The following is a 57,671-nucleotide window of genomic DNA, read 5'->3' on the forward strand; positions in this document are numbered from 1 at the left end:
TAACCATTAGATAGAAAAGAGTTAAGCACAGAGCTTGTACTGAACATTTTTAAATACAGATTTGTCTGGCGACCATAGTGCTGTAGTCCCACCTGTCCCCATTCCGAACACAGAAGTGAAATGCAGTTACGCCGATGGTAGTGCAACGTACGATTGTGTGAGAGTAGGTCATCGCCAGGCTTAATTTTTCCTGACAAAGCCCGCTGAGTATGAACTCAGCGGGCTTTGTCGCATCTGCACTTCCCACAAATCCCACCTCATCCGGGCCGGTCTGGCCCTGCGGTCCAGCCCGTCCCGGGCAGCAGCTACGCTGCAGCCATCCATACCCTCATCCTGATAGCTTCTGTTACTGTATATAAAGCATGCATGGCATCTCAGCTCAAGCATCAAAGCATTGAGTCGGCCTCAGCTTAACCTCATCGTACAGCATCCCATCCCATCCCATCCCATCCCATTCCATCCCATTCCATCCTATCTGTTCTTCCCACGCTGCTGGCTGCGGCTGCGGCTGCGGGCGGTAGCAATTGAGGTTGTCGGGGCTGGGGCACCTGGCGCTGAAATCACAGGCGAGTGCAGCCCTTTTGCTATAATGCCCATATTCTGATGAATATCATCAGTATGCTGCTGTGCCCGCCTTGGGGCAGCGGCCTTGCGATATCCCCTGATTATTCAGCTTATTTGCAGCTGAATCAGCATATGCTGTAACTGCTGACTGCTGCTGGAATGGCTCTGCCGCGTTGCCGCGTCTGCTGCTTGTGGTATCAGCTGCTGCTGACGGACAGCCGGGCTCCGGGTAAAGAGGGCTGCAGCGCAGCCAGGTCATCATGAGACGGATCTGTGCTGTGCAGTGCTTTGCCGTGCCGTGCCGTGCCATGCTGAGCTTATGTATGTGGGGGGTGGTTATGGTCCGGCATTGTGAGAGGGCGACTTGGGAATTTTTCAGCCTTATACCTACAAGCAGAGAAGTATTCTGATCCTTCTGCCGCTGATGATGCTGGCTATCTGCACCTGGGCTTTAAGTCCGGCTACCTCTCCGGGGCTCGATGCAAGTCAGCGCGAGGTGCTGCTGCTGACCGCACGTATCTTCTTTCCTGGCCTCTTTGTCATTGCAGTGGCCATGGTGGTGCCTGCCTTTGACCGGGTCTTTCAGCTGGCAACGGTAACCACTGTCTATGTGCTCTCCCTGATGTTACTGCCGGCTCATCTGCCGGAAATTCTTGACAGCCCCATTGTGTGCGTGCTGATGGCAGTGTCGTCGCTGCTGGCGCTCTTCCCCTATGACTCAATGGAGGAGGACGGCTTTAGCAACCATACAAGGCGCATGATTGTTACCCTGTTCTTCGTGGCAGGGCTGCCTCTGAGCACCATGATTTCCGTATCTTTCATTGTCAGGCAGATTGATGTCTTCGTGCTCTATACCATGGAGGGGACCTTTGGTGACGGTCTGCTTTCGGTAATCTATGTGCCTCTTTACATACTGCTGCAGTCTCTGGGCATGCATGACTTGCTGGGCAATCTGGTCTCTGTAAGCTATCACAGCCGCATGGTTACCTCTTTTGTTAACACAGTCATTGTGTGCAATATCTTCGCTCTGCCAGCCACCATTTTCTTCAGATCACTGTTTACCCGCTCCCACGTCAAACTCTTTCTTACCTTGCTGGTAGTAATCTGCATTATGACCAGCTCAATAGGCACCTGCGTCTCACTGACGCTGCTGTTGCTGCTTATCTTCTTTCCGGGAGCCTTTGGTGCCCTGCTTATAACAGGCATGTGCTGTTTCCTGCTTTCGTACTACATGCAGATACCGGCCATTACTACTGTAGAAAACCTCTACCTGCCTGATCTGAACTACAACGAAGCCCGCAGCTTCTTCAGCATGGATAACAGCAATTTCGGAGTGCTGGTCGGCTTTGCAGTACTGCTGCCATGCGTGATCATTGAGCTTTCCATGGTACTCAAGCGTGACAGTATTCTGGACCGCCGCCGCAAGCTGCGTAACATAGCCACCGGTTATGCTCTTAACGCCAACAGTTCACCGGAGCTGGTGCTTCTTGCATGGCTGCGCGCCCTTGGGGGTATCAGTAATATTTCCGATGTTGAGGAGGATGGCAGCTGGCTTTATATCCAGGTTGTCAACATGGATCTGGTGTCCCAGACCACTCTCAACTCGCTGGTGCCCAACAAAATGCTCATAGACAGTGTGAACAAGCTCTACCTGTGCGATGTAGGTGACCAGAGCCGTTTTCTCCACCAGCGTCTGAGCAAGTTCATTGAAAACAACTATGCTCAGGGCGAGAACGAGGTTCCGCTGAGTACTCCTTTTAAAATCGAGCCAATGCCATACATTCACGATAACGGCTCCTAGCATCGCGCCAGCAGGCCTGGGCCCGGTATGTCCAGACGGCCGCCCGGTTGCATGCACGGCAGGGGCGGCAGCGGCAGCCGGGGCTGCAGGGGCAGCCCGAACAGATTTTTCATTCAGGGCCCGGACGGGCCCTTACTTTGAGGTTTATATGACTACAGATCAGCAATGGAAACAGGTTTCCCTTATCACCGATGGTGAGAAGTCAGAAGAGGTTTCCGATATTCTGTTCTTTCTGGGAGCAGTTTCCGTAACCTTTGAGGACGCTAAAGACGATCCTGTTCTGGAGCCAAAACCAGGTGAGCAGCGCGTCTGGCCTAATACCCGTGTTATTGGACTGTTTGAGAAGGGTACTGACACCGATCCTGTAGTTTCCTATCTCTCGCAGCTTTATGGCGACCACTATCCAATTGCTGCCCATGATCTTGAGGACAGAGACTGGGTACGTGCCTGGATGGAAAACTTCAAGCCAATTAAGTGCGGCAGGAATCTGTGGATTACCCCTTCATGGTGCACCATCGAAGAAGGCATCAGCGTAGTGCTTGATCCTGGTCTGGCTTTCGGTACCGGCTCACATCCTACTACTCACATGTGCCTTGGCTTCCTTGACTCCCTTGGCGATGAGTTAAAGGACCGTGAGGTAGTGGACTTTGGCTGCGGATCAGGCGTGCTGGCCATTGCCGCCCTCAAGCTTGGTGCTGCCCGGGCCTACGGTATCGATATTGACCCTCAGGCCATTCTGGCCAGCCGTGACAACGCTCAGCGCAATGATGTGTCTGATCGTCTTGAGCTTTTTGAGGGTGACAGCAGTGGCGTGCCTCAGTGTCCTGTTGTAGTGGCCAATATTCTGGCCGGTCCTCTGGCTGAGCTTGAGCCTGTGATTGCCTCTCTGTGTGCCCCGGGCGGCCGCCTTGCACTGTCTGGTATTCTTGACAGCCAGGCTCAGGAAGTCATCGACGCCTACTCAAAGGACTTCACCATCGACTACACAAAGAATGAAAAGGAGTGGGTACTGATCGCTGCAACACGCAAGCAGTAATCCTCCCGACCGCACCGGCTGCTGCCGGTCTGTCACTTGCCATGGCAGTGCCATGGTCTGTGTGCCATGGCCTGGGGCCATGGCCGACATGGAACATGTACGGCGAGGGTCATGGCCATAGCCATATCTGGGGCTCTGTTCTGAAACGGGACAGGGCCCTCGTTATTTGTATCAGTCACTACCATGTGCTCTGATGGTCAGATAACATGAAAGCATTGAGGATAGTCAGAGCACCATGTACTCGTACAGATACGGTTAACAGCTGTAGTTCTGGCGCTCCAGATGGTGCCCGCAAAAGGAAACAGATCAGTGAAAATCAAGATTCTGGTACTTAACAGTGACAGTCTGGCTGCCCAGTCTGTAAGTGATAACCGCATCAGTCACGGCTTCAGTCAGAACAGCAAGTCAGGCACTGCAGGAGATATGCTGCAAGGCTCTTCATATAACCGTCTGCTGTCCTTGCCTGCCATGCTGGCCCGACAGGTGCGCTTTGCTCTTGATGATGTCTGTCAGGTGCTCTGTCAGGCACCGGGAGCTCCAGAGGATGAGCCTGATGCCGTGCATAAGGCCAATGACAACTCGGCTGCTTCAGACAGCCGTGTGCTTGCTGCAGCCAGCTTCATGGACAGCTGTGATTTCTACACCCTTGATGAGGGGGCTGATCTGGACTGCTCCTATATTTGCAGCCATTTTGATTTCATCTTCTTTTTCTTCCATACCCACATTACCAGACAGCTCTGTCTCAACGAGTCACTCATTGCCCTGCTGACCCGTGAGAACTGTCCGCCTTTCATGCTCTTTAATGTTCAGACTCAAAGCTCACTGTTAAAAGAAATCTCTGAGGGCTCAGACAGTTCTTACAGTGGCAGCAGCCATGCCTCCTTGCTGCTTGAGAAGATTATGCCTTCTGCAGTGTCAGTGTGGCTGGTAAGTCCTGAGGTCCAGGAGGGCCAAAGCTGTGGTAACCATGAGGCATCTGCAGCTGCGCCTGCTGCAGGTGAGAGCTTTGCGGCTGCTGAGGATTTTGCTGAGTTCTACAAGAAGCTGGGCATCAGCGCTGCAAGGATGAAAGAGGGCCTCAACGGCTATCTGAGCTTCAACCGAACCGCCAGCTCGATAAGCTTTAACAGCACTGCTGCTCTGTTAAGCGGCTGGCTCAAGTGGAATGAAAGCCTGTCAGCAGGCTCTGATGAGTGCAGCGCAGACAGGCATGACTGTCAGGATGACCCGGAATGCTGCCCGGACTGCAGCTGCAGCGGCGGCAGCACCGGCGGAGCTGCAGGCGCAGCAGGGGCCGGGGCGGCTGCCTGCAGCGCCAGTCGCAGGCCTGAATATGCCCAGGTAAGACAGCTTGCTGATGATACTGATGCCATGGCTGGACTTTTTGGCCCTCAGGGCCGTCCTTTTACTCTGGCTGTAAGCTCGCAGCTGCTGGTACGCAGTCTTGCCTTTGGCATCAGTCCATGGGGTGCATCACTGTTAAGACGGCTTCGTGACCTCTGGCCTCAGGCCCGTATTGTGGTGTTCATGGGCAGCAGCTGGTATTCATGGGTCAACTGCTTTGACAAAGATACGGTTATTTCCGGAGCCACTGAGAGTCTGCTCGAAAGGGGCCTTAAGGGTATGGCCTCTGGCAGCTGCGGGGGCAAAGGCATAAGGGGCAATGGCGTCAGTGCTAAAGGCGTCAGCGGTAAAGGCGCTGTCAGTGCCGGATCAGCTGTTACCGGGGCACTCAATCAGGCTGTTTTTGAGCTTATCAAGACAGAGCTTTTCAAAGCCCAGGAAGACCTGCCTCCTTTCCCTGAATGTCTTGATGGTGGCTGGTACAACGCCGCCATGCATCGCAGATGTAAGCAGTATGCTCAGGTAATCGATGATTGCATTATTGATTATCAGTACAGTGATTTTGCCTCGCTTAACATTGACCTGATGATAAGTGACAGTGTCTTTGAGCAAATCATTGCTCTTGGTCATGGTATTGCCTGTCTGGGACTGAGCATTGATATGGACCGCTCAGCCTCCATGTCCATGGAGGACTTTGCAATCTTCAACGCAGCCTCCCTGGACTTTACTGATATCAACCTGCCTCTTGCCATGTCCATGTATCCTGCCTTGCATGACAAAGGCCTGATGCGCATGTTCAATGAGGTAGGGCACTATGGCGCGCCAGGAGCAGAGCCGGGCAGTGCCGGACTGCACCTGCCGCAGCTGAGCCTCAGAGGCATACTTGAAAAGGGGCCTGAATGTGAGCTCAGCCGTCTTGCATCGAACTTTGATTACACAGCAGTTAACGTCCTTACCGATCTTATGGTGCGCCAGAGCGCGGCTGTAATGGTGGACATGGCCGCTGCCCATACCGCACGCAAGGGTACTGATACAGTCCCGGGCATCAGATACCCTGGCAAACTGAGCAGGGCTGAAAGCGTTGTTGCCCAGACAGAATACGGGCTGCAGGTGGCTCAGCTGTCCAATTACACCAGCTCTCAGCGCTATCAGGTGCAGTGGGCCTTCCTGCAGTACCTGGCTTTGATTACCAGCGCTGCATTGAGACCTGACATTGTCAGTTCCACTGCCTTGCAGGCTGATTTGAGCAGGGTCTCTGTGCCTGCTTTAAACAGAGATCATGGACTGTTCGTCAATCAGGAAGCATGCATTCTCAGCTTTGGCTGCTCGCGCGGGCAGGAGGCCTGTGAGCTGTTAACTCTCTTTAATAATCAGTGTGTACGCGGCATTGATATCAGCCCTGATGCTATTGCCAGTGCCCGACAGATGGCAGTAAATCTCGCAAGTGATCCCAAAGATGCTGTTAAGTATGCCGGCTGGGTCCGCAGTGCTCAGGATGCTGCCCTGCTCAAAGACGATAACATGCTCCATACTTTTGCCGTTGATGTTGCTTTCAATGGCTTTAAGGGCAGTATGGCCTTTGCTGATTCTCAGGAGTTTAAAAACTGTATTCTTAAGAGCATGAACGAGGATCAGCAGGCCAGAATAAAAGGAATAGAACCTGACATAAACGAAAGAAGGTTCAACATGGTAACTGCCATGACTGTGCTGTGCCGTCATCCTGATACTGTAGGTATGAAAGACTGCAGCAGTATTTATCCTTTTGCCCAGTTTGACAGTCTGGCAGGTTACCTGGACAGTCTGGTCCAGAAAAACGGTCTGCTGTGTATCTTCAACGCCAACTACGCTTTTGAGGACAGCAGCGTAGCCGGCAAGTACATAAGACTGTTCCCATTTGCACGCGATGTAAGGATCACGGCCATGCATGACAGCGTTACTGCTGCACAGGCCGGTAAGAGTCTGCTTGCAGCTGCAGGGGAGAGCAGCAGTGGCATCAGTGAGATCTGTCTGCCTGAGTCTCTGGTAACCATGCTCAGTCAGGCCCGTGCCGATGAAATTCATGGCTATGTCAGCCGCTTTGACTCAGATTCCCAGGCTGCAGGTGATGCTGACAGAGGCACAATCTTCCTGAAAATCTCCGACTGATCGTCACGCATGGCGCTCATGCGCCTTGACAGCGGCTGCTGCCTTGCGCGCGCCAGAGCGGCGGGGCGGCGGGTCTGCGCCCAGGCGCCGCAGTGCACTGTCGGCGCAGGCAGCTGTGAGGCTGCATGGGCGGGCGCCTCCTTGTGATACTGGTCAGTTGAGCTTATTTGCTTTGGGGCAGGGCCAAAAGGCTGCTGCCCCTTATTTTTCCGTGGCGGTCACGAAACGCTGTTGTGCCGGTGTGAAAATGCCGCCAGGACATGCAGTCCTTGCCTGGTGATAAGAAAAAATGGGCTATAATGTTAGACCCCCTGAACAAAATGTTTCAAGTGCAGCCGGACAGGAAGTGCCGTCTGCAGGCAGCCGTGCATGTCAAGGTGTCTTTAGTGAAGACCGCGCCTGTAAATGAGGCTTTTTCATACAGGCATATGACATGAAAAACATTTTGCAGGCTGATATCAAGGGATACTTCAGTTGACAGTCTTGAGGAGAGCTGAAAATGGCCAGAATTAGACCTCGTGAGCGTGCTGCAATTATTCAGTCACTGCGCGCAGGCGTTACCCCCAGAGTAGGTCTGGAGCATATACAGGTAGGCCGCGTAAACGAAGTTAAGGCCATGATTGAAGAGCTCGAGCGAGTCTGTAATGGCGGCAGCACCTTCAAGGTGGTAGTAGGTGACTTTGGTGCCGGTAAGAGCTTCTTTTTACAGCTGGTGCGCTACCTGGCTCTGGAAAAGGGCATGGTGGTGGTCAATGCTGATCTGGCTCCGGATCGCCGTCTGCAGGCATCAGGCGGTCAGGCCCGTTCTCTTTATCAGGAACTGATGCGCAACATGGCTACCCGCGCTCACCCTGAGGGCAATGCCATTGTTCCGGTAATCGAAAAGTTCATCACCACTCAGATTACCGCAGCTGAAGAAACAGGCGAGAGCGTTGAGAGCGTGATCAAAAAGCGTCTGCACTCCCTGTCTGAGCTGGTAGACGGCTTTGACTTTGCTCAGGTAGTAGCCCGTTACTATGAGGGCTATGACACCGGTAATGACGATCTCAAGCAGTCTGCTATCCGCTATCTGCGCGGTGAGTATGCCACCAGAACTGAAGCCCGCAGCGAGCTGGGCGTTCGTGGCATTGTTACCGACAGCTCCATTTACGATCACCTCAAGCTCATGGCCCGCTTCGTCTGTCAGGCCGGCTACAAGGGCCTGCTGGTCAACCTCGATGAGATGGTAAATCTCTACAAGCTGCCTTCCTCACGCTCCCGCAGTGCCAATTACGAGCAGATCCTGCGCATCCTCAATGACTGTCTGCAGGGAACAGCCGAAAACATCGGCTTCATGCTCGGTGGCACCACCGATTTCCTGTGCGATACCAGAAAGGGCCTGTACAGCTACGAAGCTCTGCGCTCCCGTCTTGCTGAAAACACCTTTGCCGAGATCGCCAACGTGGTCGATTACCACGGTCCTGTGCTCAAGCTTGAAAACCTCTCTCCAGAGGAGCTGTTCGTACTGTTGAGCAATATCCGTAACGTCTTTGCCAATGGTGATGAGTCCAGGTATCTGCTGCCAGATGAGGCTCTGACCGCATTCCTGCGTCACTGCTCTCAGAACATTGGTGAGTCTTACTTCAGAACTCCACGTAACACTATCAAGGCCTTTGTTGATCTGCTCTCCGTTATCGAGCAGAACCCTGAGATCAAGTGGGAATCCCTGATCTCCGGCATTACCCTGGAAAACGAGCTTGATCCGTCCCTGGTAACTCTCAACCAGGGCCACGGCTCTGTGAGCAATGACAGTAATGACGACGACGAACTGGTAACCTTCCAGCTCTAAATTTCAGCGCAGCTGCAGGCCAGCTCCTGCTTTGATGCTGCCCATTCAGGCCCACTCAGGGACTTCATAAGGGGACCTGCGGTGGGCCTGATCGTTTACGCTCACCATCTTTTCAGTCCTTATTTCCATCACCGCATATCTTGCGCTCACCACCTCAGGCCAGCAGGGCGTGGCCCGGCACCGGGCCTGGCGTGGCCTTGCACCAGACCAGGGGCAGGCCATGGGCCCGGCCTGCTGGCGCTGCACCTTGACCTTGCCCATGAGTCAGGCCTTAGCCTTACTTCGGGGCGGGCGGTGTCGGCTGCACTGTGGGCCTGTGTGGTTTTCAAATTTCAGGGAGGCTGTCATGGCCGATCAAGATTATCTGGCAATGCTTCACCCTCTAATCTGCCGCTGGATTGGCAGACAGGGATGGAAAGATCTGCATCCTATTCAGAAAGCGGCTATCAGGCCGGTACTGGAGCACAAAAAGGATGTCATCATCTCAGCCTCGACAGCCTCTGGTAAAACCGAGGCTGCATTTTTGCCTGTGCTTACCTGGATTAAGCAGCACGAAAAGAAAATCAAGGGCGTATCAGTTCTATACATCAGTCCGCTCAAGGCTCTGATTAACGATCAGGCCCGCCGTCTTATGGACATGGCAGAGCCTGTGGGCATCAAAATTACCCCATGGCATGGTGATGTGGCCGTCAACAGAAAAAGCGGCCTGCTTAAGGACCCTTCAGGTATAGTGCTTATCACCCCTGAATCTCTTGAGTCTCTGCTCATCAATCAGAAATCAATCTTTCAGGAAGCATTTGGGGATCTGAGCTATATCGTTATCGACGAGTTCCATGCCCTGATGGGCAAAAGCCGTGGTTATCAGCTGCAGTCCCAGCTGCACCGCATTGAAAACCTGATTAACAAGATTCCGGTGCGTATAGCCATCTCAGCTACTTTCTCCCGTGACATTGGCTCTGTGGCCTCCTATCTGCGTGCCGGTAACAGCTCCAACACCGACTGCTGTCTGGTAACTGCATCATCCAATACCACTACCGCCCTGGCGGTTAAAATTCTGGGCTACAGCATTCCCAAGACTCTTGAGCAGGAGCCGCGTCTTATTACTCCGGTTATGCATGCTCAGGCCATTGAAAAAGTAGCTGCCGATATCTACCGTCTGCTGCGCGGCAAGAACAATCTCGTGTTCACCAATTCACGTGCTGATACTGAGCAGCTGGCTACCACTCTGCGTGATCTCTGCCATCGCAATATGGTGCCTGAGGAGTTCTTCCCTCATCACGGCTCGCTTTCGCGTGAACTGCGTGAAACTCTGGAGCACCGTCTGCAGGACGGGCGCATGCCGACCACGGCTATCTGTACCTCAACTCTGGAGCTGGGTATCGATATTTCCGATGTGCAGTCCATTGCCCAGTTTGCTCCGCCTGTAACAGTAGCCTCGCTGCGTCAGCGTCTGGGCCGCTCTGGCCGCCGTGACGGTACAGCTGTACTGCGCCTGTTTATTCCTGAGTACGATCCGGCTATCAACCGCCTGTCCTCCATGCTCTGTGAGGACACTGTGCTCAGCGCTGCCACAGTAAACCTGCTGCTCCAGCGCTGGTATGAGCCGCCACTTGAAAAGGAGTACGGCTTTTCCACTCTGATTCAGCAGACTCTGTCAGTCATTGCCTCCCATGGCTCAGCATCGGCAAGCAACCTGTATGCGCTGTTGTGCCGTACTGGTCCTTTTGGCATGACTACACCGGACATGTATGCCCGTCTGCTGCGTGAGCTGGGCAAATACGATCTCATCATTCAGATGCAGGACGGTACCCTGACCCTTGGTCTTGAGGGCGAAAAGCTGGTATCCAATTACGAGTTCTTTGCGGCCTTTAACAATAACAGGGACTACCGCATCGACTTTGAGGGCAAGACCATTGGCCGTATTCCGCTGTTGAGCACGCTCTCTGAAGATGAGACCTTCCTTTTTGCTGGAAAGGCATGGCGCGTTATCTACTTTAACGAGCACAAGCGTGTCATTGGCGTAAAGCCAAGCCAGTCCAAGACCAGCGGCCTGCCTCTTTCAGGTGTGGGCGGTCAGGTGCATGATGCCATTCGTGAGGAAATGCACCGTATCTACATAACAGGTGAGGCTCCTCCATGTCTGGACAGAGTGGCCCGCGAAAACTTTGAGCAGGGAAGAGCCTGTTTCTTCCGCTATGAGCTTGATAAAAAGGTAATGGTGACAGGCCCGGCCGGACTTGCGCTGTTTCCATGGAAGGGTGATCGCATTCTTGAGACTGTGGTGTTGCTGCTCAATCGTCACTCTATTGATGCCAGCCGCAACGGCTCCCACATTGAGCTTGAGTATGCCAGCCTCAATAATCTCAAGACTGCAGTTAGCGCTATCCGTGCCGGAGGCGCCGTAGAGCCTCAGGAGCTGCTCAAGAAGGTGAAGAATCTGGACTGGGAGAAGTTCAACTGCTATCTGCCAGCCGATCTCAAGTACATCACCTATGCCCATACCCATCTTGATATGGATGGAGCGCTGGCCTTCTTTGACCGCCTGGCCTCCGAGCTCTGAGACGTCATGGCAGCCGGCCCGGCTGGCTGGCCAGCAGGCCTGCGGGCAGGCGGGCCTGCACCGCACAGCTGATGCTGTGGCGGGGCGGGCGCTGTCAGCAGGGGAGCGGCCCTTAAATAAGCGCTTATGTAACTGTTTTTTTCACTGACTATGGCAAAAGCCGCAGGATGCGGAAAAATGTAGTATTTTAGCCCCTGGTATCATATGCCTGTCAGGTAAGCCGCACCTGGAGCAAATGAGTATCCTTGCTTAACCGGCTGTCAGGCCGCACGTTGATCCGATCGAGATAAGATTCGGGAAGAGGTTTTAATGCAGATCATTAGACGAGCCAATGTTGACGACTCACACCTGAACACCCTGGTGTGTGATCCGGTGCTGCGCCAGATCCTTGCCCGTCGTGGTGTCAAAAGCCAGGATGATCTTGAGGTAGGTCTCAAGAACATTTTCCCGCCTGATCGTCTTACCGATATCGACAAGGCCTCGACCATCATTGCCCGGGCCATTATGGACAAAAAGCGCATCATGATTGCCGGCGATTACGATATCGACGGCATGACCGGTACCGCTCTGGGCGTGCGCTGCCTCAAGGCATTTGGTGTCAATGAAAACCTCATTACCTACTACGTGCCCTCACGCTATGCTGACGGCTACGGTCTTAATACCCGCATTGTCGAGCGCGCCATTCACTCGCGCATTGACCTCATTGTGACCGTTGATAATGGCATTACCGCCTTTGATGCCGTTGCCCTGGCACGACGTCATGGTATCAGTGTGGTTATTACTGACCATCATGAAGTGCAGGCCACTCTGCCTGATGCTGATGCCGTGGTTGATCCTAAAAGACGTGATGACACCTTCCCGTCCAAACATCTGTGCGGTGCCGGAGTACTCTTTTATGTCATGAGTGCCGTGCGCTCCCGTCTTATTGAAATGGGCTATTACGCCAGTCTCAAGGATTCTCCAAGTATGGGCCAGTTCCTTGATCTGGTTACTCTGGGTACCATTGGCGATGTCATGTCATTTGATACCAACAACAGGCGCATTATCAAGGCCGGTATGAAGCGTATCAGCAAGGGCAAAAGCATTCCTGGCATTCAGGCGCTGCTGAGCTACCTAAAGGTAGATCCGGCAAAGATCAGGGTCAAAAACATCTCCCATGAGCTCTGTCCGCGCTTTAACGCTGCTACACGTATAAACATTGCTCAGAATCCGGCCATTCTCAATCTGACCAATGACGACTTCAATCTGGCCATGCTCTTTGCCCGTCAGCTCGATCTGTGCAACAAGCGCCGCATGGACCATGAAAAGATCATGATCAGCCGTGCCCTCGCCCTGTACAAGGAAGAGCGCCTGAGAGCTCAGGAGCTGCGTGCCGCCATGAGTGCAGACAGCAGCAAGAGCGCTGACGCCGGTACCGGCACCGACGGCCTGAGCGCCGCCGCCACTGCAGGCGCCGACGGAAATGCAGGAGTGCCTGGCATGGCGGGAGCCCCTGACATGGCCATGCTGCGCTCAGCAGCTGCCGAAGCTGACCGCATTAATACCAATGACCGTCTGATTTACTCAGATGCCGATGACATTGCTGATGCCTACAACAGCTTTGATCAGGCCGTAAGCCTGTCCATGGCTCAGGATGACGGCATTGTTCTGTACGATGACTCTTTCTTAAAGGGCCTGTGCGGACTGGTAGCCAACCGTATCAAGGAGCGCTACAACAAGCCATGCATTATCTTCAGCTCCGACAATGCCGCCTTTGATGACAGCAATATCAACCTCATGGGCATCATCGACAACAACGGCTCCTCAGTGCCACCGGCTCTGCAGATGCCTGCAGCTGATGCGGCCGCCGCTGCAGCCGGTGCCACCAGCACCACCTGCGCAGCTGCCGCAGCAGCCGGTGCCACCAGCACAACCTGCGCAGCTGCCGCTGCAGCCGGTTCCACCGGTACCACCGGAGCAGCCGCTGCAGCCGGCGACGATGGTCTGGACAGTGATGAGGACGTGCTGGAGCCGGGCCTCAAGTCCAAAGTCTTTGGCGCTCAGGAGGAAGTTCCTGAGAATGTGGGCATGAGGGTAAGAAACTCGGCCAAGCTGGTTTCAGCTGCCTCGGGCATTATGCCGAGCATGACCAGTGATCTCTTTGATGATACTGAGCATTATGAGGACGAGGGTGACATCCCGCTGGTAGGATCGGCCCGATCGGTTAAGGGTACCGATCTCATGAAGGTATTTGCCCTGATTAAAGAGCAGGATCCTGATATTTTCCTTACCTGTGGCGGTCATGCCGTAGCAGCCGGTGCCTCTATCCGTACCCGTGATCTGGAGCGCTTCAAAGTACTCTTCAGTGCTGCCTGCGCCCAGTGCAGGGGGGATGCTCAGCAGGAGGAGTCAGTAGTAAGCGAGTGTCTGCTGCCTGATGCCTATCTGTGCCTTGATTTTGCCCGTGATCTTGAATACTTCGGCCCATGGGGCAAGGACTTTGAGGAGCCGGTATTTGACGGCGAGTTCCTGGTAGACAGCGTCAACATATTGCGCAACCGCCATCTCAAGGTCATTCTGCGCTCACCGGGCAACCGTGTGGTCGAGGGCATCAAGTTCAGAGCCAATGCCAAAGAAAAGGCCATTACCGAGGGCTCACGTGTTCGCGCTGTCTATACCCTGGGTATAGACCGTTACATGGACCGCGAACGTCTCCAGCTCTACATCGACGCCATCGAGCCGTTCTAGCCCGCTGCCGTCGCCGCAACCTAGCGCCGCTGCAGCCACCTGGCTGCGCCTGCCGGCGCTCTGCCAGTCAGCCCGAAAACAGCAAAGCCCTGATATGTCTTACATATCAGGGCTTTGCGTTATGTGAAGGCCAGTCAGGGACAATGCAGGTCATGGCTCTGCCCTGCCAGGCCTGGTCAGGGGCCGGACATGGACCTGAATTGCCGGCTATGCGCTCTTAACTGGAGCTCTTGCTCTTGTTCTGAACCTTCTCGTTAAGGCGGCGCTCGCAGTACATGGCAGCACCGATGATGCCGGCCAGGTTGAGGGTCTCAGCAGGGATAACGCGGGCTGATCCTACGCTTAAACGATCAGAGAACTTATCAAACTTCTTGGAGGCGCCACCGCCCAGGATAAAGAGATCTGGCTGGACCAGGAATTCGATACGGTTTAAGTACTCATTAAAGCGCTTGCCGAACTCCTTCCACTTGAGGTCGAGTTTTTCACGGGCAGAATCGGAGCAGTAACGCTCGGCATCATCGCCATTGAGTATGATGTGGCCCATTTCAAAGTTTGGCAGAAGCTCGCCCCTGAAGAACATGGCGGTACCAAGGCCGGTGCCGATGGTGACGATAAGCACCTTGCCCATCTCGTTACGGCCGGCGCCAAAGCACATTTCAGCAAGGCCGGCTACGTCAGCGTCATTGGCAACGTATACATCGGTACCGAGCTCTTTGGAGAGCATGTTCTCAACATGAACATTAACCCAGCTCTTGTCGATGTTGGCAGCAGTAAGTACTACGCCATTGATAACGCGGGCAGGGAAGCCACAGGCTACAGGGCCCTTGTATCCAATGGTTTCTACCAGCTCTTTAATGGTTGCGGCCACGGCCTGAGGAGTGGACGGCTGTGGGGTCTTAATACGGACACGCTCAGTTAAAAGCTTGCCGGTAGTGGTATCAACCACAGCGCCCTTGATGCCGCTGCCACCGATGTCTACACCTAATAATTCCATCTTGTTTTCAGGGAACAGTTCCGGGACCTGCAATGGTGCTGATCTTTACCATAAAGCCCGCTGTAACGGGGATCACCATGGCCATTACGGCTGCAGGGACTGCATCCCTCTCCTGTTAAATCAGTGTTGTTCCAGGCCACAGCTCTGCAGGACCACCTGAGGGCACGTGACTGTATGTGGTGAGATGACCCTTGCAAGGACTTAAGCTGCACTGTGCCCAGCCTGCCGCAGAGCTCAGTGAGGCACTGTGCCCAGCCTGCCGCAGAGCTCAGTGAGGCACTGTGCCCAGCCTGCCGCAGAGCTCAGTGAGGCTCCGTGCCCAGCCTGCCGCAGAGCTCAGTGAGGCTCTGTGCCCAGCCTGCCGCAGAGCTCAGTGAGGCACTGCGCCCAGCCTGCCGCAGAGCTCAGTGAGGCTCCGTGCCCAGCCTGCCGCAGAGCTCAGTGAGGCACTGCGCCCAGCCTGCCGCAGAGCTCAGTTATGCACAGCGTGCAGCACGGCAGGCTTAAGGTTATGGCTGATGCCACCTGGCAGAACCTGAGGCACGGCTGTGTCAGTATTCATCTTGCAGGGGTGATTTTAATTATATATTTACGGACCGCCTTTGTATGTATGGCGCTCTGTGCAATCAGTACTCTGATCACAAAAACAGACAAAAGCCGCTGACTTGCAACGGTCGAACGTCCACGTGCACGCAAATCGCTATTATCATGTTTGTGAGCGTCTGGTAAAAGAGTGTGCTGCATGGTGACAGTACAATAAACAGGAGAAACATGCTGTTGCTGTGTGCACTGCTGTCAGGCCGTACCGTACAGTGAATTTCACGGTGTTAAGGGGCGGGCGCTCTTGAGGTGTAAGAGCTCCGGGGCTTGTCCGCAGGCTGCCTGGGCGCACTTGCCATGGTTTTTGCAAAAACTGGCACTTAATATGCTCATACTAAATGATCAGGCATGGTTCTGACATCAATTAATGCCTGTATGAGCACACAAACTCAATTGTTCTTTAGGTTAGAATCTGAAACATGGCCATGCACGACCATAATATGGCCCGTATGGTGTTCCTGTTACATGCAGGAGGCCCTTTCAGTTTAAACAACAAGTTCAAATACTGACCTTCATTGAAAGATGCAGGTGATTTTCAAGGCACATCCCGCAGCGGCGGCCCGGCTTCCCGGCTGCCCATGCGACAGCCCATGCAGCAGTGCAGCAACCACAGCTGCAGCTGCCAGGGCAGCACGGCAGTAGCCGGGCCGCAGCATTTGAGGACTGCATTGCAGTCAGCTGCCCGTGGCAGGCAGATGTGCAGAGGCTCTGGCTTCCTGACTTCAGAGACATCAAAAGGCTGAGGTCGCGTCGTAAATCCTGGAGTACGATTAATGTCTTCTCTTCCTCATCATATTTTTTCCACACAGGAAATCCGCGTCATTGAGCAAAATCATGCCGCAACCCACAAGGGTCACTGCTTTGACTTGATGGAAAGGGCAGGACGTACCGTTTTCGAGGAAATGCGCAAGGTAAACTCACGTCCGAGCATGGTTTATGTTCTGGCCGGTAAGGGTAATAACGGTGGTGACGGCTACATCGTGGCTGCCTATCTGATGCGCCATCATATCCCTTTCCGTATTTTCGCCACCGACAAGCCACGTGAGAACTCTGAGGCCTTTGCAGCCTGCTCATATTTCATCAAGCTCGGCGGTAAGGTCGAGTATGAGCTGCCTGATCTGATTGAGGAGGCCAACAACGGTAACAGCCCTGATATCGTGATCGACGCCCTGCTCGGTACTGGTCTTAATACCGAGCCTCGTGAGACTTATGTGGAGTGGATTAACTTTATCAACTCCACCCGTGCCTATATCATCGCCGTAGACGTACCATCAGGCGTTAATGCCAATACAGGCCACGTCTATCATGCCTGTGTCACCGCCAATAAGACCGTGTGCATGTTAGGTCTCAAGAGCGGTCTGGTAACAGGCGATGCTGTGGACTATGTAGGCGAAATTGTCTGCAATTCCCTTGGTGTGGACGTCAACTACTTCCACGGTCAGTGTCTTTCCGATGAAAAGTCAGGCGCTTCATATCTGCCTGTCTACCTCAACAGCTATGAGGACATCATTGCTGACCTGCCGGTACGACTGCTCTCAGATCACAAAGGCCGTGCCGGACGTCTGCTGGTAATTGGCGGATCTCACGGCTATGGCGGTTCCATTGCCATCTGTGGTCAGGGTGCACTGCGTGCCGGTGCCGGTCTGGTAAAGGTAGCAACTGCCCATACCAATGTGGGCTCCCTTAACGCTGCACGTCCTGAGCTGATGACTGTTGACTTTGAGGATCTGGATGCGGTAGCTGAGGCCATTGAGTGGACTGACGTTATTGCTCTTGGTCCAGGTCTGGGTACCGATGAGCATGCCATCAAACTGCTCGACATGGTTATTTCCTCAGAAAAGGCCATGGTGCTTGATGCTGACGCTCTCAATATCATGAGTACCCGTGAGCTGCAGGTGCTGCCAAACTCCATTATGACTCCGCATCCGGGCGAGGCTGCCCGACTGCTGGGCTGCTCCATTGCCGATATCAATGCAGACCGCTACAAGGCTGTTTATGAGCTCCAGCAGCGCTGCGGTGGTACCGTACTGCTCAAGGGCGCCGGTACTCTGGTATGCGATGGCAACAAGATTTTCATCATTCGTGAAGGCTCTCCTGCCATGGCCTCAGGCGGTATGGGTGACCTGCTGACTGGCATTATTGCCGCGCTGCGTGCCGAGGGCCTGACTGCCAGCCGCGCCACTATCTGCGGCGCCGCCGTGCATGGCCGTGCCGGCCGCCTCTCTGGTGACTATACAGGTGAGGTAGGCTGTCTTGCCTGTGATCTGCTCCCTTATGTGCGCTATCTGGTAAGTAAGCGTCCAGGCCTTGCAGACCACAACCAGGGTCATATGTCCACCTATGCCGAGCGCGCTACCTCAGTGCTGCTCGAAAACCGCATCATGTTCTGATTCTGGGCGCAGCGCTGCGCCGCCAGCACCGGCGCCGCTGCAGGCGCCGCGCTTACGCCACCATAAACAGGGGCCGTCTCCACCTTGGGGACGGCCCCTGTTGCATGTGGGGCCACCAGCCGCGCCGGCTGCTCCAGCCAGTGCTGCCGGCTGTTCCAGCCTGCGCGGCTGTATGCGCAGATGTGCCGGCGGTTGTCAGGTCAGCTGTCCGGCCAGTTGCCATGGCTGATGCACTGGAGGCGGCTCAGGGCTGTTGCTGACACAATTAGACCATGTGCAGCTTAAGGCAGTGATGACTTTGGTAAGATAGGCATCGGATTATGTATGGACATACTGACTGTGTACGGGCCATATGGCGCGGCGCAGCATTTGAGGAAAGTGGAGAGTATGGCAAATCAGGTTACTTTCACCCTTGCAGATGAAGAGGCAACTCTGGCTCTGGGAGCGGCTCTGGCCAAAGTGCTGAGTGCCCAGTGTGAGCAGACAGGAAACAGGGCCCTTTGTATTAATCTCGAGGGTGATCTGGGAGCAGGCAAGACCACCATGACCCGTGGTCTGCTAAGAGCTCTTGGACATGAGGGTACGGTCAAGTCTCCTACCTATACCCTGGTTGAAAGCTATGAGCCTCAGGGCCCTCAGATGGTGATTTACCACTTTGATCTCTACCGTCTTATGGATCCTGAAGAGCTTGAGCTTATGGGCATTCGCGATTACTTTGCCCGCCGTGGTATCTGCCTTATCGAATGGCCAGACCGTGGTCATGGCCTGCTGCCTGATCCTGATCTTACTGTGGCCATTAAGCACGAAAGCGAGGGCCGGACCGTCACGGTAAGCTCAACTCTGCTCTCATCTGAGCAGCTCAATACTATCGCTGCGTCAGCTGGCTAAGCCCGGCCACTGCTCACGCCTGCCCGGCCGCTGGGCAGCCTGACAGCATGGCTGCCATGGACCTGACCGGTCTTTCAGTCCATAACCACAGTGCCTGACCGGTCTTGCAGGCCATAGCCTAATGCCGTTCCGGCTGTCAGGTCTTGATCTGCGGGCACGTGCCGTGCTCAGAGCAGGGGCGTGCTATAACCGTACGCGCAGCACCAGCTGTTGTTGTCTGCAGCTAACGGCGCAGGCGCTCAATTGCCGTACTGGAGGGGCCAGGCGCCAGACTGAGGCTCTGGCCGGGACGTGTGGCGGGCAGATAATTTTGTCCTTTGCGGCGCGAATTTTTGCACAAAATGCCTGATATAACTTAGAATTAGGAACATTGTTTGTGGTTAATTCAGACCGTTTCCATTCAGGACTTTTCAGCTGACCCCAGGGCTGCCGTATAAGTAACGGCCGGCATCTTTTGACGTGCGCAAAAGAAAGTGCCGCCCCGCCTGACAAGGTACAGTATGCCCACGGTGCAGGCTGCCTCAGTGCCGGCTGCTCCTGGTGCATACTGCCCTGAACGGGCCGAGCTGTGCGGCGGGCAGAGCCGTGCGGCTCAGTCCATGGCTTCCTGGCAGGGCAGAGCCCGCCTGTGTACATATGCATGCTATGCCTCAGCACTCTGCCTGAACCTGATCATGTATTTCTGCGGTTACCATCTTTGTAAGGTTTGCTCATGTTATCAGCTCTGATGCGCTTCTTTCCCCTTGTTACGGGCCTGCTGCTGTCTATGGCAGCGGTGCAGACAGCATTTGCTGATAATATTCTGCGCGTAAGAGCCTTCTCTAATGCCGACAAGACCCGTGTGGTACTTGATCTGGATTACAAGCCGGAGTTCTCCACAGCTCTGAACAAAAACGGCGACCGCTTTGTCGTCCGTCTCAACGACGTCACCAATCACAAGTCCGCCCCGGACCGCATCGCCCTGGAGCCGCGCTCAGTAGTCACATCCTTTGTCAAAAATCTAAGTGGCGATGACGTACGCTATATCTTTGGCCTCAAGGGATCAGGCACCCCAAACATCTTCATGCTTGCCCCTATGAACGGCCAGAATTACCGTCTGGTAGTCGATTTCCCTCATACCGCCTCAGAACGTGCTCCTACCTCTGATCAGGAGGTCAAGGTTCTCTCCCAGAAAGAGGCTGCCAAGCAGGCAGGTACCGGTCAGGGCGCCGGTGTACCTCCGGTCAATGTCATCACCGTTGATGATGCTGATGCTGCCGAAAATGCACTGCTCAACTCCCTGTCCAGTGTAGGTTCTGACGGTATTCGCACCATGACTCCGGCCCAGGTGCAGGAGTATCAGGAGCGTGTTGAGCAGATTAACGCCCGCAAAGAGGCTCAGACAGCTCAGAACAAGAACAATAAACAGCCAGCCCGCCGTCCTCAGGTTGAGGAGGAAGTGCTCGACACCCAGGCTCCGCCTCCACCAAACAGGGTTTCTCTGCCTAAGGCCAATCCTTATGTCATCGCCATTGACGCAGGCCATGGTGGCAAGGATCCGGGCGCCATTGGCAAGCGCGGGGTTAAGGAGAAGAACGTAACTCTGGCTGTTGCTACCCAGCTGGCCAAATACGTAAACTCCAATCCAAGATTCAAGGGCACCCTGATTCGATCCAGCGATGTCTTTGTTGATCTGGACCGCCGCTCTGAAGTTGCCCGTGGTCATAAGGCCGATATTCTTATTTCCATCCACGCAGACTCGGTAGCCTCAGGCTCTTCTGCCCGTGGTGCTTCAGTATGGGTACTGTCCAACAACCGTGCTCAGCGTGAAAATAACAAGGTGCTCAAGGGCGATGGCAAGGGCCAGCTGCTCTCAGGTGTAAGTGAGGTACTGTCCTCAGCTGACAAGCAGAACCCTTATCTTGCTGCCACCATCCTGTCCATGACCTCTGACAATACCCGCTCTGAGGGCTATAACATGGGTCAGGAAATTCTCAACAAGCTGGGCAAGTTCACCAAGCTGCACAAGAAAGAGCCAATTCACGCCTCGCTTGCAGTATTAAAGTCCCCTGATATTCCATCATTACTGATTGAGACCGGCTTCCTGTCCAATCCTTATGAGGAAATCCAGCTCAATCAGCCTAATTACCAGAAGCAGATTGCCTACGCTATTTATCAGGGTATTGTGGCCTATTACGAGAAGTACACCATTCAGCACATCAAGAGCCGCTATGAGAGTGCTATCCGTACCGGTGCTGCCAAGGTCAGGATTCACGAAGTTCAGAAGGGTGAGTCCCTGTCGGTAATTGCCCAGAAGAACAAGACCACAGTCTCCGCCATCAAGGCCTACAACAAGCTCACCAGTGACAATATCCGCATTGGTCAGAAGCTCATCATCCCATAATCATCTCATAGCCGGTTGCAGCTGGGGCCCATATCAGGGCTGCATACGTAACCGGCCCGGGACGGACCTGGCATCCAGAAGTCCGGACATCCATACGTCCAGAAATTCAGGCATCCTGCCATCCGGATATCCATGCGTCCAGAAATTCAGGCATCCTGACATTCAGGTCCGTCCCGTCAACTCTTTCCCTCAGACCATATGCTGACAGTGCACAGTCTGCCTGCGGTATATACCTGAGCGGTCAAAACCTCTATACTCAAAGATCGTCACTTTCTCATCCCTGTCCGCACAGAACGTGCCCTCATCTGCTCCCGACATCAGTGTCTGCAGCAGCTGAGCCCGGGCCCTTTGTGCCAGTCAGTGCGTCATGGCCAGTGGTCGCCACGCATACCGGCAGCTGCGGCACAGCCTGCATCTGCAGCCGCAGCAACAGCTGCTGCGGGCGCGACAGCTGCAGCTGGCGCAGCAAGGGCTGCTGCATCAGCGGCGGGGCGAGGGTGATATTGTCAGGGAGCATTGTTTTTCAGCGGGTTTGTTATGCCAATCAAGCGACTTTCTGTGCAGCTGGCCAATCAGATTGCGGCCGGTGAGGTAGTAGAGCGTCCTTCCTCTGTGGTCAAGGAGCTGGTAGAAAATGCCGTCGATGCCGGCGCTACCGTTATTACTCTGGAAATTCGCGGATCAGGCAAGCAGCTTATCAAAGTCACTGACAATGGTAAGGGTATTCCTGAGGATGAACTGGCTCTTGCTCTGGCTCCTCACGCCACCTCCAAAATTGCCTGCCTTGAGGATCTGGCTGCCATTGTCACCATGGGCTTTCGTGGTGAGGCTCTGGCCTCCATTGCCTCAGTATCCCGACTGTCACTTATCTCCCGTACGGCCGATCAGCCTCATGCCTGTCAGGTAGAGGTATCAGGACCTGAGCAAAATCCCGTAGTAGCTCCGGCAGCCCATCCTGTTGGTACCTCGGTAATTGTCAGCGATCTCTTCTTTAACACCCCGGCCCGCCGTCACTTCCTCAAGTCAGACAAAACTGAGTTCAACCACATCAAGGATCTGATGATCCGTCTGGCGCTGGTCAATTACGGCATTGAGTTCAGGTTCATTGCTGACGGTAAGACTGTGCTGCATGTACAGGCTCAGACCAGAGCCCGTCTTGGCGATCGTATAGCCCAGCTGCTCGGCCGTGAGTTTAAAAACGACGTGCTGCGCTTTGACAATGGCGATGAAAGCTATGTCAATGCCTACCGCCGCTATCTCAATCTGGCTGTGCCCTCTGACAGCGGCGCCGACGTAATTGATGACGGTCTGAGTCCTGATGATTATGATCCGCTCAGTCGTCAGGTGCTTTCCATTTACGGTGTACTGGTCAGGCCTCAGTCCTTTACCCGTGCTACCCCCGATCGCCTGCTGACCTTTCTCAATGGCCGCTGCATTTCTGATCGTACAGTGAACCATGCCATACGTGAGGCTTACCTCAATGCCGTGCAGCAGGATATGGACTTCAAGCCGTGCATACGTGGCGTTATTTTCATGGAGTGCGATCCGCGCACTGTTGATGTCAACGTTCATCCACGCAAGGATGAGGTGCGCTTTCACAATTCCAGCATCATCCATGACTGCATTCTGGCCAACGTAAAGTCAGTTTTTGAGCTCAACCATATCAACAGGGGCAATGCCCGCATGGGCAGCCTTGGTGTCGATGACGTCACCATTGTCGATCATTCAAAGGCTCCGCAGGACGGCATCAGCCCTGAGGAGATCGTACGTCGCCGCCGCGAAGCTCTGGGCACTGAGCGCAGCCGCCAGTACGCCGCTGCCATCGAGCAGTACCTGAGCTCCAGCCTGAACCCGCTGCACCCTTTGCCAGACGGCGAAAGTGCCGCCCAGACTGCCGCCGCCGGGGGCTCTGCTCCCGGCGACACAGGCGCTGCAGCTCTTACCGGCCGCCTGTGCTGCTTTGCCGACCTTCTGGCACGAGCCCGCAAGGGAGATGCATCATCTCAGGCACTGGAGTTCATTACCAGGCTGCGCCACGGCCAGCTCGGTACTGACCATCATCCATCGGCGCAGCCGCAGGGCGGCATGGCCCCACATGATGGCATTGAACAACAGGGCGGTATAGCGCCACAGGAAGGCATGGCACCGCAGAGCGGCATGGCACCGCAGAGCGGCATGGGACCGTCCGCACAGCCGTCATACGGCCGGGGCGGCATCTGGAATGGCAGTCTCTTTGATGAAGAAGAGGACATACTCCCAGATACCGGCAGCTCCAGCGGAGGCTCAGGTTCAGGCTTAAGCTGCAGCTCCGGCCCTGCTCAGAGCAGTCAGGGGCAGGCAGGGGCGCATGATGACGGCAGCGATGTGCTTGAAGATGATGATGAGGGCCACCAGAGCGGCTTTTCAGGGCAGGGCGGCGGTTCTGCCCGCCGTGCCGGTCTTTCAGGAGCTGTTAACAGGGGCAACAGTGCTTTTAGCCTTGATTTCCTGTTGCAGACCCAGGAGCGCGAGCGCATCACCCGCATGCTCAACAATGCCTCCCGCAAGGGCCAGGCAGCCGATGAGAGTTCACAGCCGCCTCAAGCTTCCTCAACAGCCGAAACAGTTGATGATGCTTTTGCCCAGTCAGCGGCCGAAGCCCTTAACTGGGCGGCCGCCGCTGACAGTACCTCTGGTGCTGCCAGCAACGCCGCCGGGCACAGTCCTGAGCCAGGCACTGCCCTGGGCTCAGAGCAAAGCCCAGAGCCCGGCTCAGCTCACAGCTCTGGCCCGTCCGGCCTGGTCTTTGACAGCGCAGCCAGTCTGGAGCGTGCCCGTGCCATGGCCTGTCAGGCCCATGACGAGGAGTGCTCAAATGAGGGCAGCGCAGTGCCAGATGCAGACGCTGCTGGTGCAGCAGGGGCTGACAGCCGCCAGGACGATCAGGTTCTACACCGCTCCATGATGAGTGATGCGGCGACAGCTCATGGCGGAGATGCGCATGCCGCTGCAGCAGCGGCTGCTGCAGAAGCTGCTGCGGCCGCAGCCTCAGCCATGGACAGCCATACGGGCACATCAGGCAACTGCGATTACGGTTATGCCATGGGCGCCGGGCAGGGCAGCGATGCGGACCATGACCCGGGCCGTGATTACGGGCAAGACTATGCCTGTGACTATGGTGACAGGTATGCAGGGGCGGGCGGTACTGATGCTGGTCCGGTAATGGACTGTCCGGGTATGCAGCGCATGAGTGCGGATCAGGTAAGCGAGCTGATGTCGCTTCAGGGCAAATGTCAGTTCCAGTCGCTGGTAACGGCTGATGTGGCCCTGATGAATATTGGCAGCCGCTATTTCATGGTGCGCTGCTCTGAGCTGTATTACAGTCGCAGTGCCTTTGAGTATGCCCGCGATGTGCAGGGGGATCAGGTCAAATCAAATGAGCTGCCTATGCCTTTTGCCATACGCTGTGATGGCGCGCTGATTCAGGCCTGCCGCTCTCTTGAGGTGGTGCAGGCAGCTGCACGCTGCGGCTTTGGGGTGCGCAGTGTGGCCATACGCTCAAGTATAGAGCTCAGCACCATTCCGTCTCTGGCATCAGGTTGCAACCTGGCAGCTGTAGCCCTTGAAGCACTGCGCATAATTGCCGCGCAGACCGCCATGATTAATCTTGAGGCCAGGTGCCCGCAGCAGCTTGCTGAACTTATGGCCCGCTGCCGCCCGGTAGCCATTAATACGGCCTATGATGCCCGCAATCTGATTGAGGGCATAGACAGCATGATGTCACTGCAAAAAGCCGCCGAGCAGGGGGCCCTGATGGAAATAAGCCTGCTTGATATGGCCCGGGTGCTGCTGGGTGCGCGCAGCTGAAAACTCAGCGGCCAGACTGACCCGGCATCGCCCTTGGCGCCGGCCCGCCAGTGGGCAGGGCCAGCCAGGCAGGGCCAGCCGGGCAGAGGCACTTTGATTTGCGATTAACCTATTAATACCAGGAGAATCCTGACTTATGTATGAGGCTGTAGTAATTCTGGGCCCGACGGCATCAGGTAAAAGCGCTCTTTCTCTGGAGCTGGCACGTCATTACCGTGCCGAAATTATTTCCCTTGATTCAGCCCTGATTTACAGGGACATGGACATAGGAACAGCCAAACCGTCAGCCGAGGAAAGAGCTGTCTGTCATCATCACCTTATCGATATCTGTGATCCGGCTGAAAGCTACAGTGCCGCCTCATTTCGTCATGACTGCATTGAACTGGTCAGAGATATCAGGGAGCGTGGCGCCCTGCCGGTAATCTGTGGCGGCACCATGATGTATTACAAAGCCCTGGTTGAGGGGCTGTCGCCTCTGCCTGAGACTGACCTGCAGGTGCGTGCAAAGGTACAGGCCATGGCCGATGAGAAGGGCTGGCCGGCGGTGCATGAGCTGCTCAGAGAATTTGATCCCGTGCTGCATGAAAAGCTTGCTCCCAACGATCGTCAGCGTGTGGCCAGAGCACTTGAGGTTTACTACATGACAGGCCGGGCCATGAGCTCTTACTTTTCCGAGCCTAAAAACGAATGTCCTTTCAGCCGTTTTGAAATGGTGCTGCTCCCTGAGGGCAATGATCGCAGTGCCCTGCGTGTGCTGATACGCCAGCGCTTTGAAAAGATGCTTGAGGACGGTCTTATTGACGAAGTTGCAGAGCTGCTGCAAAGAGGCGACCTTACAGATGACATGCCGTCCATGCGCTCGGTAGGCTACCGTCAGGTGGCCATGTATCTGCGCAAGGAGGTCAGTTATGAGGAAATGATTGAGCTCAGCGTCATAGCCACGGCCCGCCTTGCCAAGCATCAGATGACCTGGCTGCGTGGCGGCCTTAAGGATGTGGGCAGCAGTGACGAGCTGGTGCGTCATGTCCTTACCATCGAGGACAGAAACAAAACCCAGCGCATGCTCGAGCTTATGGCAGCCGAGCCCTCTTTCGAGCAGTACCGTATCAGTCCTCAGCCTTAGCGCAGCCGGACGCGCAGCCGGGCGTGCCGCCGGACGTGCCGCCCGGCAGCGCCTGAGGCCGCGCCACGGCCCTGTCCGCCGCGCCAGGGCGGCGGTTGCAGGCAGGCGCGCTCCAGCAGGGGCCATATAGTCACAAAGGCTGATAATTATGGCAAAATAGCTATTCCCAGGGGAAAGGACTTTTCATAGGGCTGCTGAGGATGCAGTTGTGATACGCAGGATATGACCACTGAGGTCATTGGGTGCAGACGCTGCAGATCAGTATCAGCCTGAGATTTGTGTAACAGAGCAGAGAGGCGGTGAGTATGGCTACAGAACGTTTAGATAAGAAAAGCCGTGATCATTATTTGAGGCAGGAGACCTTTATTGCCAAGGCTCTGGGGATTAACGAAGACGATGCCCTTACTGATGAGAGAATGGAGCTCAGTCAGCTTATCTACGAACTCGATGGCAATATCAAGGCCAATGAGGTGAATCTTTTTGAGAGTGACCCGAGAATTCTGACTCCGGCCAACATGAGCTCATATGTCGAGGACATGATTGCAAAAAGTACTGAAATCAGCACCATTGCAACCACCATGGCGCCGATCTGGGCCCTCGATTACATCAAGATCTTCATGTTCGATCTGGAGCGTCTTATTGACCTTGGCGACAACAGATTCCGCCAGAACTATGTTTTCTTCACCCGTGCCCTGAACGCTGCCCTTGAGCGCAACGACATGGTGGCTCTGGCTGATCTTTTCGGCGGCGAGTGCCCGTCACTGCTGCGCTCCATCCTCAACCTGCGCGCCTGATAAGCTGACAGCGCAGCCCCGTCAGACATGCCACGTACCCTTAAGGTCCAGGCCAGCGACCAGCCCTGCGGCCTGCACGGGCAGCCCAGCCCTGGTGGCCTGCCTCAGGCCGCACCTGCAGGCGCAGCCTGAGGCGGGCTGGGATGTCATGACGGAGGCTGACTGAGATTATTAATACAGATGCTGGGAAGCATTGAGCATTCTTTAAAGGAAAAAATTATTTATGGCAGAAAAGGAGTTTGAGCCCCTTGGTAAAACCATTCTGGTGCATGTGGAGCTCCCTCAGGCCAAAAACCAGGAAGATCTGGAAGAGCTGCACAGACTTGCAGAATCAGCAGGTGCAGATATCTGTGATGCTGTAGTGTGCCGCCGTGACGGCATTGATCCTCGAACCTATGTAGGTTCAGGCAAGGTAGTTGAAATTGCCGATGCCGTAAAGGCTCATGAAGCTGAGGTCGTGGTCTTTAACAGCCCGCTGACTCCGGCTCAGGAAAGAAATCTGGAAAAAGAGACCGGCGTCAGAGTAATGGACCGCATTGCGCTGATTCTGGTGATTTTCGCCATGCGTGCCCGCACCTATGAGGGCAAGCTGCAGGTGGAACTGGCGCAGCTGCGCTATGAGCAGGCCCGTCTGGTACGTGGCTGGACTCACCTTGAGCGTCAGAAGGGTGGCTTTGGTCTGCGTGGCGGTCCTGGTGAAACTCAGATTGAGCTTGACCGTCGTGCTCTGCGTGAGCGTATTGCTGCCATTAAGGAAGATCTTGAGGTAGTAGCACGCCGCCGTGAGCAGAACCGTCAGGAGCGTAAGAAAAACGCCATTCCTGTGGTCTCATTCGTAGGTTATACCAATGCCGGCAAGTCCACGCTCTTCAACCGTCTGACCCGCTCTGAGGTCTATGCTGCTGATCAGCTCTTTGCCACCCTGGACCCTACATTGCGCAATATGGTGCTTCCGACAGTAGGACGTGTGGTTTTTGCTGATACCGTAGGTTTTATCCGTCATCTGCCTCATGAGCTGGTAGCTGCTTTCCGCGCTACCCTTGAGGAGACCATTCAGTCTGATCTGCTGCTGCATATTATCGATATTGCCGACCCTCGTATTGAGGACAATATCGAGGCTGTAAACGCCGTACTTGAGCAGATTAAGGCCGATCAGGTTCCATCTCTGCTGGTATTTAACAAGGCTGACCTCAAAGAAGAGGTTGCTGTGGGCATTGTGCGCGATGAAACCGGCCGCCCGGTACGTGTCAATGTCTCGGCCCGCAACGGTCTGGGCCTTGATGAGCTGCTGCAGGCCGTATCAGAGCTGCTCACTCTTGATCAGTGTGAGTTTGAGGTTCGTCTTGAGCACACGGACGGCCGTCTGCGCTCCATGCTCTATGAGCTCAAGGCCGCTCAGTCAGCAGGCTATGATGACATGGGCCACGAGCTGCTCAAGGTACGTCTTAAGCCTGCAGATGCAGCCCGTATTGAAAAGCAGTCCGGCGGACGCCTGAGCGCCTGTCTGGTTGACCGCTCCAATGGTCTGCCATGGCAGCAGGAAGAAAGCTTCGATTTTGAAGACATAGACTGACAGCAGGGCTCAGTCTGCTGCATGCGACCGCCTGCAGCAGGCAGGCTCCGGTTCATGGCCCAGGCATACTCCGCCATGGCCCCGGGCAGCTGCCGCTTTGGCGGCGGGCTTTGCCTGGGGCTGAGCGGGTGCCGGAGCGGGTGCCGGAGCAGTAAGCTAAGACTAATTATCACTGTCTCCTGACTTTTCCAGGTCTATTACAAGGTTTTGCGTATAGAATTGACAGGTTAACTGCATGTCCTGTTGATTTTTCCCTCCTCCCAGGACGGGAGCCGGTGGCCCTGAGGCCACTGCAAGCGCAGTTTTATTTGCAGTTTTCACCGGGATGTGAAGTCCAGGTGAGGTCGCAATAACATTTCTTTATTACGGCTGGAACGTTTGTCCACTGAGCTGGCCGCCATCTCGCAGCATGAGGGGCTACAGAGCAGCTGTCTGAGCCTTACCATTGCTGAAAGGGAGTGCAGGCAGGGCCGGTCTTTGGAGAAACAGCGAGTTTTGCATGATAGAAAACAATTCCAATATGGGATGGAATCCTCCAGGCCAGAAGCCTGACGGGGAAAAAGATGCCAACCCACAGAGCAATGAGCGCGACCCTCAGGGAGGCGCTAACAACAATAATGAGGACCCATGGGCCCGCTATCGCAACAAAGATAATGATGGCGATCTCACCAACCTGTTCAAAAAGGCTGAAAAGCTTCTGAGCGGCAAGGGCGGCAGCGGCAAGGGCAAGGGCTTCAACCAGAAGAACGGCCTCAAGGGCATAGCAACTGCCCTGGCAGCTGTGATGCTGGGTATTTTCATTTTTAACGGTTTCTATACTGTGCGCGAAGCTGAGCGTGGCGTAGTACTGCGCTTTGGCAAGATCTACGAAGTAGTGGATCCAGGTCTGCAGTGGAAGATCCCGGCCATTGATCAGGTCAATACTGTTGATATTGAGCAGGTGCGTTCCATTCAGTCTTCAGGTGCCATGCTTACTGAAGATGAGAACGTGGTTATCGTGGAAATGGACGTTCAGTACCGTATTTCCGATCCTGTGCAGTACCTGTACTCAGTAACCAGCCCTGACAACTCTCTGATGGAAGCAACCGACAGTGCACTGCGCTATGTGGTCGGTCATACTCTCATGGATGACATTCTGACCTCCGGTCGTGAGCGTGTCCGTCAGGATACCCGTGAGCTGCTCATTTCCATTATTGAGCCTTACAAGATGGGCCTGACCATTGTTGACGTAAACTTCCTGCCAGCCCGTGCACCTGATGAGGTTAAAGAGGCCTTTGACGATGCCATTGCTGCTCAGGAAGACGAGCAGCGTTTCAAGCGTGAGGCCGAAGCCTACGCCAATGAAGTGCTGCCACGTGCCGAAGGTCAGGTACAGCGTATCCGTCAGCAGGCCGAGGCCTACCGTTCACGTGTAGTTCTCGATGCCCAGGGTGAGGTAGCACGCTTCGAGCAGATCCTCCCTGAGTACACTGCCGCTCCGGAAATTACCCGTACCCGTATTTATCTTGAGACCATGCAGGAAGTGCTGGGCAACTCCTCCAAGATCATTCTTGATACTCCAGAGGGTTCATCACCTGTACTGTATCTGCCGGTTCCTCAGGGCAATGGCGCCCCACGTGCCACCGCTCCATCCACCGGTTATCCAGCCGCAGGATCAGCTCCTTCAGCCTATACACCTTCTTACAACAGCAGTTCTGCAGGCAGTTCATCTGCCGGCAACGCCACTCCGGTACGCCGCTCTGCTGACCGCTCAGTAGGCTATGGTTACTCTCAGGGAGGTAGACAGTAATGCGCGGTTCAACTTTTAACCTGCTGCTGTCAGGTCTTCTGATTCTGGTTTTTGTAGGCTTCAACTCTGTCTTCGTTATCAACGAGGGCAATGTGGGTATTGTGACCCGATTTGGCAAGGTGCTCAGAAACTCTGATTCTGAGCTGGCCGTTTCCAATCCTGGTCTGCACTTCAAGATTCCTTTTATCGACAAGGTAAGAGTGCTCGATGCCCGTATTCAGACTCTTTCTGCCCGTGCTGACCGCTTTGTGACTGCCGAGAAGAAGGATCTCATCATCGACTCCTACGTAAAGTGGCGCATCAGCGATCCGTCCACTTTCTACCTGACCACAGCCGGTGGCAATATCATGCAGGCTGAGGAACTGCTGCGCCGCAGAATTAACAACTCCCTGCGCAGCCAGATTGGTCGTCTGACCATTCATGAAATTGTTTCCGGTCAGGAAAAAACCGGCACCTACGGTGAAATGGACAGCTCCTTTGACAGCGTCACCGAGCGCCGTGATCTGGGCCGCACCATTGCTGCCACTGACAAGAGCAGAGTCAATGATGCTGATGACACCTTAAAGGTTGATTCAGACAAGATTGCCGACTCTCAGAGTGATGTTGAGAACATCATCAGCAGCTCCAAGCGTGATCAGGTTATGCAGAATGCTCTGCGTGATCTGGGCAAGAGCTCCACTGAGCTGGGCATCAAGATCGTTGACGTTCGTATCAAGCAGATCAACCTGCCTCCTGAGGTCTCAAACTCCATTTACCAGCGTATGCGCGCCGAGCGTGATGCCGTAGCCAAGCTGCACCGCTCTCAGGGCCGTCGTGAGGCTGAAACCATCAAGGCTCAGGCCGATCGTGAGGTAGCCATCAAGATCGCTACCGCCGAGCGTGAAGCCCGTCGCCTCATGGGTGCCGGCGATGCCGAAGCCACCCGTATCTACGCCAATGCCTATACTCAGAATGCCGAGCTTTTCGACTTCCTGCGTTCCATGGATGCCTATCGCAAGTCCATGGCCAAGGGCAATGATGTACTGGTGTTAAAGCCTGACAGCGAGTTCTTCCGCTACTTTGGCGATCCTGCCAACTCCAAGGTCCGCCCATAAGCTGACCGCAAAAAGAGGCATGCAGATCAGGCTGCACGCCTCTGCAATAAAGGCTCCCACCGGGAGCCTTTATTGTATGGGCCGTATTGGCGCAGCCCCGCTGCTGCAAAGCAGCGCTGCAGCTGCCGCCAGGCAGGACGCCACCAGGTGGCACGGCCCTGCAGCCTGCGGCCTGCGGCCTGCAGCCAGCGGCCATGGGGCCGGTCATGCCCTGATACGGACAGGTATGCACCAGTGCCCTGTAGTCCTGGTCCAGGGGGGAGCAAAAGTGAAAAATATCTGATTTTGTTAAGCTGAACAGATGATATTTTTTTCCTGGCGGGCTAAAATAAATAAAGCGTTTTGTTTTCAGAGCAAAGCGCTTTTTTTGTGTTCGCTGCAAACGGCTTCTGAGCCGGGACTGTTTCACTGACAAAACCGCTGAAATAGGCTAAGATCAGAGCGTTTGCGCCGGGCAAATACATATTTGATGAGCCACTGGGCTCAGGGCTCAATAAAGTCCTGACAGGGCCACAGAGGCTTAGAGATTGCCGCTTTTATTAAGAAAATTAACCATTTTCTTAGTGACACCGAGAAAAATGACATGCCTAACAATGTTGTAGTACTTGGCACCCAGTGGGGTGATGAGGGTAAGGGTAAGATTGCTGATCTGCTGACTGTCAATGCTGACATCGTAGTCAGAAGCCAGGGTGGCAACAATGCCGGTCATACCCTGGTAGTAGGCGACAAAAAAATAGTCGTCCGTCTTGTTCCTTCCGGAATTTTACACTCCTCCAGCCTGTGCTTGATTGGTTCAGGCGTGGTCGTCTCCCCAGAGGCTCTCTTTGGCGAGATTGAGGAGCTCAAGGCCTCCGGTATTGCTGATGCCGAGCAGCGCATCAAGATTTCTGCCGGTTCCTCTCTGCTCCTGCCTGTTCACGTTGCTATCGACAAGGCCTCCGAGTTAAAGCGCGGCAAGAATGCTATCGGCACCACCTGCCGTGGTATCGGCCCATGCTATGAGGATAAGGTAGCCCGCCGTGGTGTACGTATCGGCGACCTCTACGACATGGAAGTCTTCAAGGACAAGCTGGCCCGTCTGCTTGAGTACCGCAACTTCATTCTCAAGAACTACCTTGGTGCCGAAGAAGTCTCCTATGATGAGGTTCTTGCTCAGATCGAGTCCGTTCGTGACCGTATCCTGGCCATGGTAGCTGACGTTTCGGCTATCCTTACCGATGCCCGCGAAACTGGCAAGAAGGTTCTGTATGAGGGTGCTCAGGGTACCTTCCTTGATATCGACTACGGTACCTATCCTTATGTAACCTCCTCCAACACCGTTGCCGGCGGCTGCTGCACCGGTTCAGGTTCCGGACCTCGCTACATCGACTATGTACTGGGTATCTGCAAGGCCTACACTACCCGTGTAGGTGGCGGTCCATTCCCAACCGAGCTCTTTGACGATATCGGTGAGGGTATCCGCTCCCGTGGCGCTGAGTTTGGTGCTGTTACTGGCCGTCCACGCCGTGTAGGCTGGTACGATGCTGTTGCCATGCGCCGTGCTGTTGCCATCAACTCCTTAAGCGGCCTGGCCCTGATGAAGATCGACGTGCTCGATGGCATGAGCGAGCTTAAGATCTGCACCGGCTACAAGCTTGCTGACGGTACTGTATGCCAGCTGCCTCCAATGGCTGCCTACGAGTATGATCGTGTAACTCCTGTTTTTGAGACTCACCCAGGCTGGAGCGAGTCCACTGTAGGCGTTACCCGCTTTGAGGACCTGCCTGAGAATGCTCAGAAGTATATCCGCCGCCTCGAAGAGCTGGCCGGTATCCCTGTAGACATCATCTCCACCGGTCCAGAGCGCGCTCAGACCATCATGGTCAGAAATCCAATGGCCTGATAAGGCCACTGCCTTACATAGCAGCTTCAACGCTCAGGCCTTCTGGCCTGAGCTGAGAGGCCGGCAGGCACAAAAAAGGCGGTACCCTTTTGGGGGTACCGCCTTTTTTGCTGTCGGGCCTGACGCCCTGAAAGTTCTTATTTGGCGCGATTTACGGACATGCGGCTGATTTCAGCCAGACCTTCGCGATATTGGCTATCCGGGAGCACATTGAGGCACTCAATGGCGCGCTCTGAGGCTTTGATGGCCTCCTGCTCGCAAAGATCCAGGGCACCGGTCTCATCAATGGCTTTCTTTACGGCATCGATATTGACGTTCTGGATATCCTCAAGCAGCTGCTGACGGCGGGACTGTTCGATATTCTTCATGGCCAGCAGTACTGGCAGGGTAATGCGCTGATCGGCAAGGTCAGTGCCCGGATCCTTGCCCAGAGCCTGGGCATCGGCGCTGTAGTCGAGCATGTCATCCTTAATCTGGAAAGCAATGCCCAGTTGACGGCCATATTCGCGCAGTGGCTCAATGAGGTTATTGTCTTCCTTGATGAAGATGGCAGGTTCAATGGCTGCCAGCTCAAAGAGCACGCCGGTCTTGGCGTAAATGGTGCGGTAGTAGGTGTCCAGATCCAGATTGAGATCACCTTCATGCTCAAGCTGGTAAAGCTCGCCTACAACAAGCTGGCTTAAGGTATGGTTAAGCGCAATGATGGTGTCGAAATCATGAGCCTTTTCCAGCAGGTTGAAGCAGCGGGTGAACATGTAGTCACCGGCCAGTACGGCTGCGTGGTTGCCCTCGGTTTCATTGAGGGTAGGCTGACCACGGCGCATTGGGGCCTTGTCGATAACATCATCATGGACCAGGGTGGCAGCATGCAGCATTTCGATGGATGCGGCTATGTGGCATACCTTGTCAAGGTGCAGGTCTTCATTGAAGTGAGGCAGGCCATAGGCTGTCAGCATGGTAATGCGTGGGCGGATGCGTTTGCCTCCGGCGCTGATAACATACTGGCACATGGCATTTACCTGAGTCTCAAGCACATGGTCGGTATAAGTGGCTTTGAGTAATTCTTCAACACGATCAAGTCCAGGACAGTCCATAACAATGGACCCGGCCTTTGTAGGTGCGGCCATACAACAATCCTTTAAGGGTCTATGGCGCGTTCAGATCGCAGCCATCTCCATTTTCCATATTAATCAGTGATCCCGGGGCAGAACCTGGCAGCATATGCAGCAGCGCTTTCCCGGCGCCATGGCGTCTGTAAGTCTGTATGCACTCCTGCAGTTAAGCTGCCTGCCAGTAGAATCTGGCGCAGCTGTGCCGCAGTACTCCAGGGAGGCAGGCCTGAGGGGATCAACGTACAGTTGTGGCCCTGAATCAGGGGCAAAGTCCAGATATTTTAGCATTATTTGCTCTGATACGATTGACACGCGCCCGGGGCAGTGCGCGCCTTGCAGGCGGTCAGGCGTGTGCCTGTCCCGGGCGAACTGTCTACGGCTGCATGGCAGACCGCACCGGCGCGCCACATGTGCCCTGTGTGCCTGCCGTGCCTCCCACTGAGTGCCTGGCAGCTGCAGCAAAATCTTATCGATTTGTGCCACCTGGCATGGACCAGTCACGGTCCGGATTCTCTCATGACCGGTCCTGACACAGGCCGGTCACGGTCCGGAACCTGTCATGAACCGGCCTGGCACGGACCTGTCACGGTCTGGAACCGTAACTGAACAGCTCCAGACATGGTCCTGACAGCCGGCGGCACTGGGAGAGGAGTCTGGCCTGACAGAGGTTCGGGCCGGTGGCTGCAGGGTCCGGGAGTTTTTGCAGAAAGTTTGACGCAGTGGCATAGCAAGGACGTCGTTTGTATGTTATAATTTTGCGGTTTTGAAAGTTGATTCAATTGACTTTCAAAGCACTGAGTGTGTAGAATATGCGCTCATTATTATTTGACCTGACAAAGCTTTTACAGTCCCTGCGAGTCAAGCTCCTGGTCGAAAAGCTAGATGATTTCACAAGCCTCATGCCACGGGCACCGGGCCTTACTAGCTGCAGGCGGTAAGTATCTAAATCATCGAAAGACCGGCGTTAAGCCTCATTTGAGTATTACGGGGCAGGGCCCCGGTACCTGATATAAAAGAGTGTTTCGTCCTGGTTTGCCATCCATCAGCTTTACGCCTGGATGTGTTTTGTCAGCGATTGATGAATTGATTTGAGCGGGAGCACAAACTCCTGCGTTCAAACGGAGTTTGAGCATGTACGCAGTTATTTTTTGCGGTGGCAAGCAGCACAAGGTCTCTGAGGGTGAAACCCTTTGCGTTGATCTTCTCAATCAAGAGGCTGGCAGCACTGTTGAGTTAGACAAGGTTCTCTTAATTTCTGACGGCACCAACGTTAAGGTTGGTACCCCTTACATCGACGGTGCCAAGGTTACCGCCACTGTAAAGGGCGAGGTTGCCGGTCCTAAGATTAAGATCGTCAAGTTCCGTCGTCGTAAGCATCACCAGAAAGTCACTGGCCACCGTCAGTGGTTCACCGAATTAGAGATTACCGGTATTACCGGTTAGGAGTAAGAATCAATGGCACACAAGAAAGCCGGTGGTTCCGTACGTAACGGTCGCGATTCTCAGGCCCAACGTCTTGGCGTTAAGCGTTATGCTGGTGAGTTAGTTACCGCAGGCAGCATCATTGTCCGTCAGCGTGGCACTCACTTCCACCCAGGTGCAAACGTAGGTATCGGCAAGGACGACACCTTATTTGCCAAGAAGACTGGTAAGGTTTCTTTCGTAACTCGTGGTCCTAAGGGTCGCAAGTACGTTCAGATCATCGCTGAAGACGCTGCTTAGTTTTCAGGTGATCGGCCTGAAATAACTTCAGGCGGAAACTGATAAAAGGCCTGCATCACCGTTGGTGGCGCGGGCCTTTTGCGTATCAGGGACCAGTCATGAACAGCACAGCTGTGCCCAAGGGGCCCCAGGCCCAAGGGTCCAGTGCTGCAGCAGGCAGCGGCCACACGCAGCGCGCCGCAGGCAGAGCGCCGCTGAGGCAGCGCTGCGGCTCCGGGCACTGATGACAGGGCAGTGACTGCCCATTACCACAGTCGTGGCCTGACAGGCCACCAGATTCAGGTTCAACCTGCATAACCAACTTTCGTCGAGGGTATTATGAAGTTCGTTGATGAGGCTACAATTCGCGTGGAAGCTGGCGATGGTGGCAATGGCGTAGTCAGCTTCCGCCGTGAAAAGTACATCCCAAAGGGCGGTCCTGATGGTGGTGACGGCGGTGACGGCGGCAATGTCTTTATGATTGCCGATACCAATCTCAACACCCTGGTTGATTACAAGTTCACCAAGTTCTACAAGGCTGAGCGCGGTCAGAACGGTATGTCCTCTGACTGTACCGGTGCCCGTGGTGCCGACATCATGCTCAAGGTTCCTGTAGGCACCCGTATTACCGACAAGGAAACAGGTGAGGTCCTTGGTGACCTGCGCAAGGAAGGTGAAATCCTGCGTGTGGCCAAGGGCGGCCGCCACGGTTTTGGTAATACCCACTTCAAGAGCTCCACCAACCGTGCTCCGCGTCAGAAGACCAATGGTACTCCTGGCGAGCGCCGCATTCTGGAACTCGAGCTGCTGCTGGTAGCCGACGTAGGCCTGCTTGGTCTGCCAAATGCCGGCAAGTCCACCTTTATCCGCTCAGTATCGGCTGCCCGTCCTAAGGTAGCTGACTATCCTTTTACCACCCTGGTACCAAACCTTGGTGTGGTAAAGACCGGTGATGGCGAGAGCTTTGTTATTGCAGACGTACCAGGTCTTATCGAGGGTGCTGCTCAGGGCGCCGGTCTTGGTCACCGCTTCCTGCGTCACCTTGAGCGATGTCGTGTGCTGCTGCATCTGGTCGATGCCATGCCGGTAGATGAGTCCGATCCTGTAGAAAATGCCTGCGTTATCGAAAAGGAGCTTCAGGAATACGCCCACGATCTGTACGAAAAGCCACGCTGGCTGGTGATCAACAAGGTAGATCTGCTTGAGGGCGGTGAGCAGGAGGCCCTGGAGCTGGCTGAGAAGATTGCCTCCTCCCTGCAGACCCGACCAGAGCGTACCTTTATCATCTCCGCTCTGCAAAAGCAGCGTGTCAATGAGCTTACCTTTGCCCTGCAGGAGCTGGTAGACAGCGTCAAGAAGGCTGAGCTTGAAGCCGCGCAGTCCGGTGAGAGCAACAATGCTGACGACTTCGTCTGGACCGAGGGTGAAAAGAACATCAAGGATCCGGTCAACGGCGCCTCCATTGACGGTGATGATGATTTCGACTTCTTTGATGATGAAGACTCAGGTGTAGAGATCGTCTACCAGAAATAGTTTTCCGCGCCCATATCACCAAAGACAGGACGTGCGCGCCAGGCCGGTACATCCCGGCCTGGTCAGACGCTGTCCTGCCTCAGGCGATGAGCGTCATATTCAGGTGCTAACCATCTCAAGGTGTTTAGCAACTGTTTTCTTTGCTCATAAGCCACAGGCTTTTGAGCAGCCGCCCGGCGCAGGCCCTGCAGGGCACCATCCAGCCTGCAGGCATGACGGCCCTGAACAAGCAGAGAGCATCTACAAAGTGACTGAAGAAAATGCAGCCCCGCTACCGGTGATTTATCAACTGACTCCGGCACGTCAGTGCACTCTTTCCATGATTGTTGCCATGGGGGAGGATCGTGCCATTGGCGAGCGTGGCACCATGCCATGGTATCTGCCTGATGATCTCAGGCGCTTCAAGGCCGTAACCTCACGCAGCTGCGTCATCATGGGCCGTAAAACCTTTGAGTCCATTGGCCGTCCGCTGCCGGCCCGCCGCAATATTGTCATTACCTCCAGTGAGGCTCTGGCTCAGCGCGACGATATCGAGGTAGCCACCAGTCTGCCTGAGGCCCTTGATATGGCCCGTGACCGTGACCTTGCGGTAAAGCGCAATAAGGAAATGGATACTGAGGGCTGTCAGGTAGAGGCTGCAGAGTACGATCAGGTATTTATACTTGGCGGTTCACGCATCTTCAGAGAAGGTCTGAGTTTTGCCGATCGCATCATCATTACCGAGATCAGGGCATCATTCCCATGTGCTGATACCTTCTTCCCTGAGCTTATTGAGTACGGCTACTTTGTGCTCGAAGAGCAGCGTCCTTTCATGCATGGTACTCGCAGCTGGTATTTCTGCGAGGCTGAGCAGCCAAAGGGCTTTGCTCAGGAAATCACTGACTTTGACGAAGAAGAGTCCATTGTCGATGAAAACGACAATGTCCGTGAGGTCAGGAATATCCACACCGGACTTGCCTACAAGTACCTGACCTACGAGCGCGTCAGCTGACAGCTGCTGCCGCCGCCGCCGCAGCAGTCGCAGCCTGCTGCTGCAGAGGCGGCGGGCGCACAGACAACAAAGGCCGCTGATGCGGCCTTTGCTGTTTCTGGAGAGGCGGAGATGGACAGGGCGCCGGGGCTGTCGGCGCGCTCCATCAGATAGAGGCGTAGCCTGCTGACTTTACCGAGAAGAACTGGTCGTCATCAAAACGCCAGGCGGTCAGGCGGTCACCCCAGACGCATCCGGTATCAAGGGCTCTTATCGATGGTTCGTCGCAGCGGCCATTGAGGGCAGCCCAGTGACCAAAGACCAGCTTGTAGTTCTTCTTTTTGTAGGTCATCTCAGGGGTGAGGCGGAACCATGGAGTCATGCCCTGGGAGGCTACCTCCTGAGGGTCGACGGCGCTGTTTTTGTAGTCAAGCGACCAGTCCTTGCCCAGAAGTCGCATGCGGGTAAAGGCATTGAGAGCAAAGCGCCAGCGTGGCAGGCCGCTTAAAGTGGCATTCCATACTTTTGGTTCATCGCCATACATATTGCGCAGCATGATAAGACGGCGCTGCGGATCGCGCAGCACGCGGCCAATTTCCTTGGCTTCACGGCGGGCCGCCTTAATGTCCCACATAGGGTAGATACCGGCATGAGATACTACCAGGGGCTTGGACTCATGGAACTGCATGAGATTGCATTTGAGGTAGAAGTCGACAATTTCCTCACGGTGACGTGAGTTTAAAATGACTTCCAGATTATCCTTGGGACGGGCTTTGGATATGCCATAGTGGACGGCAAGGAAATTCAGATCATGATTGCCCAGCACACTTTTTACCTTTGGGCCCAGACGGAAAATCTCCTGCATGGTTTCTACAGGCAGGGGGCCGCGACCGATGAGGTCACCGGTAAGGATTAAATCATCCTGATTCTCATCAAATCTGATAAGCTCAAGCAGGCGTAAAAACTCCGCATGACAGCCATGAATATCGCCTACGCAGTAAGTGGCCATAGCTACTCCAGACAAAAAATAATGGTCCAGTGGATGTTCAATCGCAGCCGCAAAATTATGTATTGCATTCCTTATGTCTGTACATACACGGCGGCGGCTTGCGTCAATAATAACATGATGTGTCCTGGCATGTCAGAGCCCGTTCAATCAGGCCCCGCAATCAGGTTAAGATACATAAAATCATACAGCTGAAACTCCCCGGCACGGTTCACACTGACCATTCCACTACAGGGACCAGCGCCAGATGGGTCATTGGATCTGTGCAGGGAATCATCAGGCAGGGTTACAATTTGCGCCCCGGGGCAGCACATGTCCCTTTACTGTGGTGCACAATCAGATATAAATCAGATAAGCAGCTGCGGTCGCCGCTCTCTGACTACAGATACCTCAGTCAGACGTGGCCATAAGATCAGCTCAATATCTGAGGCAGGACCAGAGTATCAGCATGAGCTGATGCCTGTGCCTGACCGTAACAGGATTCGCCTTTTGCCCATGCACAGCCAGGTCATTGCAAACGCGCAGCCTGGCCACAGTCCACGCGCAGCCAGGTCATTGCAAACGCGCAGCCTGGCCATAGTCCATGCACAGCCAGGTCATTGCAAACGCGCAGCCTGGCCAATGGCCAGGCAAGCACAGGACAGCGCCAGCCGGCTGCGAGCTGGGGCTGCCTGAGCTGGCTGCTGCAGAGATGCAGATGCGGCAGTGAGGCGGTGCTTTTAGTGACAGTCAGTTGTTTTTCAGGAAGATAGTTATGCCCATTATCAAGAAAGACTACATCAAGAACAGACTGATTCCCCATATTGACCTGGTCAAGCTGGTTAACCAGTTCATTAACCTGAAGAAGAGCGGTGCTGACTATACCTGCTGCTGTCCTTTCCATAACGAAAAGACACCGTCATTTCATGTCAATCCCCGCAGGCAGACCTTTACCTGCTATGGCTGTAATGAGTGGGGCAATGCCATTGACTTCGTGATGAAGTACAAGAACATTGGCTTTGTTGATGCTGTTGAGGAGCTCAGCCGTTTTGCCGGTCTTGAGGTTGAGTATGAGGAGGGCAGTGGCCGTCAGTTTGACAGCGAAAAGGCCAACAAAAAGGCCTATGAGCTCATGGACAGAGTGGCAGCCTACTTTACTGATGCCCTCAACAGAAATCCTGAGGCCATGAAGTACTTTACTGAGCAGCGTGCCTTAAGCCCTGAACTTATTACCCGTGCGCGCCTTGGTTTTGCCCCTGACAGCTGGGATTATGTGGCCAGAGAAATTGCCCGTGATCCCTCCGAGTACCGTGAACTGGTGGAGCTGGGCATTCAGGTAGACCGCGTGGAGGATGATGGACGTCATGTCTGCAAGTCATTCTTCCGTGGCCGCGTCATGTTCCCTATCTTTGATATCAAAGGCCGTATTATTGCCTTTGGCGGACGAGTGTTTGCCAATGACTTCGGCCCTAAATATCTCAACTCTCCTGAAACCAAAATCTTCAAAAAGCGCAAAGAGCTCTTTGGTCTTTATGAGACTTTGCAGGCTACCCGCAACCGTCCTGAAAAGGTAGTAGTGGTTGAGGGCTATATGGATGCCATTGCCCTGCGTCAGGCCGGCTTTAACAATATTGTCGCCACTCTGGGCACTGCCATTACAGCCGATCACCTCAAAACTCTTTTTCGCTACACAGGAAAGGTAATCTGCTGCTTTGATGGCGACGAGGCTGGCAAGAAAGCAACCTGGCGTGCGCTGCAGGCTGTTACCCCCGTGCTTGAGAAATCTGACAAGGAAGTCAGCTTTATCAACATGCCGGCAGGCCATGACCCGGATACTCTGGTGCGCTCTGAGGGCAAGGAAGCCTTTGAGCGCGAGATCAAGATGGCCGTTTCCTACTCCGAGAGCATTATTCTTCACGAGTCCAAGGTCTACGACATCAGCGATCCCAATCAGAGAGTACGTTTCCTCTCCAGCGTGCTGTCCATCATCAAGGCCATGAAGAGCTTCAGCATGAGAATGGTGACTCTTCAGGTGCTGTCCTCCTATGTGGGGACTGATGAAAGCACTCTCAAGGAAATGCTCAACGACGAGTCCATTACTCCGGCCGCCGAATTTATGGGTATGGACAATTATTCGTCCCGCGACCAGAACTCCGGCCGTCGCTACAGCCGCGATAACCGCAGAAGCTATGCAGGTCATGGTGGATATAGCAGCCAGAGCGCTAACAGCAGCCACAGCGGTCAGGCAGGCCAGAGACGCACCGGCGGATTCAGTGATGACGGACTGCAAAGTGATGAGGGCAGCTGGTCATCTGAGGGCAGGGGCGGCTATGGCCGACGCGGTTCTTCGGGCAATGGTTATGGCGGAGCTCAGAGTGGCAGTCAGGGCAACGGCCAGGGCGGTTTTAAGGACCGTAATGGTGGATACGGCCGTCGCAATAACAGTCAGTCCCGCCACAACTGGGAGCAGGAAGGTTCACAGTGGCAAAGCCGCCAGCGTGCTCAAAATTCAGGTAAGAGCCAGGCTCAGGGGGCCGGTCAGAGCGCCTCCAGCGGCATGATGCCACCTGCCATGAACCAGGCAGTGCCTTATGGTATGCCAGCGGGCATGACTGCGGGCATGCCAGGGGCCCAGGGGCAGGGGCCAGGTCCTTTTATGATGCCTGGTCCTGCTGTGCCGCAAAGCTATGCCCAGGCCCAGAGCATGGGAGTAAGCACTGATCCGGCCGGCCGGCCTTTTATGCCGGGCATGGGCATGCAGGTAGCGGCTGCCCATCAGGGACCTGATCAGCATCAGATCAGCACAGGTCCATGGGGCCGTGAGGTCTTTTACTCTCAGCAGCCTGGCGTTCAGGGCCGTCCGGTCAGCCAGCAGGAGATAACAGCCTGTGCCACTGCCCAGATGGTGGCTCTTAAGCAGAACACTCCGGCTGCCGGTTATATGCAGCTTGGTCCTGATGGTATGCCAGCTGCAGCTTCGGGACGTATTAATGCCCCTGACGGCTACACAGGTGAGTATTACGAAGGTGGCTTTGGTCCGGGAGACAATATGTCTGGCCCTGGTGATATGGATTATGGACCTGGCCCTGGCCCGGGCCCTGATTATGACGGCGCGGGTATGGATTACGATATGGACTATGGTCCAGGTGGTCCGGGCGCCCCAGCTGGCCCAGTTGATTTTGGCCATGGTCCTGATGGCACTGGCAATGGACATGACAGAGCAGGAGGAGCGGCAGGAGCCGGTGCAGGAGGATCATCAGGAATGGGACGATCAGGCTTCAGGAGCATTATCGGCCGCGAGTTTGATATCAGTGAGCTGGGAGCTCCATGTTACAGGGTAATGAGCTTTATTCTGCAGTACCCTACAGTGGTGGCCAGTCTCTATGAGGAGTATCAGCTCGACCGCATGCTTGAGTATGCCCGTGAGCTCAGAATCGATGACTGTCCTCTTATGGAGGAGCTGCTGCATACCATCAGGCAGAATCCTACGGTCTCATGCGCCTCGCTTATTGAAAACTACCGTGATACCGACAGGCAGGAGGTAATAGACCTGCTTTTTGACTGTCCGCTGCTGCCTCAGCGTGAGGACGGGCAGGAGCCTCCAATAAGCGAAAAGCGCGAGTACTTTGGCCGTACTGTTTTTGAAATGCTGCAAAAGCCTTTCCGTGAGCGCTTTGAATACCTCAATTCCTCAAAGGGCCGCTTTATGTCCAAAGAGGACATGGACGAGGTCAAGGCTCTGGCTAAAATAGTAAATCGTAATTTTGGCGGCAGCTGAGTCTGCAGCCTGGGTCCAGCCATGGCTGCTGTGCCCGGCCTGTGCCCGTCCGCTATCTTACCTGACTTAAGGCACAGGCAACGGCAGCTGCCCGGGCAGCCTTAAGGCCTGGTGCCTCTATGGTCGCACCTGCAGGTATCATGGCTTTTTCAGCCTGTTTACCTTAGCATTCTTTCGTTGTATAATGCAGCGCGCGGCCCATTAGCTCAGTTGGTTAGAGCAAGCGACTCATAATCGCTGGGTCTCCCGTTCGATCCGGGAATGGGCCACCATCATCTTTCATACCCTCAGGTATATCCCTCCTCTAACTCAGCCTCTGAGTTTCTTATTTCCCCTGATTACAAGTTTTCATTACCGTACCCCTGGTGTATCTGTAACCGGCGTGCGTCGCTTCATCGTGCCTGTTGTGCACTGAGCTCAGACGCTCAGACGCGCTCAGCCATGCCCCATGCGCACTGAGTGCAGGCGCTCTGATGTCTTGCCATGCCGCCTGTGCTCAGGGGCGGGCGCTCTTACGCGCCTGCCATAGACCCTGAGCTGCAGGCATGAAAAAGCCCTCTGAGTCATTGATGCTCAGAGGGCTGTATGCCTGATATGCGCAGGGCAGTCAGGTCAGTATCTTACAGAGAGCAGTCCTTAGGAGAGTTCTTCTCTGCAGTTACGTAGCTGCCGTTTACCAGAACCTGAACCTGAACGGTGTTGTTTCTCTGGTTAATCAGGCGAATCTTGGCGCCTTTCTGGAAATGGCAGGAGAATGGCTGATCAACTAAAATAAGGCCCTGATTGGTGTTGACGGTCAGACGGGCACCATCTGAGGTTCTGTCCATGAGAATGGCACCGGCTCCGGAAGCAAGAGCGCCGATACCGGCACCAATAAGAGTGCCTGTGGTATTGCGGCCGATTACCTGGCCTGCAATGGCACCGGCCATGGCGCCGGCTGCAGCGCTCTTGGTGGTGTCGTAGTGGTTAAGGTCGATGGTGATGTGCTCAATGTCAGTAATAACACCTTCAGTAAAGTAAGATACGGTGCCGGCGGTGCTGGTAGGATTTGAGCAGCCGGTGGTAATCAGAGAAGCTGAAACAACGGTGGCCATGACAGAGCTGGCGATAATACCTTTGCTTTTAATGAACTTGAGCATAACGTCTCCACAAAATAAACACAGCGCTGAATATCAGGCCCCAATGGGATCTGCGCTTTGCCAGAGGGCAAATGCGTGGGGCAAAACAGGTACAGTTGCATGTGCAGCGCTGTTATAAAGTGCCGTCTTACCCGTGCATGTATCAGGGGCTGGCCATAAGTGGCGTGCGCCTCAGGGACAATGCTCAGCGGTGCGGCATCAGGACCAGGCTGCCATGGGCAGACAGGCTGTCCTGGTAATATGTTAACTATGATAACAGAGCGTGTACCTGTGCGGTACAGCCCTCATACTGCATGCTTATGCAGTTTGTAACCCTTAATTCAAAGATTAGCACCGAAAACCTGGAATATTCCAGGGCTTACAGTAAAGCTACGGCAAATATTTTGATTTTTATGGCCTTTTGCACGCAGATAAGAGTGCTGTGTCTGTTAACGCATATCAGGTCAGAGCAAGACTCACCTTAGTCGGGGAACAATATGAGTACTTTAAAAAAGGTAACTGTCAGCAGTCTTTCAGACAAGGGTGAGGGTATAGCCTTTGAGGAAGGCCTTGAGATCTATATTCCTCTTGCCCTGCCAGGTGAGGAGGTCGAGGTGGAGGTGGGCGAGCCTTTTGCCCGTGGCTCTCGCCGCTGCCCGGGAACCATAACAGGAATAGTCAGACCGTCTGAACAGCGTGTTGTTCCATCATGCTCATACTTTCCAGCCTGCGGTGGCTGTCAGCTCAAGCATATGAGTACAAATGCTCAGCTTGAGCACAGAAAAGAGCTTATCACTCAGGCTCTGACCAGCGCCCTTAAGGCTGCCGCAGGACCACAGGATGCACGCTCAGCAAAGGGCATGGCCGGTGCCGGACTCAGTGCTGACTTTACTGACAGTGATTTGCAAGGTCGTGCCCGTGAGCTGGTGCAGCCTGTGGTCTCAGGAAATTCAGGCACCTGCCGCTACAAATCGATTCGCTATTTTGCCTGCAATGAACGCAGCGGAGCCCTTGAGCAGGGCTTTTACCGCGCCCGTTCCCATGAGCTCATTGCCATTGACTCCTGTCCTCAGGAGCCTGCCTGCTTTGGTCCTCTGGCCACCTCACTGACCAGGGTTCTCAACAGCTGTGGCATGAAGGCATGGCAGGCCACTGCCCCGGCAGCACCAGCCGCAGCTGCCGGATCCTCATGCGCATCGGCACCGGCTGCTGCACCGGCTGTTGCACCGGCTGTTGCACCGGCCGCTGCGCAGGCTGCCGTGAGGGCGCTGCAGCTGCGCATGGCCCAGGATCAGGTCATGGTGCTGCTCATTGTGTCAGCCAGTCCCGATGAGAATACCCGCAACGCGCTCAGGCAGTGGGCCGGGCAGCATGATGAGGTGGGCTCTTTATATCTGGGTATCAATGACAGTCAGGGCAATGCTCTGTTCTGCAGACAGGTGGAGCTGCTTTGCGGTAAGCCTTTGCTGGTAAAGGAGCTCAATGGCATCAGCTATCAGATTGGTCCTCAGACCTTTATGCAGGTCAATTATGAAATGGCTGAGGCCCTGTACGGACGTGCTGTGGAGCATTGCGTGCAGCGGGCCGGTGCGGGCGCTGCTCAGGCCGCCACCGTAGACGCCGCTGGCGCCGCATCCGGCGCCGCAGCCTCCGGTGCGGGCGCTGACCACGGCGAGGATGAGCTGGCTCTTGATCTGTGCTGTGGTGTGGGCACCATGACGCTGGCGCTGAGCCGTCACTTCAAAAATGTGCTGGGAGTGGAGATAGTTGAAAGTGCCATCGAGGCTGCACAGGAAAATGCAAAGCTCAACAGGGTGGACAATGCTCACTTTATTGCTGCCGACATCAACAAAGCTCTGCCAGGACTGCTGACCCGCGACAGCCGCTCCAGGGTACGGGCAGTGATTGCTGACCCGGCCCGTGCCGGCCTTGGTGAAAACTGTGCCCGTCAGACAGGAAAGATACCGGGACCATGCGCTCTGAGTCTGATTTTCTGCTCGCTTACTGCCATGAAAAGAGATCTGCCGGTGCTGCTCAAGTCAGGCTTTACCTTGCAGTCAGTGCAGGGCTTTGACATGTTCCCTGATACCACCCATGTAGAGACCCTGTGCCTGCTGACCAAAAAGGGCTGATCGCAGCCGGGCCTGCCGGCCTGGCTGCCTGGCCTTGTCTGGACCTGAAGCTGCAGGCGGGGCGGCTGTCTGGGGGCAGTCTGGTTAATTTCACGTATGAATCCAGTAAGGTGAGAGCGGTCAAGATATTTTCCCGGAAGATTGGTTATGATGAGATCACTTGTCCTGGCCCGCAGGGGGACAGGACGCATCATTCCTTGTTCCGGGAGAGCCATGGCATGAACTTTAATGACCTTTTATCCTCACGTTATTCCTGTCGCAAATTTGCTCCCACTGCACTGGAAAAGGAGACCATTGATCAGCTTTTGCAGGCAGGCCGTCTTGCTCCATCAGCCTGTAATGCCCAGCCTTATTTTTTCTATGCTGTAGGACCTGAGTCCATGGCGCGTCTTGACGAGTGCCGCAAATGGTACGGTGCGCCCAATATGATCCTGGGCTGTATTGATACTGAGGATTATGGCTGGCAGCGTGAGAGTGACGGAGCTGTGTTCAGCAGTTTCGATATTGGCCTTGCCATGAGTCAGATGGCTCTTAAGGCCACTGAGCTCAACCTGGGTTCATGTTTTATCGCTTCATTTGACCCCGAGCAGATTAAAAGAATACTTGGTCTGCCTGAATACCACATGCCATACATTGCTCTGGTGCTCGGCCATGCCCAGATGGGGCCTAATGACAATCACTATCTACGCCAGTCTCCGGACAAGCTCTACAGTCTGATGCCATAATCCCGGCTGCCTCATTCTTTCCCTCCTTTTGCATGTTAGCTGGTTGCAAAACCACAAAGGGCACTCATAACGCCTGAAAGATAGATGTACCTTGTTTATAATGAGTGATAAATATCACTTTTTTCAGGCGTATTGAAATGAGCAAGTCCAAAACACCAGGAACAGGCAAAGAAACCCTTTATACAGGCAGTCACACGCAGACCTCAGAGGCAAGTGAGCATCAGGATCTGATATGCCGGCAGGACATTTCTGGACCAACAGGTGATACATCTATTGGCGCCTTAAATCACGAGGGTTTGATCAATAATCAAGTAAAAAATGCCCATTCAGACAGCGGGCGTGATACACATAGTCAGGGAGCTGGAGCTGAGAGTGATTTGGCCACTCAACGAAAAAATGCTGACGGGCTAACAGTACTGACCAGTCATCCTGACATGCCAAGGACTCTGCTTGCCAACGCAAGAAAGGGCTATTTTCTCTGCACTTATGTTAATGAGTGGGTACCGGCACATATCAATGAAAAAGGAGAGCATGTCCCGGGAAGATCAAAGCCGGCAAAGCGCGTCACCATTGGAAGAATCCATTCTCCTGATGGTCTTGGCCTGGTTGAGTTTAACGAGAAGTTTTACCAGGACTATCCGTCATTGCGTGACTACATTGTTACCAGGGTAGGAAAGGCACAGTTTGAGTTCAGGCCTGTAGGACAGCTCTCTGCAGGAGAGGTCGACAGTCTCCGGGACGGGGCAGTGGCCAGTGCCAGCGCAGGATCCGATGTTGGCTGCAATGCAGGTGGCAGTGGGGGCTGCAGTGCAGACAGACGTGCCAGAGCAAAGGGCACGGGCAGGGCCGGGCAGAGGGTATCAGGAAGTACTGTCAGCGATACTGGCAGTGGAGCTGGCATTAGTCCGTCTGCTGAAGATGTTATGGCTGTGGGCGGTGAATATGCCAGTTTGCTGTACTTGCTTCAACTGCATGAGAATGCGCAGTGTGCAAGAATCTGCGCTCCGGTTGTTGACCGCTCTCCGGATGAGATCACAGGCCGCTCTCTGAAATTTGGCAGTGTGCTGCTTATGCTTCATGCCATGCATGAATCCGGCATAACTTACTGCGTTACCGAGGGACTTAAGAAAGCTCACGCTCTTAAAGACAGGCAGCTTAAAAAGGTGACTTGCAGGGTGCTTGCCAGAGCCGTTTACATGGCATTGACACGCGATCTTTCCTGTCAGGGCCTTGAGGAGTTTTACAGGAATAATTACTTTCCTGGGCTCGGCGGATACAGCACCTTGACAATGAAACGTGCTGAAAACCTGATAAATAAGGATTTTATCAGCCATGCTCAGCAGGCTTTTCATGATTACCACAGGAACAGGGCCAGATTAAACAGCCAGGATGGGACTTTCTCTGTGGTTGTTGAGGAAAACTCACTTGCAAATGATAATTCTGAGGCTGGCTGTATTGATGTTCAGATTTCGCATCTGACAAAAGGTGCGGTATACAGCTGTAAGCAGCTGGCCATGGGAGTCCTGGAAAGCGGCGCTACCAGTGCTGAGAACAATGAAGAAATGAACACAATGCTTGAGCATATCTGGATGGCAACGGTTGCCCGCATTGTGTTGAGTAACACTATGTACAGGGCCCGACAAAAGGGAGTGGAGTGCATCAAAGACTTCAGCTCATTAGATAACGTACTTACTGCCGCTGATGGACTTAAGGTAGATACTCTTGTTTGTGGTATCGAGATTAAGCCGGCCTCGCAGGAAACCTTAAGCATTATGGAGACTTTTGGTCTCAATGATATCCCATGTCGTGTCACAGGCAGGTATGATGACGGAGGTAATGACGCTTATCCAGCTTTTGCGTCCAGCCTTATGAGTCTCTGGTAAAAGTGCAGACCGTCGCCATGTTCGCAGGCGAGGGTATGTATTTGCAGGTGGCATGAAAAAAGAGCTGTACCTTCACAGGTGCAGCTCTTTTTCTGGTCCGCCCTCCGGGCGGGAGTGTGGGCGCCTGGGGCGCCATATTATTTGATGTTGGCCAGATCGTTGTGGCTTAATACTACCTTGCGGGCAAATACGCGCTCACAGTAGTGGCAGCGCATCATGACCTTGCCCTCGTCCTTGAAAATACGGAAGCGTGGGGTAGCGCCCTTTTCTACATGGGTAATGCAGTTGGAGTTAGGGCAGTTGAATGCACCCTTGATCTCAGATGGCAGACGCAGATTGTACTTGTCTACAACCTTGAAGTCCTGGATGGAGTTTACAGTGGCATCAGGAGCCAGAATGGCCAGCTGCTCAGTCTCAGACGGGGAGAAGGTGACATCGGAAATCTTTATGATGTCCTTATAGCCCATGTCGCTGGAGCGCAGGTTGAAACCGACGGTGATGTGGTTGTGCTTGCCGAGGAAGTTGAACAGTCTCAGGATGTTCATTGCCTGACCAGGAGCAATGTGATCGATGACGGTACCGTTAGCAATAGCCTCAACTAATAACTTGTCGTTAGTGGTCTCGCTCATTTTTAAATCTCCTTGTTTAAGACTAAAGCCAGGAGAGCCTGGCGGGCATAGACACCGTTACGGGCCTGCTGGAAGAAGTAAGCATGAGGAGTCTCGTCCACATCAAGGGTGATTTCGTCGATACGTGGCAGAGGGTGCAGAATCTTCATATTGCTTTTGGCCTCTGCGAGCATGTCCTTGCACAGAATGTACTTGGAACGCAGGTTCTGGTACTCGGTCTCATCAAAACGCTCTTTCTGTACACGGGTCATGTAGAGGATGTCGACCTCAGGGATGACTTCCTCGATGGTCTCATGTACTGAGAACTTCACGTTGTGACGGTTGAGGTGCTTGATGATGTAATCAGGCATGGCCAGGGACTCAGGTGAGACCATGTAGATGTGTACATTGTTGTACATGCACAGGGCTTCTGCCAGAGAGTGAACGGTACGGCCGTACTTGAGATCACCTACGAAAGCAATCTTGATTTCATCAACGCGGCCCTGGGTCTCGTAGATAGTGAAGAGATCGAGCAGGGTCTGGGATGGGTGCTGGTTGGCACCGTCACCGGCATTGATTACAGGGACAGGGGAAAGGTCGGCAGCCAGGCGGGCAGCACCTTCCCTGTGATGGCGCATTACCAGAGCATCAGTGTAGGAAGTGATGATGCGGATGGAGTCGGACAGGGTCTCGCCCTTCTTGCCAAGGGAGGTATTGGAGGCATCAGCAAAGCCGATTACCTGGCCGCCCAGGCGGTGAATGGCAGTTTCAAAGGAAAGACGAGTTCTTGTAGAACCCTCAAAGAAAGTAACACCGACGAGCTTGCCCTTGAGCAGATCATCACGTGGATTGGTCTTTAAAGAACGGGCAGTCTGTAAAACCAGCTCAATGTGATCTCGGGTAAACTCTGAGATAGAGATGATATCTTTTTGAAAGAGGGGATTGGTCATGATAGGTTCCCTACTGTTGACGATAAACAGTTAGGAAACAGGCAAGGTGGGTTCTCAAGAACATCTTTATGCGCTGTTCCTGAAAATCTCATTATACAGAAAGGAAAGGCACTTATATTAGCTACAACAAAAATAAATGAGTGCCCGTGACCTCCCCGGTCCAGCGCCCATGCAGTATGGCTCCGGCATTAATACCCGTACCAGGGCTCTTGAACTGCCTCAGCCATGGCAACCTGCCGGATGCAGCCATGAGAACTGGCCGGAGGCAGTAATGGCCACCTGCCGGATGCAGGTATGGCAACTGGACGGAGGCGGTAATGGCCACCTGCCGGAAGCAGTAATGGCCACCGGTCGGAAGCAGTAATGGCCACCGGCAGGAGGCAGCTACGGCCACAGGATATCCCAGGCGCCAGCCAAAGCGACTGCTGTGCTCTTTGCGCTTATAAAAGCCATTTTGCTGTCCCTGGCAGGATGATTTGCCTGGCACTGGGACTCCGATCCGGCTGCAAAGCCCGTAACAGGGCCCATCAGGGCTTAATATTTTTTAAAAAAACTCTTTACACCCAAAGGTCACCAGGGCATAATAGCGGCCATTGCAGGAGCATAGTTCTAATGGTAGAACAGCGGTCTCCAAAACCGACGGTTGAGGGTTCGAGTCCTTCTGCTCCTGCCATACGATGACACCCCGATAAGGGGTTTTTTCGTTTCTGGGCCAGGCAAAATTCAAAAGCCGCCCACAAGCCCCATGCCTGGCGCTCACATCAGCTGCACTCATGAAGCAAAGCCATAGAGCAGCGTATCATCATCATCACAGGCCCTTTCAGGGCTTTTTTCATTTCTGCTCCCTCAAAAAAATCTTCGGTCCTTTACCGCACCCTCAATCAGGCTGTCTGCAGGCATGAACGGCCATCTCATCCAACGCCTGTCGCCATCGCCACTCAGTCCCTCAAAATACACAGTCTTACTGGCTTACCCTGACCTCATTGAGTACTTAATATCAGTTTTACAACTGCCATTGGCCCAGGTGCGGGAATGTCATGTCATGCAATGACAGGACTGGTCTGGCTGTGCCTGGCAATGACAGGACTGGTCTGGCCATGCCAGGCAGTGACATGCCGGGCATGGGCCGCAGCGGCCGACAGCGCCCGTCAGAATGTCTATGGCGGGCGCGGGCGGCTGGCAGGCTTATGGGCGGCTTTAATAACAGTTATACTTGTAAGGCTGCTGACCTTTTGAGGAGACTTAAGGCAATGAGACTTACCTATCTTTACCACAGCGGATTCTGGCTTGAGACTGACAGCTGCCACATTGTTATTGACTTTTTCCGTGACGGTTATGACTGTAAGCCTGAGGAGCGTCGCAAGGGCGGCGTAGCACGTGCCATTGGATCAATAGGCACTGACAGCCTGGTGTGCTGTGATGAAATGGAAAATCTTGAGGGCCTGAAGGTATCCCCGGCTGACTGCAAATCCCCAGGAGTACTCGCTCGCATGCTGCTCAATCCGGGCAAGCCGCTTTACATAATGTGTACTCATTTCCACAAGGATCATTTCCTGCCTTTTGTAATGAAGATTTATGAGTATGCCCTGCAGCGCCGTGCCGAGGATGCCTCATATCCTGAGGTCAGACTGGTCTTTTCCCGCGATATCAGACGTTCACGCAAGAAGTCCTGCGGCGTTCATATTGATGCCATTAACTTCATTGCCAAAGGCGAGACTTATGAAGATGAGCTGTTGAAGGTAGATGCCTACGGCTCTACTGATGTGGGCTCATCCTTTGGCATAACAGTCAAGGACAACGGCTTTCACTTTTTCCATGCCGGAGACTTCAACTACTGGCACTGGCAGGAGGAGAGTTCAGATAAGGAAGTTCAAGAGGCTCACGAGTTCTTCCGTAGCGAGCTTGACTTTATTGCTCAGCGTGTTACCGGCTTTGATGCCATTTTATTCCCTGTTGATCCGCGCATGCAGACCAACATCAGTGCCGGTGCCCAGGAGTTTTTCAACAGCATCCCTTATCAGCTGCTTGTGCCTGTGCATGTGATTGAAAAGCCTGACTTTACCTGCAGTGATCTGCAGAACAATGAGCTTTTTGCCACCTGGGAAATGCAAAGAGGTCCATGTAACGAAGACTGCGCCCGCCCATTAATGCTCGCTGGCGCTCAGGATGCAAAGAGCGTAATAAGACGTATCTGGCTGCCTGAAAATGCCGGTGACAGCTGCTGCATTGATTTGCAGTCCTGACAGCTGAGCAGACCGCTTCATGGCCTGACGGCCCTGCAGTGCCCTGCAGCCGCATGGCCTGACGGCCCTGCAGCTGCCGCTGCTGCAGGCAGTGACAGCTGGCGTACAGGCGGCAAGGGCTGCGAGGGCTGGGCGCCATGGCGCTCACGGCGGTCCGGGATAAGGTATTGGGCCTGGGGTTTGTCCGGGCAGGGGCCGGGCCAAAATTTGATGTTTTGCCCGGGTAAGTCATATAGAATACATATAAGCCATTCCCATCTGAAAGGACCAGGCTTGACGCCATCATCTTATGGCTATTTTCTGCATACATTACCCCAGGAGGCAGCAGATGCAGGTAACAGCACGTTTTGATCACTTCAACATCAATGTTCTGGATCTCGACCGTTCCATCGCTTTTTACAAGGAAGCCTTAAACCTCAAGGAAGTCCGCCGCAAGGAGGCTCAGGACGGCTCTTTTATCCTTGTATACCTTGGTGACGGCCAGACCGGTTTTACCATTGAGCTTACCTGGCTGCGTGACCGTCAGGAGCCATATGAGCTGGGCGATAACGAAAGCCACATCTGCGTACGCGTCAAGGAAGATTACGACCAGGTTCGCGAGTTCCACCGTCAGATGGGCTGCATCTGCTATGAAAATCATGAAATGGGCCTGTACTTCATCCACGATCCTGATGACTACTGGATTGAGGTATTAAAGGAGAAGTATTAATACTTCTGTCTCAGGTTCAGATCCTGAGATAACCTTCTGACGGGGGCGGGCTCTTGCCCGCCCCTTAATTGTCTGTGCCACTGTCAGTAATAAGAGTTCAGTCAAAAGCCATGCTCAAGACCCGCACCATATGGAAACCAAAGCCAACAGCTTACTTTGCGGCTGCTCCAGCTGCAGAGGAACTGCCTGCTGAAAATTCCGATCATGCAGCTGCTCTGGCAGCTGAGCTTAATACTCAGGGCGGTACTGACGGGCAGGCAGGTGCTGCTGCGCCCGCCCCTGAGCAGGCTGCAGCTCAGGGCACTGCCGTGCAGGGCGCTGCTGTCCCTGAGCCTGCTGCTCCTGATGCTGCCACCCTTGCAGGTATTGCTCAGGGCTTTGAGACTATCAGGAGCATGCTGGTGACTGAAAACTCCAACAGTGAGCGCCAGCGTCATGAGCTGGAAAATGACATCAAGGCCACCCGCGATGCCACAGTAGAGCTCGAAAGGGAAATTTACGAGCTCAGGACCAATCCTCCTCAGTCTCCAGCTGCCACATCTCCGGCACCAGCCCAGCCTCCTGCTGCGACTGCACCTGCGGCTGCTGCACAGGCTGCTGCCGCTGAACAGGCTGCTGCCGCTGCGCCTCATACTCAGTCTGCCCAGGCAGCCACTGAGGCTGACAGTACTGCCAGGACAGGGCACGATCCTCAGGCTCAGGCGGCTGCAGCACCTGAAGCTGTGCCGGCTAATATGCCTCACAGTGCAGCGCCCGCCCCTGATGCCCGCCAGTCACAGACACACAGCCAGCCTCAGGCACAGCCATACCCTCAGCAGCAACAGCAGCCTCCTGCTACTGCTCCGGCACAGGCTGTAAGTGGCCCTTATGGCCAGGCTCACTCTGCAGGCGCTTCTGCTCAGGGCTCAAATGCCCGCAGAGGTGGCGGCGCAGCTGGACGCGGTGCCCAGCAAAACAGCAGTCAGGGATGGCAGGGCCAGGGGGGACAGCACAGCAAGGGTGGATATCAGGGCAGTGCACCTGGTGGCTGGCAGCAAAACCAGGCTCAGGGCAAGGCACAGCAGGACCAGAATTACATAGGCCAGCAGCCTGCGCAGACCGGGGCTCAGAATATGTCTCAGCAACAGGCCATGCAGTCCCCTCAGGCTATGGGTGGAATGCACCGGGCTGCCGGCAGTACAGCCATGCAGGCTAATGCTGCTGCCATGCCTCCACAGGCGGGCATGCAGGGGGCTGCCGGTATTCAGGGAGCCTCAGGTATGCAGGGCGCGGCCGGTATGCAGCCTCAGTCTGCCATGAATCCGGCTGCAGCTCAGATGCCTGGTCAGGGTCAGTTTAATCAGCAAGGTGCTCAGTACTGGAATCCTCAGCAGGGCGCATGGCCTCAGCAGGCTCAAATGCCTCCACAGTATCAGCAGTATCCGGGCGGCATGTATCAGGGCCAGCCGGGCATGTACCCATGGGGCATGCCAGGACAGCTGCCACAGGCTGTATATAATCCTCAGACCGGTATGTGGCAGCAGGCTGTCATGCCAGGTATGATGCCGCCTCAGGCAATGAATCCTGCCATGATGGCTCCAGGTATGCAGATGCAGCCAGGTATGCCCCAGACCATGGCCCCGGGCGGCTATATGCCTCCAGGTCAGATGCCTCAGCCAGCCATGGGCTGGCAGGGCGGCTGGCCTCAGCAGCCGCAGCCTCAGGCTGCAGCTGCCGGCATGATGCCGGGTATGATGCCTTATGGTCAGGGTATGAGCCCGCAGCCGGGCATGGCTCAGATGCCGCAGATGCAGTCTCAGATGCCCGCACAGATGCAGCCTCCTCAGGCTCAGGGACTGCCAAATGTTGCCATGGCAGGGGCCAATGGTGCTTCCATGAGTGGCAGAACAGCAGGATCATCTGCCTATCAGAACTTTAACTGGGGTGGTCAGCTGGTTACCACAGAGGGTAATCCTTTTGTCATCATGCCTGACGGCTCCCGACGCTTTGTCAGAAAGGACGCTCACGTGTTCTATGAGGCTGCAGATGATGTCCCTTATCTGAACAATATGGTGTCCTTCCTCAAGTCAAAGGGTCTTATTACCGCCCTGTATGATGAAAGACATCTGTACTATCCGGACGATATTGTTCTGACAAGGCATATGCCAGCTCCTGCATACGGTATAAGTCATATCATGACAGCCGACAGGAAGCTTACCTGGGAGTTCCTGCGCAGCAATCTGCTGCTCAAGGGCATACAGCTGTAAGTCTGCAGGGGCTGTATCTGCATACAGGCATTGGTTTTCACTTTATGATTTGTGTTTGTGATGCTTTATAAAACATTAAATAAAGAGCATCCGGGCAGGTGGTTATCATGGGTTCACGACGTCACGCGCTTAAGGAAAAGCTCAGTGTTGCAGTAATTGAAAAGCCTGATCCGCATACAGTCGAACAGATGATGCAGGTGGAGATAAGTGCCCACAGCGATCCCTGGACTTATGACTCCCTTATGGAGTGCTTTACAGATAACTGCCGCAATATCGGTCTGTATCTGAACAGTGAGCTTATTGGCTTTTGTACTGTATGTATTCTTTTTGATGAGGCCGAGATCTACACCATTGGCATTCTCAAAAAATATCAGGGGCTTGGATTTGGCCACAAGCTGCTGCTGCGCAGCCTGCAGATATGCCGGGAGCTGGGCGCAGAGCGCTGCTTTCTGGAGGTCAGGGTATCCAATGCCGTGGCTCTTTATCTTTATGATTTCTATGGCTTTGCCATTACTGGTACCAGAAAGAATTACTACAGCGCCACCTCAGAGCATCCGGCTGAAGATGCCTATACCATGTGCTGTGATTTGACCACCATCAGTATGGACAATCCTTTTGCATATCAGGACAGCAACCAGTCCAATGCTCAGGACAGTGACCCGTCCACTGCCCAGCACAGTGACCATGATGCAGAACAGTAAACATGCCGCAGCAAAGGACATTTACCTGGCTGCAGCACAGGACAGTGACCTGTCCGATGAGCAGCACAGTTGCCCAGATGCAGAACAGTAAACATGACGCTGTCAAAGGACAGTGACCAGGCCGCAGCAAGGGGCAGCGGTACGTTCTGTTACGGGGCCATAACTTAATGTTGCAGCCGGGCTTTGGCATCATGAAGTATCTTTTTCATAATGCTCATGGCTGCAGAACGTAAAAAAGGGGCACAGATAAGGTCATGGACCTGGTCTGTGCCCCTTTGCGTACAGTAAGAGATGCTAAGGAGTATTAATCTGTACAGTCTTCTCAGAGCTGACTGTAAGTTCCTGAAGATAAGGGCTTACAGGAACAGCCCGCCCAGAGCCAGAGCTGTGTAAAAAACGAAGATAACCAGCACACTCATGATAAAGGGCCTGACGCGCCACTGGAGCAGATAATCGGTAATACGGGCCAGACGCTCAATATGTTCTTCACGGGACTGAGCAAGGGGCCAGTAGTGGCGGGGAATGTCTTCACGGCCATAGACAGGGGCGTTAAACAGTACGGGATCGTCAGGGTTTTCGCGGTAGCGCTCCAGACACTGATCGACATCGAGATTGGTGATCAGAGGATTGTAGTAGCGCTGGGTAAGCTGGGTTTTAAGATTCATAGCGGTATTCCTTATCTCACGTCTGTATCACTGGCTTTATCTCGATACCATACAGGGATCTGACCTCACTGCCTCTGCCATAAGCCAGCTCTTGAGCTCTATGGCAACCTGGCTTAGAGGGCCGGGCTGTAACAGCCCGGACACAGCCACATGGGTATGCAAACTCTTAAATTGGGGTAACTGTGGTCACGCCACTTATCGGCGGCAGTCAGGCAGGGCTGGGACTGTGGCCAGGCCGCCTGCTGGCTGCA

Annotated in this window: 35 protein-coding genes, 2 tRNA genes and 1 rRNA gene; 31 read left to right on the top strand and 7 right to left on the bottom strand. The window is 54.4% G+C overall.

Translation table 11 applies throughout. The features are described from left to right. Positions 1–64: 64 nt before the first annotated feature. The 7 genes from rrf (at position 65) to MXE39_RS04035 (ending at position 14,005) form a co-directional block, all read left to right on the top strand. Positions 65–180: ribosomal RNA gene (gene rrf, locus MXE39_RS04005) — 5S ribosomal RNA — on the top strand. 748 nt (positions 181–928) lie between these two features. Further along, positions 929–2,365, top strand: coding sequence for a hypothetical protein (locus MXE39_RS04010; RefSeq protein WP_246977534.1), 1,437 nt, complete (start codon positions 929–931; stop codon positions 2,363–2,365). 148 nt (positions 2,366–2,513) lie between these two features. Next, the gene (prmA, locus tag MXE39_RS04015) at positions 2,514–3,401 is read left to right on the top strand and encodes a 50S ribosomal protein L11 methyltransferase (RefSeq protein WP_246977533.1); all 888 of its coding nucleotides are present in this window, start codon (positions 2,514–2,516) and stop codon (positions 3,399–3,401) included. Positions 3,402–3,710: 309 nt separating this feature from the next. Then, complete coding sequence (locus MXE39_RS04020; RefSeq protein ID WP_246977532.1) at positions 3,711–6,890, top strand: class I SAM-dependent methyltransferase; 3,180 nt, start codon at positions 3,711–3,713, stop codon at positions 6,888–6,890. A 499-nt stretch (positions 6,891–7,389) separates the two neighbouring features. Beyond that, complete coding sequence (locus MXE39_RS04025; RefSeq protein ID WP_246977531.1) at positions 7,390–8,718, top strand: ATP-binding protein; 1,329 nt, start codon at positions 7,390–7,392, stop codon at positions 8,716–8,718. Positions 8,719–9,064: 346 nt separating this feature from the next. Continuing rightward, a complete protein-coding gene (locus MXE39_RS04030) occupies positions 9,065–11,278 on the top strand; it encodes a DEAD/DEAH box helicase (protein WP_246977530.1) in 2,214 nt (737 codons plus the stop codon). A 309-nt stretch (positions 11,279–11,587) separates the two neighbouring features. Further along, positions 11,588–14,005, top strand: coding sequence for a DHH family phosphoesterase (locus MXE39_RS04035; RefSeq protein WP_246977529.1), 2,418 nt, complete (start codon positions 11,588–11,590; stop codon positions 14,003–14,005). 217 nt (positions 14,006–14,222) lie between these two features. Here the strand turns inward: MXE39_RS04035 and ppgK are convergent, their stop codons facing one another. Continuing rightward, entirely contained in the window at positions 14,223–14,999 is a 777-nt protein-coding gene (gene ppgK, locus MXE39_RS04040; RefSeq protein ID WP_246977528.1) for a polyphosphate--glucose phosphotransferase, read from the bottom strand. Between the two features lie 1,373 nt (positions 15,000–16,372). Here ppgK and MXE39_RS04045 point away from each other — a divergent pair. From MXE39_RS04045 to MXE39_RS04090, 10 genes are all read left to right on the top strand, one after another. Next, the gene (locus tag MXE39_RS04045) at positions 16,373–17,989 is read left to right on the top strand and encodes an NAD(P)H-hydrate dehydratase (RefSeq protein WP_246977527.1); all 1,617 of its coding nucleotides are present in this window, start codon (positions 16,373–16,375) and stop codon (positions 17,987–17,989) included. Positions 17,990–18,376: 387 nt separating this feature from the next. Continuing rightward, positions 18,377–18,877 (top strand): tRNA (adenosine(37)-N6)-threonylcarbamoyltransferase complex ATPase subunit type 1 TsaE, encoded by a 501-nt coding sequence (tsaE, locus tag MXE39_RS04050; protein ID WP_246977526.1) that lies wholly within the window; start codon positions 18,377–18,379, stop codon positions 18,875–18,877. Positions 18,878–19,589: 712 nt separating this feature from the next. Continuing rightward, positions 19,590–21,260, top strand: coding sequence for an N-acetylmuramoyl-L-alanine amidase (locus MXE39_RS04055; protein ID WP_246977525.1), 1,671 nt, complete (start codon positions 19,590–19,592; stop codon positions 21,258–21,260). Positions 21,261–21,797: 537 nt separating this feature from the next. Next, positions 21,798–25,106, top strand: a complete 3,309-nt coding sequence (gene mutL, locus MXE39_RS04060) for a DNA mismatch repair endonuclease MutL (protein ID WP_246977524.1) — start codon at positions 21,798–21,800, stop codon at positions 25,104–25,106. Positions 25,107–25,242: 136 nt separating this feature from the next. Beyond that, entirely contained in the window at positions 25,243–26,229 is a 987-nt protein-coding gene (gene miaA, locus MXE39_RS04065) for a tRNA (adenosine(37)-N6)-dimethylallyltransferase MiaA (protein ID WP_246977523.1), read from the top strand. A 305-nt stretch (positions 26,230–26,534) separates the two neighbouring features. After that, positions 26,535–27,023 carry a hypothetical protein gene (locus MXE39_RS04070; protein WP_246977522.1) on the top strand — a complete coding sequence of 163 codons (489 nt, stop codon included), beginning with the start codon at positions 26,535–26,537 and terminating at the stop codon, positions 27,021–27,023. Positions 27,024–27,246: 223 nt separating this feature from the next. Next, positions 27,247–28,596, top strand: a complete 1,350-nt coding sequence (hflX, locus tag MXE39_RS04075) for a ribosome rescue GTPase HflX (RefSeq protein ID WP_246977521.1) — start codon at positions 27,247–27,249, stop codon at positions 28,594–28,596. A gap of 499 nt (positions 28,597–29,095) precedes the next feature. Continuing rightward, on the top strand, positions 29,096–30,385 hold the full coding sequence (hflK, locus tag MXE39_RS04080; protein WP_246977520.1) for an FtsH protease activity modulator HflK: 1,290 nt from the start codon (positions 29,096–29,098) through the stop codon (positions 30,383–30,385). After that, a complete protein-coding gene (gene hflC, locus MXE39_RS04085) occupies positions 30,385–31,479 on the top strand; it encodes a protease modulator HflC (RefSeq protein ID WP_246977519.1) in 1,095 nt (364 codons plus the stop codon). The genes hflK and hflC overlap by 1 nt, the downstream gene beginning before the upstream one ends. Before the next feature lie 583 nt (positions 31,480–32,062). Then, entirely contained in the window at positions 32,063–33,361 is a 1,299-nt protein-coding gene (locus MXE39_RS04090) for an adenylosuccinate synthase (protein WP_246977518.1), read from the top strand. A 137-nt stretch (positions 33,362–33,498) separates the two neighbouring features. Here the strand turns inward: MXE39_RS04090 and MXE39_RS04095 are convergent, their stop codons facing one another. After that, entirely contained in the window at positions 33,499–34,488 is a 990-nt protein-coding gene (locus MXE39_RS04095; RefSeq protein ID WP_246977517.1) for a polyprenyl synthetase family protein, read from the bottom strand. Positions 34,489–35,604: 1,116 nt separating this feature from the next. Here MXE39_RS04095 and rplU point away from each other — a divergent pair. The 4 genes from rplU to MXE39_RS04115 all read left to right on the top strand — a co-directional run bounded on the left by rplU (position 35,605) and on the right by MXE39_RS04115 (position 38,698). After that, the gene (rplU, locus tag MXE39_RS04100; RefSeq protein ID WP_246977516.1) at positions 35,605–35,916 is read left to right on the top strand and encodes a 50S ribosomal protein L21; all 312 of its coding nucleotides are present in this window, start codon (positions 35,605–35,607) and stop codon (positions 35,914–35,916) included. Between the two features lie 12 nt (positions 35,917–35,928). Next, positions 35,929–36,195, top strand: coding sequence for a 50S ribosomal protein L27 (gene rpmA / locus MXE39_RS04105; protein ID WP_246977515.1), 267 nt, complete (start codon positions 35,929–35,931; stop codon positions 36,193–36,195). 318 nt (positions 36,196–36,513) lie between these two features. Next, a complete protein-coding gene (gene cgtA, locus MXE39_RS04110) occupies positions 36,514–37,707 on the top strand; it encodes an Obg family GTPase CgtA (RefSeq protein ID WP_246977514.1) in 1,194 nt (397 codons plus the stop codon). A 247-nt stretch (positions 37,708–37,954) separates the two neighbouring features. Then, positions 37,955–38,698, top strand: a complete 744-nt coding sequence (locus MXE39_RS04115) for a dihydrofolate reductase (RefSeq protein WP_246977513.1) — start codon at positions 37,955–37,957, stop codon at positions 38,696–38,698. Between the two features lie 145 nt (positions 38,699–38,843). Here the strand turns inward: MXE39_RS04115 and MXE39_RS04120 are convergent, their stop codons facing one another. Further along, complete coding sequence (locus MXE39_RS04120; protein WP_246977512.1) at positions 38,844–39,686, bottom strand: symmetrical bis(5'-nucleosyl)-tetraphosphatase; 843 nt, start codon at positions 39,684–39,686, stop codon at positions 38,844–38,846. A gap of 751 nt (positions 39,687–40,437) precedes the next feature. Here MXE39_RS04120 and dnaG point away from each other — a divergent pair. Further along, on the top strand, positions 40,438–43,440 hold the full coding sequence (gene dnaG, locus MXE39_RS04125; protein ID WP_246977511.1) for a DNA primase: 3,003 nt from the start codon (positions 40,438–40,440) through the stop codon (positions 43,438–43,440). Between the two features lie 195 nt (positions 43,441–43,635). Next, positions 43,636–43,712: transfer RNA gene (locus MXE39_RS04130), tRNA-Ile, on the top strand. Positions 43,713–44,060: 348 nt separating this feature from the next. On the opposite strand, the gene MXE39_RS04135 is transcribed toward MXE39_RS04130, so the two are convergent. Then, positions 44,061–44,579 (bottom strand): hypothetical protein, encoded by a 519-nt coding sequence (locus tag MXE39_RS04135; protein WP_246977510.1) that lies wholly within the window; start codon positions 44,577–44,579, stop codon positions 44,061–44,063. 476 nt (positions 44,580–45,055) lie between these two features. Between MXE39_RS04135 and MXE39_RS04140 the strand changes: the two genes are divergently transcribed. The 3 genes from MXE39_RS04140 (at position 45,056) to MXE39_RS04150 (ending at position 49,298) form a co-directional block, all read left to right on the top strand. Next, positions 45,056–46,690 (top strand): methyltransferase domain-containing protein, encoded by a 1,635-nt coding sequence (locus tag MXE39_RS04140; RefSeq protein WP_246977509.1) that lies wholly within the window; start codon positions 45,056–45,058, stop codon positions 46,688–46,690. 218 nt (positions 46,691–46,908) lie between these two features. Then, positions 46,909–47,415, top strand: a complete 507-nt coding sequence (locus tag MXE39_RS04145; RefSeq protein WP_246977508.1) for a nitroreductase family protein — start codon at positions 46,909–46,911, stop codon at positions 47,413–47,415. A 434-nt stretch (positions 47,416–47,849) separates the two neighbouring features. Next, entirely contained in the window at positions 47,850–49,298 is a 1,449-nt protein-coding gene (locus MXE39_RS04150; RefSeq protein WP_247073805.1) for a hypothetical protein, read from the top strand. Between the two features lie 137 nt (positions 49,299–49,435). Here the strand turns inward: MXE39_RS04150 and pyrI are convergent, their stop codons facing one another. Together pyrI and pyrB are read right to left on the bottom strand one after the other, a co-directional pair. Then, positions 49,436–49,927 (bottom strand): aspartate carbamoyltransferase regulatory subunit, encoded by a 492-nt coding sequence (pyrI, locus tag MXE39_RS04155; protein ID WP_246977506.1) that lies wholly within the window; start codon positions 49,925–49,927, stop codon positions 49,436–49,438. A gap of 2 nt (positions 49,928–49,929) precedes the next feature. Beyond that, positions 49,930–50,856, bottom strand: a complete 927-nt coding sequence (pyrB, locus tag MXE39_RS04160) for an aspartate carbamoyltransferase (protein WP_246977505.1) — start codon at positions 50,854–50,856, stop codon at positions 49,930–49,932. Between the two features lie 597 nt (positions 50,857–51,453). Between pyrB and MXE39_RS04165 the strand changes: the two genes are divergently transcribed. The 5 genes from MXE39_RS04165 to rimI all read left to right on the top strand — a co-directional run bounded on the left by MXE39_RS04165 (position 51,454) and on the right by rimI (position 56,755). Next, positions 51,454–51,529 (top strand) — tRNA-Trp (locus MXE39_RS04165). A gap of 577 nt (positions 51,530–52,106) precedes the next feature. After that, positions 52,107–53,099, top strand: a complete 993-nt coding sequence (locus MXE39_RS04170; protein WP_246977504.1) for a hypothetical protein — start codon at positions 52,107–52,109, stop codon at positions 53,097–53,099. 328 nt (positions 53,100–53,427) lie between these two features. Then, positions 53,428–53,808 (top strand): VOC family protein, encoded by a 381-nt coding sequence (locus tag MXE39_RS04175; protein ID WP_246977503.1) that lies wholly within the window; start codon positions 53,428–53,430, stop codon positions 53,806–53,808. A gap of 74 nt (positions 53,809–53,882) precedes the next feature. After that, entirely contained in the window at positions 53,883–56,054 is a 2,172-nt protein-coding gene (locus tag MXE39_RS04180; protein WP_247073807.1) for a hypothetical protein, read from the top strand. Positions 56,055–56,161: 107 nt separating this feature from the next. Beyond that, a complete protein-coding gene (rimI, locus tag MXE39_RS04185) occupies positions 56,162–56,755 on the top strand; it encodes a ribosomal protein S18-alanine N-acetyltransferase (RefSeq protein ID WP_246977501.1) in 594 nt (197 codons plus the stop codon). 356 nt (positions 56,756–57,111) lie between these two features. Here the strand turns inward: rimI and MXE39_RS04190 are convergent, their stop codons facing one another. Continuing rightward, entirely contained in the window at positions 57,112–57,420 is a 309-nt protein-coding gene (locus tag MXE39_RS04190) for a hypothetical protein (RefSeq protein ID WP_246977500.1), read from the bottom strand. Positions 57,421–57,671: the final 251 nt, after the last annotated feature.

The sequence above is a fragment of the Anaerobiospirillum sp. NML120511 genome (genome assembly GCF_023050955.1).
Taxonomy (GTDB): domain Bacteria; phylum Pseudomonadota; class Gammaproteobacteria; order Enterobacterales; family Succinivibrionaceae; genus Anaerobiospirillum.

Coding starts and splice junctions, on each gene's coding strand:
- prmA (WP_246977533.1), top strand. CDS start 2,514: ATGACTACAGATCAGCAATGGAAACAGGTTTCCCTTATCACCGATGGT.
- cgtA (WP_246977514.1), top strand. CDS start 36,514: ATGAAGTTCGTTGATGAGGCTACAATTCGCGTGGAAGCTGGCGATGGT.
- dnaG (WP_246977511.1), top strand. CDS start 40,438: ATGCCCATTATCAAGAAAGACTACATCAAGAACAGACTGATTCCCCAT.
- tsaE (WP_246977526.1), top strand. CDS start 18,377: ATGGCAAATCAGGTTACTTTCACCCTTGCAGATGAAGAGGCAACTCTG.
- MXE39_RS04045 (WP_246977527.1), top strand. CDS start 16,373: ATGTCTTCTCTTCCTCATCATATTTTTTCCACACAGGAAATCCGCGTC.
- MXE39_RS04095 (WP_246977517.1), bottom strand. CDS start 34,488: ATGGCCGCACCTACAAAGGCCGGGTCCATTGTTATGGACTGTCCTGGA.
- MXE39_RS04150 (WP_247073805.1), top strand. CDS start 47,850: ATGCCAAGGACTCTGCTTGCCAACGCAAGAAAGGGCTATTTTCTCTGC.
- MXE39_RS04120 (WP_246977512.1), bottom strand. CDS start 39,686: ATGGCCACTTACTGCGTAGGCGATATTCATGGCTGTCATGCGGAGTTT.
- ppgK (WP_246977528.1), bottom strand. CDS start 14,999: ATGGAATTATTAGGTGTAGACATCGGTGGCAGCGGCATCAAGGGCGCT.
- hflX (WP_246977521.1), top strand. CDS start 27,247: ATGGCAGAAAAGGAGTTTGAGCCCCTTGGTAAAACCATTCTGGTGCAT.
- MXE39_RS04030 (WP_246977530.1), top strand. CDS start 9,065: ATGGCCGATCAAGATTATCTGGCAATGCTTCACCCTCTAATCTGCCGC.
- MXE39_RS04140 (WP_246977509.1), top strand. CDS start 45,056: ATGAGTACTTTAAAAAAGGTAACTGTCAGCAGTCTTTCAGACAAGGGT.
- rimI (WP_246977501.1), top strand. CDS start 56,162: ATGGGTTCACGACGTCACGCGCTTAAGGAAAAGCTCAGTGTTGCAGTA.
- miaA (WP_246977523.1), top strand. CDS start 25,243: ATGTATGAGGCTGTAGTAATTCTGGGCCCGACGGCATCAGGTAAAAGC.
- hflC (WP_246977519.1), top strand. CDS start 30,385: ATGCGCGGTTCAACTTTTAACCTGCTGCTGTCAGGTCTTCTGATTCTG.
- mutL (WP_246977524.1), top strand. CDS start 21,798: ATGCCAATCAAGCGACTTTCTGTGCAGCTGGCCAATCAGATTGCGGCC.
- MXE39_RS04175 (WP_246977503.1), top strand. CDS start 53,428: ATGCAGGTAACAGCACGTTTTGATCACTTCAACATCAATGTTCTGGAT.
- MXE39_RS04145 (WP_246977508.1), top strand. CDS start 46,909: ATGAACTTTAATGACCTTTTATCCTCACGTTATTCCTGTCGCAAATTT.
- hflK (WP_246977520.1), top strand. CDS start 29,096: ATGATAGAAAACAATTCCAATATGGGATGGAATCCTCCAGGCCAGAAG.
- MXE39_RS04135 (WP_246977510.1), bottom strand. CDS start 44,579: ATGCTCAAGTTCATTAAAAGCAAAGGTATTATCGCCAGCTCTGTCATG.
- pyrI (WP_246977506.1), bottom strand. CDS start 49,927: ATGAGCGAGACCACTAACGACAAGTTATTAGTTGAGGCTATTGCTAAC.
- MXE39_RS04190 (WP_246977500.1), bottom strand. CDS start 57,420: ATGAATCTTAAAACCCAGCTTACCCAGCGCTACTACAATCCTCTGATC.
- rpmA (WP_246977515.1), top strand. CDS start 35,929: ATGGCACACAAGAAAGCCGGTGGTTCCGTACGTAACGGTCGCGATTCT.
- pyrB (WP_246977505.1), bottom strand. CDS start 50,856: ATGACCAATCCCCTCTTTCAAAAAGATATCATCTCTATCTCAGAGTTT.
- rplU (WP_246977516.1), top strand. CDS start 35,605: ATGTACGCAGTTATTTTTTGCGGTGGCAAGCAGCACAAGGTCTCTGAG.
- MXE39_RS04090 (WP_246977518.1), top strand. CDS start 32,063: ATGCCTAACAATGTTGTAGTACTTGGCACCCAGTGGGGTGATGAGGGT.
- MXE39_RS04035 (WP_246977529.1), top strand. CDS start 11,588: ATGCAGATCATTAGACGAGCCAATGTTGACGACTCACACCTGAACACC.
- MXE39_RS04025 (WP_246977531.1), top strand. CDS start 7,390: ATGGCCAGAATTAGACCTCGTGAGCGTGCTGCAATTATTCAGTCACTG.
- MXE39_RS04070 (WP_246977522.1), top strand. CDS start 26,535: ATGGCTACAGAACGTTTAGATAAGAAAAGCCGTGATCATTATTTGAGG.
- MXE39_RS04055 (WP_246977525.1), top strand. CDS start 19,590: ATGTTATCAGCTCTGATGCGCTTCTTTCCCCTTGTTACGGGCCTGCTG.
- MXE39_RS04170 (WP_246977504.1), top strand. CDS start 52,107: ATGAGACTTACCTATCTTTACCACAGCGGATTCTGGCTTGAGACTGAC.